The sequence below is a fragment of the Paenibacillus sp. B1-35 genome (genome assembly GCF_050474385.1).
In the GTDB taxonomy this organism is placed as follows: domain Bacteria; phylum Bacillota; class Bacilli; order Paenibacillales; family Paenibacillaceae; genus Paenibacillus_B; species Paenibacillus_B alvei.
Window position 1 is genome coordinate 461370 of the sequence record NZ_JBCHVJ010000004.1, and the last position, 57671, is coordinate 519040.

At 44.1% G+C, this 57671-nt stretch carries 46 protein-coding genes, 1 other RNA gene, 3 pseudogenes and 1 riboswitch (2 of these 51 cut by a window edge); of the genes and pseudogenes, 19 read left to right on the forward strand and 31 right to left on the reverse strand.

Annotation, left to right across the window (positions count from 1 at the left end; genetic code table 11):
• Nucleotides 1-196 carry the 3' portion of a class D sortase gene (locus tag ACQ5BJ_RS16295; RefSeq protein WP_268599373.1) on the forward strand. The gene continues 458 nt to the left of window position 1, outside the view, so the window shows 196 of its 654 coding nt (coding positions 459-654); the start codon falls outside the window, past its left edge; its stop codon occupies nt 194-196.
• Between the two features lie 68 nt (nt 197-264).
• Here ACQ5BJ_RS16295 and ACQ5BJ_RS16300 read toward each other — a convergent pair whose 3' ends face one another.
• Entirely contained in the window at nt 265-1326 is a 1062-nt protein-coding gene (locus ACQ5BJ_RS16300) for a CAP domain-containing protein (RefSeq protein WP_005543700.1), read from the reverse strand.
• Nucleotides 1327-1452: 126 nt separating this feature from the next.
• Nucleotides 1453-1543, reverse strand: a riboswitch (cyclic di-GMP riboswitch).
• 326 nt (nt 1544-1869) lie between these two features.
• On the opposite strand from ACQ5BJ_RS16300, the gene ACQ5BJ_RS16305 reads away from it, so the two are divergent.
• On the forward strand, nt 1870-2076 hold the full coding sequence (locus ACQ5BJ_RS16305) for a hypothetical protein (protein ID WP_430111528.1): 207 nt from the start codon (nt 1870-1872) through the stop codon (nt 2074-2076).
• Between the two features lie 209 nt (nt 2077-2285).
• Here ACQ5BJ_RS16305 and ACQ5BJ_RS16310 read toward each other — a convergent pair whose 3' ends face one another.
• The gene (locus ACQ5BJ_RS16310) at nt 2286-3563 is read right to left on the reverse strand and encodes a stalk domain-containing protein (protein WP_163980001.1); all 1278 of its coding nucleotides are present in this window, start codon (nt 3561-3563) and stop codon (nt 2286-2288) included.
• Nucleotides 3564-3773: 210 nt separating this feature from the next.
• Between ACQ5BJ_RS16310 and ACQ5BJ_RS16315 the strand changes: the two genes are divergently transcribed.
• The 7 genes from ACQ5BJ_RS16315 to ACQ5BJ_RS16345 all read left to right on the forward strand — a co-directional run bounded on the left by ACQ5BJ_RS16315 (nt 3774) and on the right by ACQ5BJ_RS16345 (nt 14369).
• The gene (locus ACQ5BJ_RS16315; protein WP_372515316.1) at nt 3774-5306 is read left to right on the forward strand and encodes an aldehyde dehydrogenase family protein; all 1533 of its coding nucleotides are present in this window, start codon (nt 3774-3776) and stop codon (nt 5304-5306) included.
• 233 nt (nt 5307-5539) lie between these two features.
• Nucleotides 5540-5836, forward strand: coding sequence for a hypothetical protein (locus ACQ5BJ_RS16320; RefSeq protein ID WP_005543703.1), 297 nt, complete (start codon nt 5540-5542; stop codon nt 5834-5836).
• Between the two features lie 108 nt (nt 5837-5944).
• Nucleotides 5945-7117 (forward strand): response regulator, encoded by a 1173-nt coding sequence (locus ACQ5BJ_RS16325; protein ID WP_430111601.1) that lies wholly within the window; start codon nt 5945-5947, stop codon nt 7115-7117.
• A gap of 304 nt (nt 7118-7421) precedes the next feature.
• On the forward strand, nt 7422-12227 hold the full coding sequence (locus tag ACQ5BJ_RS16330; RefSeq protein ID WP_430111530.1) for a SpaA isopeptide-forming pilin-related protein: 4806 nt from the start codon (nt 7422-7424) through the stop codon (nt 12225-12227).
• A gap of 261 nt (nt 12228-12488) precedes the next feature.
• A complete protein-coding gene (locus ACQ5BJ_RS16335) occupies nt 12489-12872 on the forward strand; it encodes a GntR family transcriptional regulator (RefSeq protein ID WP_005543707.1) in 384 nt (127 codons plus the stop codon).
• Nucleotides 12869-13732 carry an ABC transporter ATP-binding protein gene (locus tag ACQ5BJ_RS16340; RefSeq protein WP_430111532.1) on the forward strand — a complete coding sequence of 288 codons (864 nt, stop codon included), beginning with the start codon at nt 12869-12871 and terminating at the stop codon, nt 13730-13732. Before ACQ5BJ_RS16335 ends, ACQ5BJ_RS16340 begins: the two co-directional genes overlap by 4 nt.
• The gene (locus ACQ5BJ_RS16345) at nt 13722-14369 is read left to right on the forward strand and encodes an ABC-2 transporter permease (protein ID WP_005543711.1); all 648 of its coding nucleotides are present in this window, start codon (nt 13722-13724) and stop codon (nt 14367-14369) included. Before ACQ5BJ_RS16340 ends, ACQ5BJ_RS16345 begins: the two co-directional genes overlap by 11 nt.
• Before the next feature lie 115 nt (nt 14370-14484).
• Here ACQ5BJ_RS16345 and ACQ5BJ_RS16350 read toward each other — a convergent pair whose 3' ends face one another.
• The 3 genes from ACQ5BJ_RS16350 to ACQ5BJ_RS16360 all read right to left on the reverse strand — a co-directional run bounded on the left by ACQ5BJ_RS16350 (nt 14485) and on the right by ACQ5BJ_RS16360 (nt 19056).
• Nucleotides 14485-17604: an ATP-binding protein gene (locus ACQ5BJ_RS16350; RefSeq protein WP_430111534.1), complete on the reverse strand. Its 3120-nt coding sequence runs from the start codon at nt 17602-17604 to the stop codon at nt 14485-14487.
• A gap of 464 nt (nt 17605-18068) precedes the next feature.
• Nucleotides 18069-18908, reverse strand: coding sequence for a protein-glutamine gamma-glutamyltransferase (locus ACQ5BJ_RS16355; RefSeq protein WP_289356856.1), 840 nt, complete (start codon nt 18906-18908; stop codon nt 18069-18071).
• Between the two features lie 25 nt (nt 18909-18933).
• Nucleotides 18934-19056 carry a BBE domain-containing protein gene (locus tag ACQ5BJ_RS16360; protein ID WP_081505666.1) on the reverse strand — a complete coding sequence of 41 codons (123 nt, stop codon included), beginning with the start codon at nt 19054-19056 and terminating at the stop codon, nt 18934-18936.
• A gap of 604 nt (nt 19057-19660) precedes the next feature.
• Between ACQ5BJ_RS16360 and ACQ5BJ_RS16365 the strand changes: the two genes are divergently transcribed.
• On the forward strand, nt 19661-20710 hold the full coding sequence (locus ACQ5BJ_RS16365) for a hypothetical protein (protein ID WP_430111537.1): 1050 nt from the start codon (nt 19661-19663) through the stop codon (nt 20708-20710).
• Between the two features lie 172 nt (nt 20711-20882).
• Here ACQ5BJ_RS16365 and ACQ5BJ_RS16370 read toward each other — a convergent pair whose 3' ends face one another.
• Nucleotides 20883-21602, reverse strand: coding sequence for a YebC/PmpR family DNA-binding transcriptional regulator (locus tag ACQ5BJ_RS16370; RefSeq protein WP_005543718.1), 720 nt, complete (start codon nt 21600-21602; stop codon nt 20883-20885).
• A gap of 265 nt (nt 21603-21867) precedes the next feature.
• Here ACQ5BJ_RS16370 and udk point away from each other — a divergent pair, with 265 nt between their 5' ends.
• Nucleotides 21868-22494: a uridine kinase gene (udk, locus tag ACQ5BJ_RS16375; RefSeq protein ID WP_005543720.1), complete on the forward strand. Its 627-nt coding sequence runs from the start codon at nt 21868-21870 to the stop codon at nt 22492-22494.
• 60 nt (nt 22495-22554) lie between these two features.
• Here the strand turns inward: udk and ACQ5BJ_RS16380 are convergent, their stop codons facing one another.
• From ACQ5BJ_RS16380 to ACQ5BJ_RS16415, 8 genes and pseudogenes are all read right to left on the reverse strand, one after another.
• Nucleotides 22555-25230, reverse strand: coding sequence for a DUF4855 domain-containing protein (locus ACQ5BJ_RS16380; RefSeq protein WP_430113409.1), 2676 nt, complete (start codon nt 25228-25230; stop codon nt 22555-22557).
• Nucleotides 25231-25526: 296 nt separating this feature from the next.
• Nucleotides 25527-25748, reverse strand: a pseudogene (locus tag ACQ5BJ_RS16385) (GNAT family N-acetyltransferase); the annotation flags it as partial.
• Nucleotides 25749-26278: 530 nt separating this feature from the next.
• Nucleotides 26279-27037, reverse strand: a complete 759-nt coding sequence (locus tag ACQ5BJ_RS16390) for a class I SAM-dependent methyltransferase (RefSeq protein WP_005543725.1) — start codon at nt 27035-27037, stop codon at nt 26279-26281.
• 29 nt (nt 27038-27066) lie between these two features.
• The gene (locus ACQ5BJ_RS16395; protein ID WP_268599383.1) at nt 27067-27906 is read right to left on the reverse strand and encodes a LicD family protein; all 840 of its coding nucleotides are present in this window, start codon (nt 27904-27906) and stop codon (nt 27067-27069) included.
• Nucleotides 27903-28637 carry a phosphocholine cytidylyltransferase family protein gene (locus ACQ5BJ_RS16400; RefSeq protein ID WP_262866402.1) on the reverse strand — a complete coding sequence of 245 codons (735 nt, stop codon included), beginning with the start codon at nt 28635-28637 and terminating at the stop codon, nt 27903-27905. The genes ACQ5BJ_RS16395 and ACQ5BJ_RS16400 overlap by 4 nt, the downstream gene beginning before the upstream one ends.
• Before the next feature lie 15 nt (nt 28638-28652).
• On the reverse strand, nt 28653-29708 hold the full coding sequence (locus ACQ5BJ_RS16405; RefSeq protein ID WP_262866403.1) for a pyridoxal phosphate-dependent aminotransferase: 1056 nt from the start codon (nt 29706-29708) through the stop codon (nt 28653-28655).
• Nucleotides 29709-29727: 19 nt separating this feature from the next.
• Nucleotides 29728-31191, reverse strand: a complete 1464-nt coding sequence (locus ACQ5BJ_RS16410; RefSeq protein ID WP_430111543.1) for a CDP-glycerol glycerophosphotransferase family protein — start codon at nt 31189-31191, stop codon at nt 29728-29730.
• 370 nt (nt 31192-31561) lie between these two features.
• Nucleotides 31562-32209 carry a 2OG-Fe(II) oxygenase gene (locus ACQ5BJ_RS16415; protein WP_005543741.1) on the reverse strand — a complete coding sequence of 216 codons (648 nt, stop codon included), beginning with the start codon at nt 32207-32209 and terminating at the stop codon, nt 31562-31564.
• A 306-nt stretch (nt 32210-32515) separates the two neighbouring features.
• Between ACQ5BJ_RS16415 and ACQ5BJ_RS16420 the strand changes: the two genes are divergently transcribed.
• The 4 genes and pseudogenes from ACQ5BJ_RS16420 to ACQ5BJ_RS16435 all read left to right on the forward strand — a co-directional run.
• The gene (locus ACQ5BJ_RS16420) at nt 32516-32734 is read left to right on the forward strand and encodes a hypothetical protein (protein WP_005543743.1); all 219 of its coding nucleotides are present in this window, start codon (nt 32516-32518) and stop codon (nt 32732-32734) included.
• A 121-nt stretch (nt 32735-32855) separates the two neighbouring features.
• Nucleotides 32856-32999 (forward strand): annotated as a pseudogene (locus ACQ5BJ_RS16425) (GNAT family N-acetyltransferase); the annotation flags it as partial.
• 170 nt (nt 33000-33169) lie between these two features.
• Nucleotides 33170-33475, forward strand: coding sequence for a hypothetical protein (locus tag ACQ5BJ_RS16430; protein WP_005543745.1), 306 nt, complete (start codon nt 33170-33172; stop codon nt 33473-33475).
• A 383-nt stretch (nt 33476-33858) separates the two neighbouring features.
• Nucleotides 33859-34000 (forward strand): annotated as a pseudogene (locus ACQ5BJ_RS16435) (IS30 family transposase); the annotation flags it as partial.
• Nucleotides 34001-34185: 185 nt separating this feature from the next.
• Here the strand turns inward: ACQ5BJ_RS16435 and ribD are convergent.
• From ribD to ACQ5BJ_RS16455, 4 genes are read right to left on the reverse strand one after another with little or no spacing between them, the layout of a single operon-like run.
• Nucleotides 34186-35283, reverse strand: coding sequence for a bifunctional diaminohydroxyphosphoribosylaminopyrimidine deaminase/5-amino-6-(5-phosphoribosylamino)uracil reductase RibD (gene ribD / locus ACQ5BJ_RS16440; protein ID WP_430111603.1), 1098 nt, complete (start codon nt 35281-35283; stop codon nt 34186-34188).
• Complete coding sequence (locus ACQ5BJ_RS16445; protein ID WP_289356847.1) at nt 35276-36040, reverse strand: GTP cyclohydrolase II; 765 nt, start codon at nt 36038-36040, stop codon at nt 35276-35278. Before ACQ5BJ_RS16445 ends, ribD begins: the two co-directional genes overlap by 8 nt.
• A 56-nt stretch (nt 36041-36096) precedes the next feature.
• The gene (locus ACQ5BJ_RS16450) at nt 36097-36756 is read right to left on the reverse strand and encodes an alpha/beta hydrolase (RefSeq protein ID WP_430111546.1); all 660 of its coding nucleotides are present in this window, start codon (nt 36754-36756) and stop codon (nt 36097-36099) included.
• Nucleotides 36753-37175, reverse strand: a complete 423-nt coding sequence (locus ACQ5BJ_RS16455) for a DoxX family protein (RefSeq protein ID WP_268620521.1) — start codon at nt 37173-37175, stop codon at nt 36753-36755. The genes ACQ5BJ_RS16450 and ACQ5BJ_RS16455 overlap by 4 nt, the downstream gene beginning before the upstream one ends.
• Nucleotides 37176-37318: 143 nt before the next feature.
• Between ACQ5BJ_RS16455 and ACQ5BJ_RS16460 the strand changes: the two genes are divergently transcribed.
• Nucleotides 37319-37870, forward strand: coding sequence for a helix-turn-helix domain-containing protein (locus ACQ5BJ_RS16460; protein ID WP_289356844.1), 552 nt, complete (start codon nt 37319-37321; stop codon nt 37868-37870).
• A 164-nt stretch (nt 37871-38034) separates the two neighbouring features.
• On the opposite strand, the gene ACQ5BJ_RS16465 is transcribed toward ACQ5BJ_RS16460, so the two are convergent.
• Nucleotides 38035-39804 carry an oleate hydratase gene (locus ACQ5BJ_RS16465; protein ID WP_430111549.1) on the reverse strand — a complete coding sequence of 590 codons (1770 nt, stop codon included), beginning with the start codon at nt 39802-39804 and terminating at the stop codon, nt 38035-38037.
• 221 nt (nt 39805-40025) lie between these two features.
• On the opposite strand from ACQ5BJ_RS16465, the gene ACQ5BJ_RS16470 reads away from it, so the two are divergent.
• A complete protein-coding gene (locus tag ACQ5BJ_RS16470; protein WP_206703589.1) occupies nt 40026-40535 on the forward strand; it encodes a TetR/AcrR family transcriptional regulator in 510 nt (169 codons plus the stop codon).
• Nucleotides 40536-40652: 117 nt separating this feature from the next.
• Here ACQ5BJ_RS16470 and ACQ5BJ_RS16475 read toward each other — a convergent pair whose 3' ends face one another.
• A complete protein-coding gene (locus tag ACQ5BJ_RS16475; RefSeq protein ID WP_430111552.1) occupies nt 40653-42008 on the reverse strand; it encodes a PTS transporter subunit EIIC in 1356 nt (451 codons plus the stop codon).
• Between the two features lie 461 nt (nt 42009-42469).
• Between ACQ5BJ_RS16475 and ACQ5BJ_RS16480 the strand changes: the two genes are divergently transcribed.
• Together ACQ5BJ_RS16480 and ACQ5BJ_RS16485 are read left to right on the forward strand one after the other, a co-directional pair.
• Nucleotides 42470-43267 carry a MurR/RpiR family transcriptional regulator gene (locus ACQ5BJ_RS16480; RefSeq protein ID WP_163979809.1) on the forward strand — a complete coding sequence of 266 codons (798 nt, stop codon included), beginning with the start codon at nt 42470-42472 and terminating at the stop codon, nt 43265-43267.
• A 140-nt stretch (nt 43268-43407) separates the two neighbouring features.
• Nucleotides 43408-44844 (forward strand): glycoside hydrolase family 1 protein, encoded by a 1437-nt coding sequence (locus ACQ5BJ_RS16485; RefSeq protein WP_171417831.1) that lies wholly within the window; start codon nt 43408-43410, stop codon nt 44842-44844.
• A 488-nt stretch (nt 44845-45332) separates the two neighbouring features.
• On the opposite strand, the gene ssrA is transcribed toward ACQ5BJ_RS16485, so the two are convergent.
• The 11 genes from ssrA to gpmI all read right to left on the reverse strand — a co-directional run.
• Nucleotides 45333-45696: a transfer-messenger RNA gene (gene ssrA / locus ACQ5BJ_RS16490) on the reverse strand.
• 410 nt (nt 45697-46106) lie between these two features.
• Nucleotides 46107-46580: an SsrA-binding protein SmpB gene (gene smpB, locus ACQ5BJ_RS16495; RefSeq protein ID WP_005545824.1), complete on the reverse strand. Its 474-nt coding sequence runs from the start codon at nt 46578-46580 to the stop codon at nt 46107-46109.
• 263 nt (nt 46581-46843) lie between these two features.
• Complete coding sequence (locus ACQ5BJ_RS16500) at nt 46844-47797, reverse strand: MgtC/SapB family protein (protein ID WP_367667662.1); 954 nt, start codon at nt 47795-47797, stop codon at nt 46844-46846.
• 217 nt (nt 47798-48014) lie between these two features.
• On the reverse strand, nt 48015-51230 hold the full coding sequence (gene rnr / locus ACQ5BJ_RS16505) for a ribonuclease R (protein ID WP_430111555.1): 3216 nt from the start codon (nt 51228-51230) through the stop codon (nt 48015-48017).
• A gap of 204 nt (nt 51231-51434) precedes the next feature.
• Nucleotides 51435-51671 carry a preprotein translocase subunit SecG gene (gene secG / locus ACQ5BJ_RS16510; protein ID WP_005545818.1) on the reverse strand — a complete coding sequence of 79 codons (237 nt, stop codon included), beginning with the start codon at nt 51669-51671 and terminating at the stop codon, nt 51435-51437.
• Between the two features lie 179 nt (nt 51672-51850).
• Nucleotides 51851-52672, reverse strand: coding sequence for a pyridoxine/pyridoxal/pyridoxamine kinase (gene pdxK, locus ACQ5BJ_RS16515; protein WP_005545816.1), 822 nt, complete (start codon nt 52670-52672; stop codon nt 51851-51853).
• Between the two features lie 91 nt (nt 52673-52763).
• Nucleotides 52764-53630 carry a DUF4097 family beta strand repeat-containing protein gene (locus ACQ5BJ_RS16520; RefSeq protein WP_163979430.1) on the reverse strand — a complete coding sequence of 289 codons (867 nt, stop codon included), beginning with the start codon at nt 53628-53630 and terminating at the stop codon, nt 52764-52766.
• Nucleotides 53627-54355: a DUF1700 domain-containing protein gene (locus tag ACQ5BJ_RS16525; RefSeq protein ID WP_005545809.1), complete on the reverse strand. Its 729-nt coding sequence runs from the start codon at nt 54353-54355 to the stop codon at nt 53627-53629. Before ACQ5BJ_RS16525 ends, ACQ5BJ_RS16520 begins: the two co-directional genes overlap by 4 nt.
• 34 nt (nt 54356-54389) lie before the next feature.
• Entirely contained in the window at nt 54390-54710 is a 321-nt protein-coding gene (locus ACQ5BJ_RS16530; RefSeq protein WP_163979429.1) for a PadR family transcriptional regulator, read from the reverse strand.
• Between the two features lie 340 nt (nt 54711-55050).
• Entirely contained in the window at nt 55051-56337 is a 1287-nt protein-coding gene (gene eno, locus ACQ5BJ_RS16535) for a phosphopyruvate hydratase (protein ID WP_430111558.1), read from the reverse strand.
• 66 nt (nt 56338-56403) lie between these two features.
• A protein-coding gene (gene gpmI, locus ACQ5BJ_RS16540; protein WP_005545803.1) for a 2,3-bisphosphoglycerate-independent phosphoglycerate mutase crosses the window boundary here: on the reverse strand, nt 56404-57671 show its 3' portion. Its footprint extends 271 nt past the window's final position; only the last 1268 of its 1539 coding nucleotides appear in the window; its start codon lies off the right edge, out of view; the stop codon is at nt 56404-56406.

Consider the following 57671-nt stretch of genomic DNA (forward strand, 5'->3'; position numbering starts at 1 on the left):
TAAGATTCAGCTGGAAACAGCCGAACAAACGTATACCTACACCGTACAGTCGAAATCCGTCGTCGTACCGGAGGATCTGTCCGTTCTGGATCAGAATCCGGATGCACGGGAATTGACATTGATTACTTGCGAACCGATCGATACGGCTACCCATCGACTGATCGTCAAGGCTGTTATGGACAACACGCTGCAATAAGTTTGCAGAAAAAAGCGCCGCCTTCAGTATATGAATGCGGCGCTTTTCATGATTCATGATTCTATTAACTAGCTTTGCGGCGTAAAGAAGTTCTGCGTATAGTAAACTTTCGATGGGCCTCCGAAATATACCCCCACACCAATGCTAGAGAAGCCTCCCAAAATATTGGCGCGATGGCCCTTTGAATTCATCCAGTTCTCATGGACAAAAATCGCGCTAGTCTGCCCGGCTGCTATATTCTCTCCTGCTGACTTATACACGATTCCGTCTGCCTTTATCCGATCGAATGGAGACTTGCCATCTGGATTGTTATGATCGAAAAAGTTTCTCCGTCCCATGTCTCCACTATGCTTGCGCGCTGTTCCGGCAATTTTATCATTCCACTGCAGCGGCTTCTCACCATTGCGGACGCGAACCGCATTTGCAAGATCGAAAACCTGCTGTTCGAAGCTTGTCCGCAATTGCTCGCTAGGCGTACCAAAATAGCCTTTGAATGACAGCTCCACCTCTTCAGAGATAAATTGGACAGCCGTTACTGTACCGCGCTGATTCAAATCATAGAACACGGTTGCATACGCATTGCCAACCTTGTGCAGGCTGTATTTCCCACCGTTGTCCCTGTAATGATAGATCGTATTTCCTTTTTTAATACTGCTAAGCGACGTCCCAAAGGCTGCTGCAACTTCCTGCTTCGTCGCACCGAATCCAATGCCGCCATAGCTTCCCTTTGCATTTGTGTATAGGGCCACAACCTCATGATTGCGTACACCTACCTGTACATACTGCTTATAATCCTGATTGTAAATATACCACTGAAAGCCATATTCACTAAGGTCTTTGCGAGCAGGTTGGCCCAATCGCTCAATGAGTTGCTTCTCGCTCATGCCCATCGAAACGCCTTGGACATTGATTGCTGCTGTCTGAGGCGCATTCACTTTTTCCAAGGAAGGGGTCCCGCTTCCGCTCAGCTTATCTGCTGCATAGAGGGCAGGCTGAGAAATGAACATCCCGAACAGCATTGATGCGCTAACCAGCATCGTTATTCGGCGCTTTCCGCAAGCTAGCCATGGTTTATTTTGTTGTTGAATCGTTGCGTTGTTGTCTTTTGTTGCTGTACAACGTGTCCGCATCCTTACCATCTCCCATTCTTTGACGTTGTCCGCTCGAATGAGATGAACACCAGGGGCGCTTCTTCATACGTACAAAAAAGCGCCACCCTAATGGCGGCGCACTTAAATAGACGCTCATATTGCAATTAGGGCAACCCGGCTGTCATCGCATTGTGTAAATGCATTAGACCCGTGGCTTTGCGTCCCCTGCTTTCGCTAGGGTTTGCCATTATCCAAATGTAACAGTTATATGTCTATGGTAACATGCAACTAAATGGCTTGTACACATCTGATTCATAAAGATCCCTTGATTCGTCAAAAAAGTGACATTAGCCGTCTTTGTTCTAGATTCTGAACAAATATTGAAATTGCTGAAACACAGACTTTTAAACGAATCTTACACCAACTGCCGGCTTCTTTTTAATCTTCATTACTTAGGCTGAACTTTGTCATTCGTCAGTTTGACAGCTTGAATGCCGGTCATATTTCAAGCCCGCTAACAGGAACTATCGACATGGACAAGACTGTCATGGGACATTCCTTCGGGGCGCAACTGCCTTCAACGTGCTGAACATAAATGGTCGCGTAAGCGCAGCTGTTAATATGGATGGCTCCCTCTATGAGCTGGACATGAATCCACTTAGCAGCAAGCCCGCCATGTTCCTGAAGGCCGATAAACTCGCTGAAATGAAGGAACAGCAGCGTAAAGGAATCGGGGGACACCTTCTAAAGGGTGCCAACAATGAGTTCCCCGAAGTAACGTGTCATTAATCGTACGAAAGCAAACCGGGAGGGCAACTTTGCTTCCCGGTTTCGTGATGATACAGATGACACGGCTTTTATTTGCACCTGTATTGCTAACGTTGCCAACGCAAATAACCGGCCATAAGGCCGGCTATTTTGAATAAATCAGCTATCTTCAAGTAAATACATTTATATCATAAGCATAAATAATGGCTGTTTTTTCTCGTAACTAGAATTTAGGATTTTAACGGAATCACATTTTTGTCAATCTGCGCCTTGGATGCTTCCCCAATGAGCCCTAATCTCCACAATGCCGTTCCCTTCAACTGATAGCGTTTAGCTAGTCCAATCACGCTGCTAATCGTCTTCTCATTCTCACTCCAAGTGGAAATGCCTAATATCAGCTTCTCCTTCGGCACTTCCTTCAGAGCAAGCTTAATTGCCTCATTCACCTTGTCCAACGGCTCCGGAACTTTCCCTCTCGTATATTCATACGCCATAATAATGAGATCATCCGCCGCTGTCGAAAGTGTCTTGTAGTCGTATCCTTTATAAGCTCCATTCAACGGATGAAGCGCCAGAGACAGCTTGATGTTCGCTGCTTTGGCCTGTTTGGACAAGCCGATAACGAACTCATTATAGTCCCGCTTCGCTTTTTCGATATCGCCAGACAGACCCAAACCTTCGAAGTCGAGCACAATACCGGAAAATCCCTTGTCTGCGACAAGCTTCATAATGTCTTCAATCGCCTTGTCTCGCAGCGCCGCATCTTCAAGCATTTTCGTCAGCTCATTTTTCCTGTCAGTCGAAAATACCATCAAATACGGACTCGTTCCATCCTGCTTGGCCTTATCCAATATACTCTCAGGAGTGATATCCCCTGCAGCTTGAGGCCAGTTGTACTCGGAACCGCTTGTTGTAATCGTCCCATCGTCCTGAAGCCGTGCCCAGCCAAATGCAACCGAGTCAAATTGAGGAATGTACTGACGCTCGCCGAAGGATTTCAGCGCATAGAAAGCCAAGCTGTACATCTTCTTCGGCGGGGATTGAAGTGCAACAACCCGACTCTTCTGATCCCAAGATACTTGTGCACCGAACTGCTTGCTAAAGAAGCTAAGGGGAATATACGTGGTGCCTGCTCGTGAAAATGGCGCCGCTGCCAATTCTACCTCTTTTCCGCTGACCTTAGCTTTCTTCTGATTTAATTGAAGAACTACTACCTTTTTCCCCTCAGCAGTCGCTTGATTCGCTGTTACTGTCTTACTCTTGGCATTCCACAATACCTCAATATTAAGCGCCTCAGCAATGCCACGGAACGGAACCATCGTGCTTCCCTGTACAATGACGGGTTCAGCAGCAAACTCAAGCGGATAACCATCCAGCATAATTTTGGTTTTCGTCGAAGCCTGGCTATTTCCTGCCGCCGCTGCTGCAACCTCTGACTGCTGCGGGAACAGCAGTGTAGAAGCTACCAGCATAGACATCAACGAACTGATAAGTAATTTCTTTTTCATGAAGCTCCCTCTTTCCCTGCAAAATGACAAGATGGTGATCGAAAATGATTATCTCTATCACTCTCTCATCTCCCTTAATAATAACTCATTTTTTCATAGAAAGCCTGTTTTTCCTATATTTATGTACACGCCACAATCAGGTAAAATCTACCTCCTTGACGTACATACCAGCAATGGGCATGATTCGCACAGCACTAGAATACATATGTAATGTACAAGTTATTAACCAATGTACCAATTCCAAGTAGAAGGAGTGATTGCGTCTTGTCACAGATTCAGATCAGTCCTAAGGTAGAAGCATTCTTGCAAGGCACGAAAAAGCTGTTCATCAACGGGGAATGGGTGGAAGCCGCACAAAATAACGTATTCTCCTCTCTTAATCCTGCAACGGGAGAAGTTCTTGCTGTCGTGGCTGAAGCGCGGGAAGAGGATGTCGATAGAGCCGTTCGAGCGGCCCGCGACGCCTTCGATCATGGACAATGGTCGCGTCTAAGCGGAGCAGATCGCAGCCGCCTCATTTACAAGCTGGCAGACTTAATTGAAGCGAACAAGCAAGAACTCGCGCAGCTAGAAACGCTGGACAACGGCAAGCCGCTGCGTGAAACACTTGCTGCCGATCTCCCGCTTACGATTGAGCATTTCCGTTACTACGCGGGATGGGCGACTAAAATCGTTGGACAAACGATTCCAACCGCAGGCAACTTCCTCACCTATACAAGACATGAGCCTGTCGGCGTCGTCGGCCAAATCATCCCGTGGAATTTCCCGCTGCTGATGGCTGCTTGGAAGCTGGGCGCTGCTCTGGCTACCGGCTGCACCGTCGTTCTAAAGCCTGCTGAGCAAACGCCGCTGTCTGCTCTATACCTCGCGCAGCTGATTCAAGAAGCTGGATTCCCGCCAGGCGTCGTGAACGTCATTCCAGGCTTTGGGGAAACCGCCGGCGCACCGCTTGTCCAGCATAACCTCGTCGATAAGATCGCCTTCACAGGCTCAACCGTTGTAGGAAAATCCATAATGCGCGAATCTGCCAACACCTTAAAAAAGGTGACACTTGAGCTTGGAGGAAAATCGCCGAATATTATTTTGCCTGACGCTGATTTGTCGCGCGCCGTGCCGGGAGCACTTCGCGGCATTACCTTCAACCAGGGACAAGTATGCTCTGCCGGCTCGCGCCTCTTCGTGCAGAAAAAGCTCTATGACAACGTCGTTGCCGATCTCGCTTCCGAAGCGAAACGAATTCGTGTAGGTGCCGGCTTGGATCTCGAGACGGAAATGGGGCCGCTCGTATCCTCTGAGCAGCATGAGGTTGTCCGGCGCTATATCGAAGCAGGCAGGGCAGCCGGCGCCGAATTAGTGACGGGCGGATCAGTCCCTTACAATCAAGGTTACTTCGTCGAGCCTACCGTCTTTGCACAGGTCGATCCGAAAATGACGATTGCCCGCGAAGAAATTTTCGGTCCAGTTGTGGCCGCACTGCCTTATGATACACTGGATGACTTGATTGAACAGGCCAATCAATCAGACTATGGGCTGGCAGCCGGCGTATGGACACAGGATTTGAAGAGTGCCCATTACATCGCAAGCAAGCTCAGAGCAGGCACGGTATGGGTGAACTGTTACAACGTATTCGATGCAGCCGCTCCGTTCGGCGGCTACAAGCAGTCCGGCATCGGACGCGAAATGGGTTCCTACGCCCTAGACAATTACACCGAAGTAAAGACTGTATGGGTTAATCTCGACTAATTCGCCACTGCAAACATCGCCGGATATAACCCATATTCCATTTTCCAGCAGCATATCAAGAGATAGAGCCGGTTCTTGGGGAGCCGGCTCTTTTGTATCTTCGTTGATCAAGCAAGTTAGCCATCGTCTCGCTATTTCTTGATATCTCGATCCTTCGAATTCAGATTTTGTTCAGCCTCATATGTTCTAATAGAAGTATCGAGTAAGACTATGATTGCTGGAGGAATACGAACATGCTATTATCCATCATTCAACAAGAAGCACTTGAGCAAGCACGTAAGCATGGCGGACGGCTCATTCGCTGGAGTGGAGGATGTTGGACATTTCAAGGTGCCGCTATAATCGAAGGGGCTTCTGGCAGTAAAGCAATCCCCGAATGGCATTGTACCACTAATACGATCTTTGCATTAGTGCGGCGCGGATACATACTGATGGAAGATTGGAAAAGCTGCACACTTGTCGAATCTCTTCCCAGCTTGAAGTCTATTAATATGCGGGATATGCTGGAACATAAGCACCTGAACTTTTAAACCGCCGTTTTTTATTTGCGAAGTCTTCTTCATATTCTTACGTAGATATTCCGAGTATTCTTCCTTCTGCATGTTCAGTATAGAAATAGAATGGGGGCTATCTTGACAATGGGACTGCATGCCATAATTGTTGATGATGAGCGACTCGCTCTAAAGAAAATGGAAAAGCTGCTTACCGAACAAATCGGACGAAATAAAATCGAGCGAATCATCACCTGCTCCAACCCCTGTGATGCAATCGATATCGCTCAGCATGAGTCGCTTCACGTCGCATTCTTAGATATAGAAATGCCTGAGATTAATGGATTCGAACTAGCAGAACGTCTGCTGCAAATCCATCCCCAGCTTCATATTATATTTGTTACTGCCTATCAAGAGTATGCGGTCAAAGCATTTGAGCTCAATGCACTTGATTACTTATTAAAGCCCGTGCATCACAATCGGCTTGCCTTAACATTGCAGCGGCTCACGCTGTCCAATCCCCCTGCTGGGGAACGTACTGCTGCCAATGTGAATACTCCCAAACCAACACTATGCTGCCTGCAAAGCCTCCACTATGTGAATGCAGCAGGAACCGCACAGCGCTTCCCATGGAAAACACTGAAGGCTCAAGAACTGTTCGCATACCTGCTCTATTACCGAGAGAAGACCGTGAATAAGCAAATACTAATGGATTTGCTCTGGCCGAAGTATGATACGGAACGCGCCACGACGCAGCTGCATACCGCTATTTATCAGATCCGGAAAATGATCAAGTCCGCAGAGCTTGATTTAGAAGTGAAGTATAAGGACGATGGATATCGTCTGGCTTGGGGTGCGCTAAAGCTTGATGTAGAAGAATGGGAATGCTCTGTACGTGAGGCACCTCCCTTGGATGCGGATAACTTGCCCCGGCATCTTTGCATTATGAATGCATACGCTGGTGATTATTTAGAAGAGCACCGCTATGCATGGGCTGAGTATGAATGGGAACGTATCCGTACCATTTGGCTGAATCATACGGAAGCAATCGCTCAATATTACGTATCTCAAGGTCAGCACTCAGAGGCCATACTGATCTATCGCCAAATAATAGACAAATTCCCTCACATGGAGCATGGCTACTTCGCACTGATGAACATTTATGCGTCATTGCATCATGCGTCTGAAGTACGCAAGCAGTTCAATCTCCTGACTTGCAAGCTGGAAGAAGAGTATGATGCAGCTCCCAGCAAGGAAATTGTAGATTGGTATAAGCATTGGCTAAGGGGAGCGTTTACGTCTAACGAATCCGCCATCTAGCAAGCTTGATCGAGTATTTGATAGATTTCTTTATCGTCCCGATGATTTATCGGGACTTTTTATGTTTCTCCAGCTTATGCAATTAGGATTCATTTCCTTATCGATGCATAAACACCCACTTTTCCTCCTTTTTTGCTTTTCTCCATAAAAAAGTGAAATTAAATCTGTTTAACATCCCATTTTGCTGGGTAATTTCACATGTCAGAAAACACTTTCTGAAAGTTTCATGAAGTTTGACAAAACTGAATCATTTAGTAGAAAATAATTCAGTTGCTAAAAATTTAAAAAATAGGAGATTCTAAGCATGAACTACCTTAGAAAGACATTATACGGTCTTTTCATAGTCGCTATTATGTTGAATCTTGTTCTGCCTCCCACGCTTGTTCAAGCGTATGATGGGTTGCCGAATACATTCTTCAATACCGGAGATCGTAATGTCGCAAGCGTAACCGACCTCACCTATGGCAAGGATCCTAACAGTGGAAAAGATCCTAGCAGCGTGACGAAGGTCACCTACGGGGCAATTACGGACAATATCCTTGCTTCTGTATCCATAACAGATGCGAAGGGGAATAATATTTCGTCTATTCGTCCAAATCTAAATGAATACGTGAAGATAGACTATACTTGGAAGCTTCCAGCCGGTCACCATTACGGCGCTGGCTCAACCTTCACATTTCAGCTTCCAGACAAGTTCCAGTTGTCCGCTCCGATTACAAATCAACCTTTGAATAAAGGCGGAATCGAATACGGTACCTTTGATATTACACCGAATGGACAAGTAACGTTTACATTCAATGATGAAATTGAGGATGGCCAGGAGCTAGTCGGCGATTTCTTTGTATGGAGATATTTTGACGAGAAAAAGTTTGAAGGCGGAACCCAGCAAGAAATCATCTTTGATATTCAAGGGGACTCCAGCTTCGAAATCCCTATTCATTTCAACAAAAACCCAAACAGCAAAGAAATCACGAAGCGCGGAACGGCCAATCGCACAATCAATCCTACGGAAATTGAGTGGGTTGTGGACTTCAATACGAGCGAAGGCAATATGAACAACGCTGTCTTTACCGATATGCTGCCAGACGGCTTGGAAATCGATATGAGCTCTATTACGGTACATAAGCTTGACGTTCAATTGAATGGAACCGTTAAGGAAGCCGAGAAAGTTGCTTACCTACCAGTCCGCGAAGCCAATGGCTTCAAAATCGAGCTGGGCAATATACATAATGCCTATCGCGTGAAATACAACACCAAGATTACCAAGACAGAAGATAAGCGCTATACCAATGCTGTTCAGATCACTGGAGACAATCATAAGCCACTAACGATTTCTTCGAATGTGGATGTAAGATTCAGCAAGCCGCTAGAGAAACAATCTACTGGCTATGCGTCATCTACGCAAACGATCAATTGGAAAATTGAATATAATTACAACGAGCGTGAAATCGAACAAGCGAATGCTTGGATTGCCGATGTTTTTGACACGTCCGTTCAAGAATTAAACGAGGATTCATTCGTCGTAAACGAAATGTCTATTGACGATAACGGATACGCAACTGTTGTCAGAAAAGTAGGCAAAGATGAATATACAGTTGTAAAAACAACCGACGGATTTAAGCTTCAATTCAAAGATAAAGTAATGAAAGCTTATTCCATCGAGTATTCGACGAAATCCATTAACCGAGTTTATGAGAATGGAACAATTAAAAACAAAGTCACGATTCACGACAACACCTCCAAGGAGGCGTCAAAGGACATTTACCCTGTCATCTTCTTCAAGGGGCATGAACGTATTGACTATGCCAAGAAAACAATCGATTGGTATCTCAGCTTGAATCAAGACAACAAGGTGATGGAAAATATCACCATTGAAGATACATTCAAGACGAACGGCTTAACTATAAACCAGCAGAGCCTCGAGGATAGCTTAAAGGCTGCTGGATTTACCAAAGATAAAGATTATACGATAAATTATGTAGCAGATCCTACAAATACCCGCTATCATAGCGGATTTACGATTACATTTAAAACGAACATTACTTCGAGTCTAGTCATTCGGTATCAGACTGCATTCGATCCAGTTCTAAATAACGCTAGCTACACAAATGGCGCAAACCTGAATTGGAAAGAAAACAATAAAGATATGAAGCCTATCTATAAAGAAGATACCGTAACTCCGGATGGCTATACGAAGAACAATGGGAATAAAACAGGTAAATATGATGCCCGCTCAAAGGAAATTACGTGGACGATTGATATCAACTACAACCTTCATCACATCGGGCAAGCTGTGCTTCGCGACTTCTATACAGGCGAGCAGACATTTGTTGACGGCTCCTTGACTGTGCGCGAATTGATCTTGTCAGGCGGCGCGAATGGAGTTCAAGAAGGCAGCACCATAAACGATTATACAATCGAAAAGAAAACTGAAAATAATAAATCGGGCTTCGAATTAACGTTCAACAACCCAATCAACAAGGCTTACCGGATTACGTATAAGACAAGCCTTAAAAATCAATCTGTCGTCAAGACCTACAGCAACGGTGCTACGTTGGAGGATAAATCTACTTCCAAAAAAGTGTTCGACGGCAAGGCTTCCGTGACACCGAAATACGGCGATGAATATGTATCCAAAACGGGTGTCCAAGGTAAAGGGGAAAAGTCGGACATCGCGTTCTGGACCGTCAACATTAACCGCAGCCAATCGCATATCAAGGCCGGTTCTGTTCTAACGGATACGCTGTCAAGCAGCCAAAAGCTTGTGCCAGAGTCGATTAAGCTGTACAAAACGACCGTGTCACAGAATGGAACCTTGACTAAGGCTTCCACTCCAATGGATTTGGAACAAATCGCGGAATGGAAGACCGAGGGCAACAAACTTACTCTTACCTTCAAGACAGAGCTAGATAAAGCTTACGTATTAGAGTATCAATCCTTTATCGATGCCGATAATGGCGAGAATGTAAGCAATAAGGTATCCTTTGAAGGCCAATCCTCCGGAACGGTGAACGGCAACGGATCATCAAGCATCAAAGTTGAATTCGCGGGAGCCGGAGGCGGAGCAAGCACCTCCAGCCGCGGTAAGTTGAAAGTCCAAAAAGTCGATACTGCTACAGCAGCGCTGCTGGAAGGCGCGAAATTCGGGCTGTACGATAAATCGGGAACAATCCTGCTGCAAGAGGCTGAGACAGACAAGGACGGAATCGCGACATTTACCGATTTGCGATTTAGACAATACAAAGTTAAAGAGATGGCCCCTCCTCCAGGCTACTTGCTGCCGCAAAAACCGGAGCAGGTCATCACTCTGAGCAAGGATGGTCAGGTCGTCACAATTAAGAACACCAAAATCGTAAGGGATTATGAGCTCACGAAGGTAGATGCTGAAAATAGATCCAAGCTCCTTGAAGGCGCTGTGTTCAAGCTTCAGCGTTTTGATGGGGTCGGATATGCAGATGTTGTTGGATATACGAACCTTCCTACGAAAAAGAACGGTAAGCTAAAGCTTACGGATCTTCCGCCAGGTCAATATAAGCTGGTGGAGGTTCAAGCTCCTGCCGGCTATAAGCAGGAAGATAAGGAAATTCCATTTACAATTGATGAAAATCAAATCGTGCAAAAAACGGGTACCGTGACAAACAACCGAATTAAAGGCTCTGTTGAACTGACAAAGGCTGATGACAACAAACCTGCTTCTCCTCTTGCCGGAGCGGAGTTCGAGCTTCAAGATAGGAAAACGGGTAAAGTCGTACGCAACAAACTGATTACCGGCATAGACGGTAAGGTGAGCGCGGGCAATTTGGATATCGGAAGCTATCAATTTGTGGAGAAGGCAGCACCTAAAGGGTACAAGCTCAATGCGACTCCACTGAAATTTGATATTATAGATTCGACCAAGATCGAACTCACATTCAAAAATGAAAAGTTTCCAGGTTCCTTAAAGCTCTTGAAGATTGAAACCGGTAAGACTGATAAAAGACTTAAAGGGGCTCAATTCCGCCTGCTCGATGAGAACCAACAGCCGCTACTCGATAAGGACGGAAAACCTTTCTCGATTCAGACTACTGATAAGAATGGACTTATTCTCATTCCGAATCTGAAGGCAGGCACTTACTATATCGAAGAGATTAAGGCTCCGACTGGCTATCTCATTGATAAGAAATTGACGATGTTCACCATTACGAGTGAACAAGAAACATTTGTTACTGTCGAAAATTCACGCGAACCCCTTCCAGGTTCCTTGAAGCTCTTGAAGATTGAAACTGGCAAGGCTGATAAAGGACTCGAAGGCGCTCAATTCCGCCTGCTCGATGAGAACCAACAGCTGCTACTCGATAAGGACGGAAAGCCTTTCTCGATTCAGACTACTGATAAGAATGGACTTATTCTCATTCCGAATCTGAAGGCCGGCACTTACTATATCGAAGAGATTAAGGCTCCGGATGGCTATCTTATTGATAAGAAGTTGACGATGTTCACCATTGCGAGTGAACAAGAAGCACTTGTTACTATCGAGAATGCTCTAAAGCCAATCGAGCCGATCGATCAAGAACAACCAATTGATCCAAAGCCTCATGTCGATGAGGAGAAGCCGAAGGAACCGACAAGGAATGAAAATGAGAAACCTATAAAACCTGAGGAACCAAGTAAGCCAGAGAAGCCTGAAGATAACAGTATCCCAGGCCATATCATTGACGGCTCCGATAAAGAACCTGGCCAAGAAACGGGCAAGGAAACAGGCGACAAGCCTAATAAGGAAACGGACACAGGCAATCAACCTGACGATAAACCCGGCAATAATGAGGATTCCGGCAAAAAACCAGGAAACAATTCGGATAACGATTCGGGCAGTACCAAAGGTGATAATCCAAGCAGCAACAACGGCTCAAAAGACAAGTCAAAAGATAAAGAAACATCTGACAAAGTAAAAGATAAGAGCGTCAGCGATCAAATCAACACTCGCGAACCAAACCGGAAACAGGATAAACCCGGCAAGGTTCTCCCGAAAACAGGTGAAGACAGCCCGCTGCCAATGCAGCTTGCTGGTCTGGCGCTTGTGATGCTAGGCTCTGTATTATTCGCCATTCGTAAGAAATGGATGAAATCATAATAGCAAGTAATGAGACAAGAGGCCTGCTGAGTTTATCAGCAGGCCTCTTTATTTCCTCGACTAACATGGCCCTAACACACCTTAACAACCACTTTCTATTATTTCATAACTTCTTAACTGAATACGGCGCGGAGATGAATGATCTCATTCTACACAGAGAGGAGTTGATATTTACTCCATTTTCGAGTAAAGTAATAACTGTGCATACTGTGTATTCAATAAATACACAGTATGCACAGTTTCGAGCAAAGAGGGTATTTCATGAACATTATTATTAAGAACGTATCCGATGTTCCCTTATATCAACAGATCAAGGATCAAATTAAGGATGCGATCCTGCGCGGCGACCTGAAAGAAGGCGAACTGCTTCCCTCCATTCGCTCGCTTGCAAACGACTTGCATGTCAGCGTGTTGACGACAAAACGAGTATACGCCGAATTGGAGGGAGAAGGGTTTATCATGACGAGAGCCGGTAAGGGCTCGTATGTGGCGCCAGAGAGCCAAGAGCTGCTGGCAGAATCCAAACGGCATCTTGTGGAATCAAAGCTGGCTGAAGCATGGGAACTGGCCCGAACACTAGGCATTCCTAAGGAAGAACTAAACGCAATGATGGAACTGCTATTTGTAGAGGAGGAAGAGCAATGAGCCATTTGGAAGTTAAGAATCTAAATGTCCAATTTGAACACTTTCGTCTAAATAATATTAGCTTTGCCCTGCAAGAAGGCTGTATTACCGGCTTCATTGGCACAAATGGTTCTGGCAAAACGACAACCATTAAAGCAATTTTAGGACTCATTCAAAAGGACGGCGGCAACGTATCGTTTTTAGGCAAAGAAATGGACAAGCACGAGTGCGAGCTGAAAAATCGCATCGGCATCGTATTTGATGAAGGCTATTTTTATGATGAAATGACGCTGTCGGAAATGAAGAGCATCCTAGCTCCAGCCTACACCAACTGGGATGAGTCCGTGTTCCAACGTTATATCCAGCGCTTTAACCTGAAGCTTAATCAGAAAATATCTACCTTATCCAAAGGTATGCGCATGAAATACGCCATAGCGCTCGCGATGTCGCATCATGCAGATCTGCTCATTATGGATGAGCCTACAAGCGGCCTCGATCCACTCGTCCGAAGCGAACTGATGGAGCTTCTATTGGAATTCATGAACGAGGAAGGAAAGAGTGTATTTTTTTCCACACATATTACGTCTGACTTGGAGAAAATCGCTGACACACTCCTGATGATTGATCAAGGGGACATCCTATTTCACGCGGGCAAGGATGAGCTCCTGGATTCGCATGCACTTGTGAAGGGAGACAAAAAGCTGCTCAATGAACAGACGGAACCGCTCTTCTTATCCCTGCAAGTAACTGCATATGGATTTGAAGGGATAACCCGCAACATTCAAGAGGTTCGACAGCTCATGGGCAATGTGCATATGGAGAAGCCGTCCATCGAGGCAATTATGCTGGCTTATATAGGAGGACATCGACATGCTCATTAATCTTGTCAAAAAGGATCTCATTCTTGCGAAGAAGTATTTGCTGTTCATGCTGCTGTTCGCCGCTATCGGGCCGCTCTTCCTATCCTATCGGATGCAGCTGCATGACAGTGGAAGCATCAGCTTTTTAGTCACTGTACTCTTTATGGAATTTATCTTATTCAATTCGGTATCAGTTTCAGAGGAGAAATATAAAGGAGCTTCGCTTCTGTGCGCCACTCCTTATACGCGCAACGCTTTAGTGCAAGCAAAGTATCTGCTTATCTGCACCATATTTGTGATTGCTTTCGTTATTTATACGATTGCGTCTCTTGTCGTACCGCAGGTCTTGAGCCGTTTGAGCCTGTCGGGCATAGGAACCGCATTGTTATTCATCAGCTTGTACTTCGGCGTGTTTATTCCGATGCAATATAAGTACGGTTATGAGAGAACGAAGTTCGTGTCCATGATGGTGGTCTTTGTAACGCCATTTATCGTTCCCGTAGTGATGAAATGGTACCAATCCCGACCTGCTTCGCTTTCATTCACACTTCCTTTGCCGCAGGAAATTCAACAATGGATTCCATGCATCCTTGCATTTGTGATCGGTATTGTGTCGATGAAAATATCCATGCGTATTTATGCAGGGAAAAACTTATAAATAGCACCTGTACATTTCATAGAACGTCCAATTAAGAAGGGCTGCCTACAGATCAATGAAGATGACCCTCTGGCAGCCCAGTTATCAACTACTAGTCACTTGTATCTGCAAGAGATTACTTCACAATAACAAAGGATACACTTGTCCCTTCATTCACCTTGCTTCGAATTAGGAGACCTGTACCATACAGCTGCTTCAATCGCCGATCCGTGTTGAGCAGCCCAATCCCCCGCTTCTCAATGCCGTGGAATTCAAGCAGGCTGTCTACCCGCTGAGCATCCATGCCTACACCGTCATCACGTATTTCCACCTGGACACACTGGCCATCCTGTACGATCCGAATCCATACCGTTCCTCCACGAGCTCGGCTGAGCACTCCGTGTCGAATCGCATTCTCGACTAAAGGCTGAATGGTCAGTGGCGGAATCATAGCCTGAATGCTATAATTCAGTTCCCATACGACTTGGATTCTATCTTCGAAACGAGCGTGCTCAATGAATAAGTAGGAACGAACGAGATCAAGCTCATGTTCGATTGGGACAAGCTTGGACGAGTTTAAAAAATCAAAGCTGATTCGCAAATAAGAGCTGAATGCCTCGATGAGATCATTCATCTTGTTCGTATCAAAATCGCTGAGCGCCGTAATCGTGTTCAATGTATTGAACAGGAAGTGCGGTTGAATCTGTGCCTGCAAGTAAGCCGCCTCCATACGAAGGCGTTCATTTACCGCCCGCTTCAGTTCTGTCAGCGCGTGCACACGCGATCGTAATTCCATCGCATCAACCGGCTTCGTCACATAGTCATTCGCACCGGCCATAAATCCCGAGTGTATGTCCTCAGCATTGCTTCTAGCCGTTAAAATCAAAATTGGTAGCTCCAAAATGGAGAATCGCTCGCGAATAAGCCGCGTCAGCTCATACCCTGACATATGCGGCATCATGACGTCGGAGATGATCAAATCCCACTGGGCTGTATCCAACTTGCTTAAGGCCTCCTTGCCGCTCGCCGCCCTCACAACCTCATATTGATCGGCGGACAAGATGTCCCCGAGTATTTTTAAATTCACGCGATCATCATCGACAATCAATATCATTGGTTTATACAGAGTGGAGGCCGTCTGCTGTTGCACCACATGAAGCTCGTCAGAGATCATGTTCATATCTCTTACAGCCTGAGTAGACACAATAGCCTCGACCGGGTTCTCCTCCTGCACAAGCGGAATTGTGCCCGGTTCGGCCAATTGCAGGGTGAAGGAAAATACGGATCCCTTCCCAAGTTCCGATTCCACCTCCAATACTCCGCCATGCAGATGCACCATTTGCTCACAAATGCGAAGTCCAAGTCCGATTCCCCCGGCACTTGCAGTTGTATCTGCAGTTCCTTGTTCATAAGCATGGAATGCCCGCTCCTGCAATTCCTTAGTCATGCCAATGCCTGTGTCAGCAACAGAGATATAGGCCAGTCTCTCCCGAACCTCTGCGGAAATCGTTATTGAACCTTCATCCGTGAACTTGATTGCATTATGCACAAGATTGGACAACACTTGAACTAATCGCTTCTCGTCCGCTATAACAGGCGGAAATGTCTCTGGTATCGCCATAACCAGTTGGATCGGCTTGCCCTCCATCATGAAGCGGAGCATGTCCAGCACGCCAGACACCGCCGATTGCACACGAAGCGGAGCACACTGCAAAATGACTTTGCCTTCCCGCAGCTGCGCCAAGTCAAGTAAATCATTGATTGTATGCGACATGCGTCGGCTGATCGTAATAAGCAGCTCCATATCTTCCCTGCTCTTCTCATCCATCCTCTGCTTTTCGCGTGCGACGACGGACTGCGCAATGTTAATGACGCCGTGCAGCGGCGTACGCAATTCATGCGACGTGTTTGCCAAAAATAGATCCTTCTTCTCATCAGCCTCCCTCAGTTGCTCGTATAATCTTGCATTCTCTTCAGCATTGCGAAAATATCTTTTGAACCAATACGCCGAAAATCCAACGATCGATGCGATGATGTTGATCGGATAGTAAATCATATTTTTCGTTCCATTATAAATAAAAATGCTCCAGGTAATCCCTGACATGACACTGACAGCCGCAAGCAGTAAAATATAGGCTTCCCTACGATTTTGATAGACCATCTGCACAATCAGGGATGATAACCAAATAATTGGGAAGAGATAAAGCACGCTGAAAATCTTATAGGCCGTCGTGAAGAAAATATACGGTGCAGGGGCAACAAGCACAAAAATTGTAAACAAGACTAAGAAGCCCATATATCCGTAGAACAGCTTTCCGCGCCGTGTAAATTCGGAAAAGTTCCTTCCCATAATCATCATAAAGCAGGCATGCCACAAATAAGCAAGAATCTTGATTCGAAGCGCCCAGGTATAATTGATTGGAAGCCATAGCAGCAGGATAGAGTCATTGTCAGCTATGACCAATATGCCTGTCATTGTCATTAATAACCCGAATATAATAAACGTCTTCTCTCTCGGATTAAAGCAAAACAAAATGACGGCATATAGGCCGTGCAGCATCAAAATAATAAAGGTAACTAATTGAAACCCGATGGAATACCAGCGTTGAAATTCAACCGCCGCCTGCGTTCCGAATCGTATAGAACGGGCGATGCCCCCTTTAAAGGGATTATCAAAGTTGGATACCTGAAGAAGAACCTCGATAGCGCCTTGTCCCTCTGCCTTAATCTCGTGGGAAACGGTAAAGGATGCCCGCTCGGGTCGATACAACTCTTTATTGGTGGATACTACCCCCAATTCCGCTTCGATCTGCCCATTGGTCAGAAAGACGGTGGCGGCTTGAATTTCTCTGATCCAAAAAGTGTAGGGCTGATTTACCGGCTGATCGACCAATACGCGAAGCCGGTACGTCCCATAACCATATGAATTGCTTTTATGCTGCCGCCAACCCTCTCTCCAATCCCCTGGAACCTGCACATAGCTGGATTGGCCTTGGAATTGACGAATCTCATCTTCATTAGATATCAATGCATCCGGATAGAACTCCCACTGCCCATCCAAATATACGGTATGCTTGTTGTCCAGCTTCATCCCGCGCAAATCAGCTACCCCTTTAGTTACCCTGACATGCTGTGATGATTCCAAGGTTATAAGCCACGTTACGTGGATACCGGCAAGCAGAAGCACGAACAATAACGTACTCACGATAATTCGTTTTTTGTTCATCATAATATGGGGTGTCGACAGCAAGCGCATCTTCCCTGCCCCCTTCAATCGTTATCTTTCGCCAATCTCTGCAATGATAAAGGCGAAGGACATTACCCTTGCTTTATCTACCGTACCTGCTAATCTTCATTTGATATTCGATTACGATCGCACGTATACATCTCAAAAACTTCCTTGTTGTCGATATACACCTTGAAGGTGGCGGCTGTCTCCTATTGTGCTGCCAGCTTACTTGTAGCAGATGAATGACTAGAAGTCTTAGCTCCCTCCGATTGGAATATAGGCTTGTCCTATTTACACACGAATTCTATGTCCACTCTATTGGATCATGATTGCTTGACATTCTCGCACTACATGGGTATTCATCCATATTTGTCCATAATCTCTACCATTCTATAGCAACAGTCAGAATTGCACAACGGACATAATGGCGAACGACGGCAGTAGAGCTTCCCAATCCAGCTTGACTTTTTGCCGCCGCCTGCCTTCAGAAACTATGCCCCTCTGCCCGGGTAAATGTATGTCTTTGTACCGATTTTCGCAGAGATACTCCATCCATCATGATCTGTAACAGCAGCTGTGATTGAATTGCTTCTGCCATACTGCAATTGCCGCAGAGCATCAAAATCCGGATTTACAACCTCATTGGAGAGATAGGCGGAAATCTTGCTGCCCGGCTTCCGCGCTTTATTTAACGCGGTAATCATGCCCTGCGATGAGGTGATGCCGATGCCATGCCCGTAATAGAGATCATTGCCTAGCTTCACTACATTTTCCCCTTGCCATTCCGGCGTACGCGGATTATAATCGGGATTCTTAAAATAGAGAATATCCCCTACATAGGCCTCTGCGAGATTGGGATTTGAAACGAGGCGCAGGTTGCGGTCGTAATTCCAATCCCACAGCAATAAATCTTGAAAGTAACGATTAAACACTGCCTCTCCAAGCGTGTCAATTACCGCCTTATAGAGCACAATGACAATCGCGGTCGCACATTCGAAAGCATACTGATCTCCATTATGAAAAATATCGTTGATTGCAGTCGATGGCATGACACCGCTTCGTAATTGAAAGCCTCCCCTGTCCGTACGTATCCAGTACCTTTTATTGCATCTGGAATCATCAAATCCAGCAAAGTCAGCCCCACTGTTATGCAGCGCCTTCGCTGCTTTGACAATATTGGAGCGCATCTTCAACTCAAATTTCAAGTCGTCCAGAGAATTGTAGGAGTACACGACAGGGCTCTTCTGCTTCGCTGCAAGCACACTTCTCTCCAGCTCCGTTAATCCCAATGCAGCAAGTTGCCCCGAATTAACACCTGCAATCTCGATCATCTTATCTCCCCCTACGACCTACTGATTATCGAACGCTTTGCGGGAATGGGAACCCATGAAGCGGATCATACTTCTGACTAATTGCTTGTAAGCATGCAGCGTTGCGTCCAAGGTAAGCTTTTTCGTAGTTTCTTAATTTACTTTTCATGTGGGTCCCTTTTAACAACAGGTAACATGATCCCTGTTACCTCTTCTGAATGGTGATTACATTTTACGGTGCGCCCGCTCAATACTAACTTTGGATGCCCCTACAGTTAACCCTCCAGCCTCCGATTGTCATCGTATCTGTGACTCCCTGATTGCAAAAAAAGACATTCACCTACTGTACTCTATGCATACTCTTCCGCACACGTTCATGCAGAAATGAGAGTCGAATGGAGACAGCACATAAATCATTTTCACAAAATTATAGAAGGCGAGACATCTTCTACAATGTGGAAATTAAAGCGTTTATCGGCTACAATAGTGGTTAATATCTTGGCCAGTGTTCACCCCTATTTCTGTTCTTCTACTTTCCTAGATCACTCCAACCACACGACATCCGAATCCCTTATAGTGAAAAAGCTCTATTCAATTATCCCGACGGATCTTCTCGACTGTCTTATTCCGGTATAAGAGCGTGTAAGATACCGCCGTTTAGCATACACCACACCGTTACCCACTTCATATGAAAGGAGGGGTCGCTGCTTTCTGCATATACAGAATGTGTGATTACGAAACGAATATGTACCATCATTGGAGGAGGAATATTGATGAATTTTGGAATACAGTATGGAAGTAGATTCTATTTGCATGTCAAATGGTTCGCAGGCGATCTTGAGTGGACTCCGCAACCAATAGGCAAGGTAATTACCCCCGCCTTCTTATTCTGGTTCAGCTTCACGCTTGTCGTATTGTTGCTTGTTTCCCGGTATAACGCAGCCTTGGATCATATTTCGGCGGTTCGGAAGGTACATTCTTTTCTCAATAAGTTAAAACGTTTTCATCTTTCGATCATGCGTGTCGGTCTCGTAATTGCACTGCTGCTTCAACTTATTACCGGGGCTTATTTGGCTCCTACCTTTCAAATTGAGACATGGTGGGTCTATGCGCTGCTTATTATCGCGATACTTGGCCTGCTTCATCGCGCAACCCTCGCAGTAAGCGGCCTAGCGATTGGTATCCTATATGTGATAGCACTGACGGATTACGGAATGTTCCATGTGCTAGACTACATGTTCTATCTCGGCGTCATCTATTATTTGCTTGTGGCGAACACGAGATGGAAGCGTACTGGTATACCCATTCTCTATGTATGGACCGGATTATCCCTTGCTTGGCTCGCAATGGAGAAGCTAACACTTGCGAAGCTGGCCTGCTCGCTCATGCATGAGTACGGCATTCCGTCACTGGGCTTTACTGTGGAGGATTTCGTACTCATTAGTGCCTTTATCGAGCTTGGATTAGCCTGGGCCTTCATTGTCGGCATTATGAATCGCTTTACGGCGCTGCTGCTGACTGGATTATTTCTGCTTACTACAACGGTGTTCGGCTTCACTGAAATCGTCGGCCATATGGTCATGCATACGATTCTGCTAATCTTCCTCATCGTCGGACGAAACGACATATTTTCTATCCTGCATACTCGACGTCCTCCCAAGCTGCGCAGCTTCTTTGTGGTACTTCATTTCTCCATTATGATATTCAGCATGATGACCTTATACATATGGATGGGTCAGCCTCGCAGCGGTTTTTCCGTTCCTCTCCCAATGCCACAAGCAGTGCAAGCGAGTAAAATACCGGCATTCTGCCCAATCAAATGACATAGCAAAGAGCATTCCATAAACCTCGTATATAATGTCGACCTAAAGTAAAAGCGTTATAACTTATTGACCGCTGGTGCCTACACGTTAATAAATGTATTCTTGCTAAAGAAATAAAAAAGACACCATTCAGGTGTCTTTTTTCATGATGCTGCATCGTATTGTGTCTTGATTATCCTTCCAAATCCACGTTATGGTACACTTGCTGAACATCATCAAGGTCTTCAAGCGCGTCAATCAGTTTCTCGAATTGTACCTTTTGATCCTCTTCCAGCGTGACTTCAGTCTGAGGCAGCATTGTAATTTCAGCTACACTGAATTCGCTGATGCCTTCATTCTTCAGCGCCTGCTGTACAACATGGAATTGATCAGGCTCAGCATAGATAATTACGGCTTCGTCCTCTTCCAAAATATCGCGCGCATCCACATCTGCGTTCATCAGGATCTCCAGTACATCGTCCGCGCTCTTGCCTTCCAGACCGATTACGGCTGTAGGACTGAACATGTATGTTACGGAGCCGCTTACTCCAAGGCTGCCGCCATTTTTGTTAAATGCAGCACGAACCTCGGAAGCGGTACGATTCACGTTATTTGTCAATGCATCCACGATGATCATGGAGCCGCTTGGACCAAAGCCCTCATAGCGAAGCTCGTCATAGTTCTCATCGGAGCCGCCTTTTGCTTTCTCAATTGCGCGATCAATGATCGCCTTTGGTACATTGTATGTTTTGGCACGTTCCACAACAAATCGTAATGTTTGGTTCAGCTCAGGATCAGGCTCGCCTGACTTCGCTGCAACGTAGATCTCTCTGCCGAAACGCGCATATATACGACTCGTATTCGTGTCCTTAGATGCTTTTTTCTCCTTAATATTGTTCCATTTACGCCCCATACTGTATCTCGCTCTCTTTCCGCATAAAGTATGCATACTCCTAATAATTATATCTTTTCAGGGGAACTTGGGCAAATATGAAAACTTTTGATTTTCAATTCTTAGCTAGTTATACGGGCTTATTTTACGTCAAAATTCGAACATTTCGAGGACCTAGAGGCCCCTTTCACTATGCCCAATCGTACAAAGGTGTAAAAAACAGAAAGCTGTGATAAAATACTGTAATTGCACCCGCTATTTTGTTAGGGAGGTTTAGTGAATCACCATGCTCATTATCGGTATCACCGGAGGCACCGGATCCGGCAAAACAACGGTTGCCAAGTCCGTCATTGACCGTCTTGGTTCAGAAAAGGTTACATTCATTTCCCAAGACAACTACTACAAAGATCATTCTCACCTCAGCATGGCTGAACGCGAAGTGATCAACTTCGACCACCCCCTCGTGTTCGACAACGAGTTGCTGATTGAGCATGTAAATTTGCTCAAGGAAGGCAAGACTGCATATGCACCGGTATACGACTTTACGATTCATGCCCGTTCCAAGGATGAAACGGTAGAGCTGAAGCCGAACAATATCATCATCATCGAAGGGCTCCATGTGCTGTTCGATGAAAATTTGCGTCATTTGCTCGATATTAAGGTATTCGTAGATACTGATCCTGACGTGCGTATCCTGCGCCGTGTACTTCGCGATATTGAAGAGCGCGGTCGGACGATTCATTCGGTATACAATCAATATTTGACCTCGGTCAAGCCTATGCACGAAGCATTTATCGAACCTTCTAAAAAGTACGCTGACTTGATTATCCCTGAAGGCGGCCAGAACGAAGTAGGTATTCACATGCTGTCTGTGCTGACAGAAAAGTATTTGACGAGCGAGTGGAATTCATGAGAAAAAGCCGATCAAGTGACAGACCTGTGTCTGCCATTCGATCGGCTTATTTTCTGCGCTCTACTTCGTAGATTCAACATTTTCAAGCGTCTTCATGCCATCGGCTCCAAAAATGTTGTATATACCGAATTCATAGAAAGAATAGCCATAATCCGTATTTCTTTGGATGCCTTCAAATTTCACATATCTTGCTTCTGTTGGCGTGAAATGAATCGTATCTCTTCCATCCAGTGCCGTAATGACGCCGTCATTCTTCGACGTTACATTTACCCACTCTTTCTTATCTTGAGAGACAAGAATTTTATACGTTTTGGCACGAGCATACTCCCAATCGATGCGGATCGTATCGAATTCTTTTACATCGCCAAGATCAACCATGAACCAAGAAAGATCTACATAGTTGCTTGCCCATCTCGTCGCAGGGAGGCCATCTACTGCTTTTTGCGGCATGTAATTTGGATTATTTCCTTCTACGGAAGATGCCTCTACTGTTTTATTTTCCGCCATATTGCCAAGAAGGTAGTAGGCATGATCCTTCAGCGTGTTATAGGCGCCATCTGCAATTTGACCTTTGATCTTCTGGAACTCCAGCATCGCATTGAAGATCTTAATGTGCTTTTTGAACTCTTCTGCACTACCTTCCGCTTGTTTTGCATTGTCCAAATGTGTCTGCAAAGCTCCAGCCGCCGCATCATTATTGAACTGATTCTCTTTCTCGAATTGGTCTACAAACGTTTTGATCAGATCCACATTTGTGCCAGCCTCTATCACATAAGTTGTCTTTTTCGACTTGCCCGAGGTCACCGTAACAGTCAGCTCATGCTTGCCAAGCTTGCCTGCCAGGTTAATCGGTGTACCCGATGTGTAGGGCTTGCCATCAAACGTAGCTGTAACCTTTGCAGCCCCGCTTCCATCGTCATCCTTCAACTTCCATGTAAATTGAACCGTTTCCGTTGCTGATACCGTTGTATGGCTTTCAATCGGCTGCCCGTTCATTTGTACTTCAGCATCAGAAGGAATACCGCTATTCACGCTATATGTGCCCTTTACGAATTGGTACAGCCAATCATACAGAATTCGGTTGGATGGATCCTTGCTTACTGCTGAATGATATACAGCGTCATTGCCTTGATAGTAGGCATTGTAGCCATTTTGCATAAACCCATTCTCTGCGCCATTATTCAAGTACTCGATATACTTTTCACGGAAATGATTGTCTGTCAGCATCCGATCATCGAACTCCAGCTCATTGCCCATGCCGTGCTGCTTCGATAAATACGCTGCATCCTGCAAGCGCTCAGGGTCGATATCTTCCTCGAAGAAGTAGTTCGGCTGGTAAGCTACGTTGTCGATGCCAACATCCTTCCACATGAATGTCTTGTATCCTGAGAAGAACGGAATCCAGAACAACTTCATGCCCATGTCATGCACTTTCGCGCTTGTCTCACGAAGCATGTCTGGCCCTTTACGATGCGTGCTGATCTGCTCATCCAGCCAGTACATGCCGACAAGCTCCAAATTAGAGTAGTTGGCAGCGTCCCACATCTGCTTCACTTGATCCAGCCACCAGTGAACGGCTTTCACTCGGTTAGCGAAAGCTTGTTCCACGCCAATCGAGTCGCTGAAGCTTAAGTTGCCGTCGCCAATATCGCCGAAGTCTGTCGTACCTTCAACTGGAAACGGGATCATATACACAACTTTCGTTTTGTGGTTAGGATCATTCAGCTTCGCCCCAACTTCTTTGGTCGCTTCATTTAATTGATACATATCGCCTTGCGCTGCAAATGTCTTTTCCAAGTACCATTTCCAGTCATCCAGCTTACCATTCAGCCCCAAATTGCGACCTGATGGCGTATCCAGACCGAGATAAAGAATTCCATCGAACAACCAATCCTTCGGATTGCCCGTCTCATCTACATAACTAATATTCGGGATAATGCGTTCCTTCGTCCAATCTCCCTTGTTATTCGCATAATGTCCATTGTACAGCAGCCCAAGGTCGCTAATTCCGGCTGTTGCCTCTCCCGGAGTTTGGTAAGCTGGGGTCTGCGTAGGAACGGTGTCTGCTCCTTGCACCTTCCCGTCTTCGCCCATAATTTCGATTTCATCGACTAACGTCATGGCCCTAGGATGCACCATGAAGCTAACCTTCACATACCGTGCATAAGCGATGCCTCCGTAAGCCAATCCTTCTTTGTTCGGATCTTTGATTCCATCTTTGTTGCCCTTCCATTCGAACGTCTCTTCATGCTGTCCGTCTATCCATAACGTTTGGAGCGCATTATGGGATAATAGGCCCCAATTATCCTTGTCGTCGGATACGTAAATGGATACTGTCAACGGCAGAAGGACATTATTGTTCGGCCAATCCTGCATGAAATGAGCCTTAACGGATGAGATTGATTTATTCTCACCGAGATCAAATACCACTTCACGCGTTCTTTTCTTCAAATGACCGACCCAAGCTGGATCGGATTTGTCCATTTTTCCATACTTGCCATCTGTCAGCTTATAGCCGTCGTCAGCATAACCTGCCTCTGGTGCTTGTGACCATTCATAAGGAAGACCCAGTGCTAGATTGCGTACCCCTTGCTGAGGTTCAGCTGCCTGCTGGGGTGAGTTCTGCTCTCCCGCCTGCAACAATGACTTCGCCTCCTCCGCCTGTACAATTGGAACCATTATCGATAGAGCTAGTACTGTAGACATTACGATAGATAGCCACTTCTTCTTCATCATCCTAACTCCCTTTCTATCTATAAGAATATAATGATCATCAAATACCAACGAATCTGTGATTTGATTGAAGTTATTCCGTTGTCATTTCGCCCTCCTCTCTTTTCCCATGAACCTTAGAATTAATTGTTGATAACGCTTACTTCTAACCTTAAGAGACATACCGCTAGAATCAAATAGATTAATCATTACTTTTGTATACTTTTGTTTACGTGTTCGTCAGAGCGAATGAAGTTTCCCTTAAAAGGGGCTTCCTCCGTAAGGAGCAGCCCCTAATAACAATCTTACTCAATTTTTTATTACATATATTGAGATGAGCTAGTTGCATACAGCTTTACTTCCTCGTTGCCACCAGGAAGCTGGACTACTCCTTCTAGCTTCATTCCGATTTTCTTAAGCAGATGGCCGGATTGTTCGTTATCTAACGAGGTAATTGCTACAATACGTTCTAAACCGAGCTTTGTCAGGCCATATTCCAACGTGGCGGCAGCCGCTTCATAGGCGTACCCTTGACCGCGGAACTCAGGGAGAAAGGGAAACCAATGTCTACATCCTGCAAGGAATCCCTCTTAATTAGGCCGCAAATGCCGATGGGAACCTTTTCTTCCTTTCAATACCGTCAAAAACAAGCCAAAACCACGCCGCTGATAACTTTCCATTGGACCATTCACAATATAATCACGCGCACCCTCAACAGTTCATATTCCTCTATCGCCGATATACCGGTGCCAAGCTTCATCATTCAAACCTTTAACATATTAGTAAAAATAGAGGATTCAGTCACTGATGAAACAAAAAGGTTGAGTTTAGGAGGTAATGTAATCCCTAGCTCAACCTTTATAAAGTAAAAACCATCCCATTTATGATAAAAAATGACATCATCACCAATTTGCCCAAGTTCCAAATAACATGGATTGTCCAATCCTTCGTTGATATTTGTTCTTTTTAATCTGAACGCATGGAACTCCCCAGTCCCGTAAATAATTAAAAAACTGCTTAAAAGGGCACACAGGATAAGGTACTGTGTTTCATAGATGAAATTAATAATCAACTACTTATTCCTATGTAAAATAAACATCCATTGTTTCGTTTCTTTCTGGGCTTTAATGTCATCGTAAAAAAACTCTTCACTAACTTTTGATGAAAAGCCTGCTCTATAGAATATATCAAAAATTTCCTGGTACTCTTCTTCGGTTCTATAGATTGCACTATATTCATTTGCTAAATCTTCAGAATAATAATTGTTTAATGTCAATCTTTCTTCCAATGCAATCGGCTCAGATATATAGATAATACATTCTTCATCGAATCTTTCGATAAGTTCGCCAAGAACCTCTTTTACTTCATCATCATTAATGTACATGAATACTCCGCCCGATATAATAAAACGGTTAAATTTCTTTTTAACCGGAAACTGGACAGTACCATTCGTTAACTCTTGAATCGACGAATGAATAAAATAGGTAGATTCCTTTTTCTTAATATCTTCACGTAGCTGTATAATATCGATAAATTCCTTTACATAGTCTACACCGACATAAGTATTGACCACAGAAGTAATGTATTTGGATATACGACCTGTGCCGCATCCAACTTCAAGCACAACACTATCGCTATCTATATTCAAAAGTGGAAATCTGTGCTCCAGTTCAAAGGCAGTCCAAGCCCCAATCTTGCTTTTGTCCCTGTCTCCACATAGGACTACTGGTGCATCTATATCAATGGATATTTTCTCTCTTGCTCTTTTCTGGTAAAAGTCTTTTAAACTTTCAGGATCAATATGAACTTGTTCATTGTATACTCTGCTCAATTAGTTTTCTCCTCCAGAGGACGAATTATTTACAATTTTAATTCTGATCCATCCAAAAATTTAATATATGAGGCATATATATGCCCTTTTTGCTTTTCTTTTGGTGGCAACTCCATATATTCCCCATACATGGAGGATAATATATCATCATAACCCTTAGGTATTTGAAATAAACGGCCTTCAAACTCAGCCATTATCGCCTCGTCATACCATTCGCGTTTAAAAACATGGCCTGCCACATTATTACACACTAAAAATGGGGTATCTTTTTTGTTGTCTATTCCAGAAAAATAATTAAAAACAGAGATGGTTAGTGCACGAGGGATCCATGATAATACTTTAAATAATAACCTACTGTAAGCATTCCCTGCACATTTTTTCCCTACCTGCGCCCATAATATTTTTCTACACATCTTACATATGGAAACAGAAATCTTTTGCTTATACTGTCTGGACGACAAATTATCAATTGGACAGATATCAATAAATATACCATCCTTTTGTTTAATGTGTTCTTGCCCTGCACGGACAAATGATGTGTTTTTCAATCTCAACTTCCCATAAACCCAATTATAGTGTTTGTCTGAGCGCTGATTTTGTAAAAAGAATTTCTCACCATCTAATTCTTTTTTGCATACTTCGCAAAATCGTTCGTAGTCTTTTCTAAACATATGGATATCTATGTCGTCATCCCATGGAATAAATCCTTTATGTCTAATTGCTCCTAGTAACGTTCCTCCTGCGAGAAAATACGGTATGTTATTTTTTTGGCATATCTTATCCAATTCTATAAGGAGTTGCAACATCTCCTCATGTAACTTTTTCAAATCCTCATCATCTAGTTTTATATAATCTATTCCCTCTATCATTTTATATCACCGCTTAGTACGTTTTCTCTCTCATTGTCCTTACACGTATAAGCCAAAATTCTTTGATAATCATCAAAATAATCTATTTCAGACCAAAACATTCCTTTTATATCAATCGTATCAATGTTCTTTTCTTCTACTAACGAATACAAAATATTTTCCCACCACAATTGGTGCTGCTGATTCCCTATCAAATGATCAAGCTTTTCTAGAAACTCAGACAAGAACTTATCCTTTATTTTGCCAATGCCTACATATTCGCAAGTCCGATCAATTAAAGGCAAATCTTTCCCGTACTTTCTTATAAAGCCGTTCTCTAGCTTCAAAAAATAATCTCCCTCAGCCGTTCTTCCGGTATCAACCATTAAAGCACAGTCTTTCTTCGTTTCTATTATGAGATTCAAAATTCCATCATCAATATAAACGTCGCCATTCATAATAATAGAATCTTCGGTTAATTCCCCTCGAGCAAACCATAATGACGCAATACTATTTGTTACATTATAGAAAGGGTTATAGTAATAGGTGACATTCAGCCCGTCTAATGCTTCATAAATTTTTTCTTTACAGTAACCCACGCATACAATTGGCTGAATATTTTTTTCTAATAGCATCATGACGCTTCTTCTGATTAATGGTACTCCATCAACCGGCAGCACGCATTTTGGGATTTCTTTTATCATTCTTGATATTCTAGTTCCTCTACCTGCTGCCAATAATATAGCTTTCATATTTCACCTCTCCCCTCAACATTCATCGATTTTTTCAAAATGCTCCCAAAATAAACGCATTACTTGAATACTTCCCGTCGTTACTCGAATCCAGTTGGACAAGATAGGGGCAGAGTATGTTTTAATTAGTATATTTTTTTCTTTTAGCGCTGAAAATACTAGCTGAGGCTTCTTGTTGCTTTTAATCAGCACATAATTGCCATGATTAAAATGATATTCATAATTGTGTTTTTTGAGCTGATCCAATAGGTACTCTCTACCCAGCCGTTCTCTCTCTGTTAAATCATCTATGATTTGAGGGTTATCTAGTATCTTTTCAGCAAATTGAAGTGCAAAACAATTGATAGGATACGTCGAGCAAGCCTTTTTGATTTCCGTAATTATTTCATGATTCGCGATAATATAACCTATCCGGCATCCGGCAATAGAAAGCATTTTTGAAAAGGTCCGAAATATCATGACATTATCGTATTCGTTTATGAAATGCATGAATGTGGTAGGCGAAAAATAATAGTAGGCCTCATCGATAACGACCAGCGCATTATTTTCTCTCGCTTTTTCAATGATTGCTCTTACTTCATGTTCTAGCCAGGATGTACCGATAGGGCTATTCGGATTCAACAAGACTACAATTCCTGTATCGCTGTCAATTTGATTTAACGTATTTTCCACGCTTACGTTGAAATTTTCATCATAGGTTACCGGCGAATGGATCATCCCGTACATATTCATGTACACCGCGTACATTTCAAAGCTGGGACTTACCGAGACTACTTTCTTGCCTGGCTCCCCGAATACTTCAAACAATAATCGGATAGCGTCATCAGAACCGTTGGTCAAAGAAATGTTCTCCGGTTGACAATGCAGGTATTCCGCCAATTTTCCAACGACTGTGGTCATTTCCGGATACATTGCTACATAATCCGGCGTTATGCTTTTCATTACTTGTTCAAAAAAAGAGGCAGGCAACCCCTCCGGATTTTCATTCATATCTAAACGAACGTAATTTTTTCTGCTTTCGCTATATGACGTTCTATATAAATTCTTTATGTTAGGATTTACGTAATACATGTATTATCACCTTTCTGCATCAAATATTCAGGACTTGCTGCATAAGTTCGTTTTTGATGCTCTGATGAATCTTTTGCCCGCACGTGCCGTCCGCATTACTTACGCTCTTTTTAAATCTAGAAACGCGTTCCTCTCTCTTGTAATCTTCCCCGCGTTCTACCATTTCAACAAACTGAGGCACAGTAACATCTTGATTTGCAAAATAACATCCTGAATAGTCCGCATGATAATACCGATCCGTTGCTATCATTTCACTGTTCAATAACCCCAAAATAGGTTTTTCAGTTACAATGCATTGCAGCATAACGGAACTATAATCACTAATGATACCGTCAGAAGCAGCCACAGCCGGATAAATATCGCTGCTGTTATCAACAATAACGTTAGCAGCTTGTTTCAGCTTGTTTTCCAGTATTTCAAAAGATTCTAATAGCTGCGGGCGCATTGTTTTAATTGTAATCTCTGTAAGTGGATGCGGGCGCCAAATAACGGCAAACTGCTCATGATCCATAAAATAATTTAGAACTTGCTCAACTTGCTCAAACCAAGAATCAATGGATAACAGATCGGCTATTCCCGTGTTTAACAAAAAGGCCTTTTTATCGCCAATTATTTTTTTCCAATAAAACGGTATTTCTTTAGGTTCCTTTATCGCCTCAAACATGGCATCGAGTTTTGGGGATCCTAAATCTAATAACTTGTGAGCATCAATTCCATTAGCTATAAAAGAATGAAGTGAGTTTTTAGATTGAACAATAATTTTTGCTGCATTCATATAAGATGGGAATACGCTAATTTCAGGAGTAGCCGTACTTCCGGCCAGGTAATAAGGGACATATACTAGCATCTCCGTATATTGCGCAAGATTACCAGAAAAGAATCGACTGTTGACCATTGTAAGTATATTATAGTTATCGAAAGGGTTATGAATGTAAATAATATCCGGTCTTCTATTCTCAAAATCATACAGTTCGAACGGTATGGTAGTTACATCTTTCGGGAAGTCATTTCCCTCATAACAAAACTTTATGATTTCTCCCTGTGCATTTTTTTCATAATACGGAATTGGAACGACGTAACATGTGCAGTTCGGATCTTGATTGGCCTCTCTATATATACTTTCTAGTGCATCCCACATCGAAGCTTTGTACGGCATGAACGCGATTTCTATGTCTGTCTTTACGTTATTTATAATTAAGGTTTTCACATCAACCATTAAGTGCTTCAATTTATTAATATGTAACGAATATTTGTGTTCTTCTTTCATTCCTGCCATTAAGGATTGGACTGCTTGAATAGCTTGATGAAGAAGCCCGATAACTTCTTCCTCCCCATTCATTAACTTTAGCAAAAATTGTAATCCATCGTTGCTATCTTGCAATATAACGCTCGTTCTATCGTCATTAGTATGACTTGCGTAATCAATGCCTTCTTCGATCGCAGCAATAAAATCCATAATCTGGCGCTTTTGATTTAATCTCATGACTTCTCTCCAATGCTCAGTGCAGTTTGTATTTCGATTCCGTTCAAGTTTTTTTGTCTCAAAACCTTTTGGACACGATAGCCATTTCTCCATTGTAATTAATTAGTATATTTGTGAATTGGGATCACAATAAGATCAATGATTTTCAAGGATATCGACATTTTTGGACAATATATTCTGTATATATTCTATCGTCATAATAAAAGAAAAGATTAATAGTTAAAACACTTGAGCCGCTTACAGGAATCACCTTTAATTTCCACTTTCGCAAAAGCAAAAAACCGACCTCATGCGGTCGGTTTTTCATGCGTTTTTCTGAACTTGTGTTGGTATAAAAAAGCTCTGACTTCGTTACGTAAACAGTCAACAACTATGAGACGCGAAAGGTTTGTCTTCTCATCCACATCGTTGCAACCCACTTTTCTCCTTTTCTCACCGGTGCGCCTGCATGCAGGGTTCGTTCGTTTAATTCATGATTACTGTAAAAATATTCGAAGTAGACGGCCATGCCCTTGCTAGGGAACACGGATAAATTAAGCATGGGGAATGTCGTTTCTCCGCCTTCCTCCACATCATTCAAATACATAACGAGCGTACTAATTCGATTGTTCGCACTTGCTCGACTCGTGTCAGCGAAGAAATCAAAATGAGGCTTATACTCCTGGCCAGGGGCATACAACAGCACCTGCAAGCCATCACCGTGCTCGATCGGAATATTCATGATTTGAGAGATCCGTTTCTCGATCTTTGCAACCGTCTCATTTTCCTCACAGAATACCCCACTGCTCGTTCTAATTTGATTGACTGAACGCTCTTCTCCAATTTTAGAACGCTGCAATCGCTCCTTAGAGTGCTCAATCAGTTCGTCGCATTCCTCATTACTGAGGACATTTCCTAATATGACAATCAAAGGCTCCTCATACTTGGCAAGGATACGAATTTCTCGATCTTCTGTCTTAATCGTGCTTCCGACATGATCAAAAATGGTACGTTCTTTCTCCGTCGCGTTCCCAATCATCCTTATGTATCCTCCATAAAATGACATCCACCACAAAATAAGATACCATAAAATGGTCATTTTCCTCTACTGATTTTTAGGCAGTATGTGAAGGAAAGGCACGAGCATTCAGTCAAACGTTATCATTGTTATTGTTTCTTCTGGTGGTTTACGTTGTCTTTATGATAAAGAGTGGAACGGGTCATATCATTATGATCTATCAGCTCTTGGGGATTCCATTTCAATCCCCCGTTTTTTACTTAAAGAATAAGTTTTAGTATAATAGCGAAGAATGTAATTAGTACAACTCCTAAGGAGGGATTGCACATGGATATCAAAGCAAAAATTGAAGAAGTCGTTGCTAAAGTCAAGAACGATCCAGACTTCTCATCTAAATTTATGAGTGATCCTGTTTCGGCAATTGAATCTGTTATTGGAATTGACCTCCCGAATGATCAGATCAATGCATTAATCGAGGGTGTAAAAGCGAAATTGACCGTAGATAAAGCCAGCGGCATTTTTGATTCGATCAAGAAGCTGTTCTAATTTGATACATAACAAGTTGAGCGGTTCTTCGTGCAAAGGGGATATACATGATTAGAAATGACATGTATATCCCCTTTTGGCATTCAAAAACGTTTTACAGCGATTTAGATTTAAAAAAGACAGAAGGAAGGGCTTAGCAGCAACTGTTGCCCCTACACTGATTTTAGATTGCCTGGATAGAGGAAAATACCCGGGTTGGGATGCGGCTAATGCTGAATCCGTCGAACTAGCTAAAAAGCTGGGATACACGTTCAAGGAATCTTATCCCCCTCCCTATAATCAAGCCTCTCACTTGCGCCTGCTATTTCTCTATGTTCATTTCATCATTTTTATACAATCTTCTTATGCTGGTGTAGTCATAGTTAAATGTCACTCCTATATAGGCTTCTGCATACGATGGAGAAAATGATTGAATCTAAAATGGAGGCCACGACCATGAGCTTGCAGCAACAGGGGCAACAAGAACAAACACTGTATCGAATGGATCCAACTACTATGCATAACTTAAGATCCATTCAAGATCACATAGGGAATATATGTAACAACCATATGAACAAACTTGTTCTAGTGGAGACAGTGGATGGCGATGTTTTTGAAGGGTTACTTATCCACTGTGAAAGGGGAATTTTATACTTAAGACTTCTAAACCATGGAACTAATCGCGGCTTTGTTCCTGGTTTCCACAATGATTTCGTTTTACCCCTAGTACTGTTCAATTTACTCGCCATTTCATTATTATAGGCCTGATCAAGCCTAATCCTCTAATTAAGGAGTGAAATCTTATGGCATTTACACCGCCTCAAGGGCCACAAGGAACACAACAGGCACCCTCCTCCCCTCCTCCACAATTCACACCACCGCAACCCGCTGCTACAGCGTTTGCCATCGACCCTGGAGCTATTTCCGGTTGTTTATTCCGCAACACATTTGTGTGGCTAAGAAATGGGAACTCATTCTGGTTCTTCCCAACCTTTGTAGGACGCACATCCGTTGCAGGTTTTAGATGGACCGGTCGAAGATGGGTGTATACTGGAGTCGATCTAAGAAGCATTGTATCATTTACATGTTTTTAGAGGGGAAAATAACGGCCCAGTACCAGTACCTTATCGGTGCTGGTTTTTGCTGCCTGTGTAGCCACTTATATTGAGCGTAAACCACGGCACTACTTAGCTTTGAAAATGCCCGTCGTTGATTGCCTTTGGTATAATTGCAAACCAGTATCCTCAAGCCGCCTCTCGAACCGCTATCGTAGATCGCGGGAAGGAGTTGCTTGTTATACAACCTTCTGGACAGTATCGGGCCAGCTACGTCCAACAGTACTTTGATATCATGAAGCCAAATGGCCGTATCATGAAGTTTGGAGCTTACCCAGAATATCCCTCAACTTATGCCATGATATAATCCAGAAAATGTGAAGCAGGTGTCATCAATATCGAAAACCAAACTTCATATTATTCCCCCCTGTATACCGGGTAACCTACAAATTTAAAATCTTTGCCTAATGGCTGCACACTGACATTGTGAAGCTCTACAGCGCCACTCATCTTTTCGACCCCTGCCCCACCGAGAAAGGACGATGCATTCCGACCACCTATCAGCTTCGGAGCCATGTAAACAATGAATTTGTCGATGAGTTTATTCTCAAAAAAGGCTGCATTGATTTCACCCCCGCCTTCTATCAAAACGGAAGAAATCATCTCCCTACCCAAAAGCTGAATAACTTCGATTGGATTGACCCTGCCCGTCTGTTCCGTAACAAAAACTTTAACGCCTGCCTTTTCTAAGGCCGCCCTCTTCTCGATATCGTGAGAAGTTGTTGTGAACACCCAAGTGGGAGCTTCTCCATCTATAACCACCTTAGCATTCAAAGGTAACCGTAAAGAGGAATCCAAAACCACGCGTATCGGATTCCTACCGTTAGGCAACCTTGTTGTAAGCTCGGGGTCATCTGTAAGCACCGTATTAACACCAACTAGGATCGCGGCATTCTGATTGCGAAGAACGTGGACATCTCCCCGAGCCGCTTCTGAAGTAATCCATTTGCTATCGGAAGAGTAGCTATTGATTTTCCCATCCATCGTGATAGCTGTTTTTAAAGTTACAAACGGAATATGCTGGACAATGAATTTATTGAAAACCTCATTTATTTGGAAAGATTCTTCTTCACATACTCCCGTGATGACTTCGATTCCTGCTTCCCGGAGTATATCTACCCCTCTGCCCGAAACGAGCGGGTTAGGGTCAAGTGCTGCGATCACCACTTTTTTAATGCCTGCTTCAACAATGGCAACTGCGCATGGCCCTGTTCTGCCATAATGGGAACAAGGCTCAAGCGTCACATAGATGGTCGCTCCCCGCGTAAGCTCTCCAGCCATGCGGATCGCATGGATTTCAGCATGGGGTTCGCCTGCCTTCATATGAACCCCGATGCCCACGATGCGGTTTTCGTTGACAATCACAGACCCTACAAGCGGGTTTGGATCAGTCTGCCCCTTCATGGCCTTTGCATTCTGTATGGCCAGCCGCATATAGAATTCATGGTTATTCATCATTGTTGCAGGAGCCATTCCCTTCGTTTATATGTCCCGACCGCTCGATTTTGGTTTTTAAATATTTTTCATTATATTCCGATATATCTCCCCAAAGCTGTACGCGATCTTCTACTGCCATGCCTGCGTTTCGAAGCGCATCAATCTTTTTAGGGTTATTGGTTATCAGTGTAACCGGTTTGGTCCGAAGGACATTTAATACTTGTATCGCATCACTATAGTCACGGGCATCGTCAACAAATCCAAGTTTAAGATTGGCATCTACGGTATCGTAACCATTTTGCTGAAGGATATAAGCCAGCGCTTTACTGAAAAGCCCAATCCCTCTGCCTTCGTGGTTGGCAAGGTAAAACAGCGCGCCAGTTCCATGCTCGGCAATATGCACCAATGACTGTTCAAGCTGATATCCGCAATCACAGCGTTTGCTGCCGAAAATATCCCCGGTGTGGCAAATAGAATGGAACCGGATTAAGGCATGTTCTGCATTCTCGAAGTCTCCGTGCACCAGCACGCTCGATTGTTGAAATTCAGCTAAATTCACATTCGATAATTTGGCAATAATACGCTCAAAATCTTCTGTTACCTCGCCGCAATTCAACCAGCAATACCATTTAAACTGAACGGTCTTCCCCCGCAAATTAATCGGAAGATTTATTGGTCCGACAAGATAAATGGCGCCTTTTTCCGTGTTGATCATTTTAATTTTCTCTTGCAGAAGAGAAATGACTTTGGGATCAAACTCCTTAACAGGAGGCATTACAACAACTCCTCTTTTAACCAATGTTTATGTCTTATTGTGAACGAAACAACTTTTCATTCCCTGTTAATGGTTAAACCAGCATCCTGCCTAAGCCAATCCAGAACATCACATTGATTTTCTTCCGAAACGCCATGGTCTGTCGGGTATATCTTTAATGTGACTCTTTGCGTGTGTTCCTTTAAATATGTCGCCGTTTCATGCACGATCCTGACCGGGAATACGGAATCATACTCACCGTGGGAGACAAATACCGATACATTATTCAGACTTCGGAGCGAATATTCCGTCTTTACAAAGTCAGGAATGTATCCATTCAACGCAACGATTCCCCTTAGCTGATCGCCCATTGTGAGTGCAAGCGTCATGGATAAAATGGCGCCTTGACTGAAGCCGAGCAAGTAACATTTGCTCGGATCGATCGGATACTTTTCCATCGCATATTGAATGAAAGCTTCGAGCTGTTTTACCGCCTCATCAAACATCTCTCGAATGGGATTACCCAGATTTTTCAGTTCGTAATACTGATATCCTGTACCAAGCGGTAGATTACCGCGAATCCCAATGACAATGAAATTATCACTTATAGGTGCAACCAAGCCAAACATATTTCTTTCATTAGAACCTTTACCGTGCAGCGTAAAAATAACCGGGTATTTCTTATTCGGTACTACATTGGCAGGCAGGTGAACGTCATATTGGTAAAACGGAGTCATTTGAACCACCCTTTTTGAGACGCTTTTCCTGCCATAATCATGCGGTCAAGCGAGAATGGCGACCGGTCGGCCACTGCAAGGTACAAAGAAATCATCATAAATCCAAGATCCAACTCATAGCCAGCCATTTGAGCATTGCCAAGAAGTCCGGCGGAGAGTTTTGCAGTCAGTATTGCACCCATAAGCATTACTACGAACAACGCCGATACATAACGGGTAAACAATCCCGCTATCAGCATAATACCGCCCACAAGCTCAAGCAGCGCCACGATATAAGCCGCAAATCCAGGAATACCAATGGAACTGAACCACGCCTCAACATTAGTCATGCCCATTTGGAATTTCGCGATACCATGGAACATAAATATGATTCCCATCACTACACGCATAATAATTGTTACTGAAGCTGTCTTCGTCACACTAATCACCCTCAAATAATATTAGTTATAAAAAAATAAAATTCATATTTGTAATACTAGTCAAAAGCAAGTAGCGTGTCAACAAAAAAATTGCTAATATATAATTATATTTGTTATCACTAATATTAATGAGGTGCAGTCCTATGGATATTGGCTCCACAATACGTGCTATCCGAAAACGAAAAAATATAACTATTGCCCAAATCTGCGAAGAAACCGGTCTGTCTCAAGGATTCTTGAGTCAAGTGGAAACAAATAAAACTTCTCCTTCCATATCAACTCTAGAAAACATCGCAATAGCACTAAAAGTACCTTTAGCTTACTTGCTATTAAAGAAAGAAGATCGGATGAATATTGTTCGTAAAGATGAGCGAAGCATTACGACAAGCGGTTCTGATAAGTTAACAGTGCAGCATTTAAGCTCTACGAAGAACGTAAGGATGATGGTCGTAGAGTTCCCTCCAGGGGCTTCGACGGGAACTGCTCCACATGCGCATGAAGGTGAGGAGGTTCATGTTGTCATTGAGGGAAGAATCTACGCGGAGCAGGGAGAAGACGCGGCCGAATTTGAAAAAGGCGATTCCTTCAGTTGGAACGCATGTACACCCCATTTGGTGAGAAACATCGGTGATGACACTGCCATCGTTCTAATATCCATCTATACGGAGAACGACAATAATCGGGAGCTCATCTAACTATAAGCGATGTTCGTAGGACATAAAAAAACGAGGAGTTTTGCCAGTGGCAGAACTCCTCTTCAAAGCCTTCTTATTCTCTAAAAAATGAGGCTGAAGCACGGCGATTTGATTCTCTCACCATTGTGCAACAACCTCATAGCTATACATCTAATCGTTTTCGTTTAGATCAACTTATACTCTTTAAGCAGTTGCATGATTCTGGTGTGAGAAACTTTTTGCACACCCGTCACTGCTGCTAATTGGATTGCTGGAGGCAGCTCCATATCGGTTAGTTTCTTGCCGTCCATCATTTTCGCTGTGGAATCCAACAACACACGGACATCATAAGCGGATCCAAATACTTCTGGCACGCCGCGGTCAATGTCAAGAAGCGTGTACACAGCTTCCATGGCGGTACGCACCGAATACTCTGTGGTGAATACCGTGTCTCGCGGTGTTTCGGCGAAGTTACCGATAAAGGCAGCGTTGACACAATCATCAGGAACAACATTCGGGCGATCTCCCGCAGCTCTTGGCATGAAGTAAGATGTAACATAAGGCATCATGCAAGGGACACAGTTTGCGGAGTTTACGGCAAGATCATGAATCTCTGCTTCTGGTACGCCCATGTGGTAGAGCCATTCTTCCGTGATCTCGATACCCGTGCAGTCCTTCATCGGTTTCTTGATGTAGTCACCTGGCACGTCGCAATACAAGCTGTATACCCATACGACGAGCTGATCTTTTGGCTGCGATTTGAAGTGAGGCTGCCGGTTCAAGGTAAAGCTCATCAGCCATTTTGAATCTTTTACCGTCACGATACCGCCGGTAACGACCCTTCCGCTGAATGGATCGCGCTTGCAGATTTTTTCGATATAAGGCGGAATCCGGTCATCTAACGTTGTAATGGTGGCAGACTCCCAGTTGCTTTCCGCAATATTGCCACAGAATTTGTCTGGACGGCCAAAGGCAGGATCTTGTTCCGCGATCTTCTTCCAAAGCTCCCAGCTTCCTCCGAGGGAGGTGTTCATGATGGCAGGAGTGTTGTTGTCGCCTAAAGTGGAGCTTTCGGTATTGCTGCCATTGGTGATGAACACCAGATCATTTTCAGTCAGGTCAATGTGTTTTTCTTGTCCGTTTTGAACATAGACCAGCTTGTTAGCAACTTTCTTGTTCTCCGTAATATCAAATTCTACATTCGTCACGGTCGTTGCATATTGGAAGGTAACTCCATGGCCTTTCAAATACTTCATAAGCGGCAGTGCAAGAGACTCGTATTGATTGTATTTTGTAAATTTCAACGCTGAGAAATCTGGCAATCCCCCGATATGATGAATGAATCTAGCGATATATCTGCGCATTTCCATGGCGCTGTGCCAAGGCTCAAACGCAAACATCGTCTGCCAGTAAAGCCAGAAATTCGAGTTGAAGAAATCTTCCGAGAAGACATCTGTAATTTTCATATCTTCAAGCGCTTCTTCTGGAGTAAAGAACAACTTGATAATTTCCATCGAAGCGGTTTGAGTAAGTGTGAATTTGCCATCGGTATGTGCATCCTCACCACGATTGAGGATAGCACGCTGCAAGGAGAAGTTTGGATCCTCCTTGTTGAGCCAGTAAAATTCATCTAATACCGATGCACCCTCCGTTTCAAGTGAAGGAATAGAGCGGAATAGATCCCAGAGGCATTCGAAGTGGTTCTCCATTTCCCGGCCACCGCGGATAATGAACCCCCGACCATCATCATAGATGCCGTCTAATCCACCTCCGGCAATATCGAGTTCTTCAAGAATATGAATGTTTTCCCCCTTCATCTGACCATCCCGTATGAGAAATGCGGCTGCGGACAGTGATGCAAGACCAGAGCCGATCAGATAGGCGGATTTTTGATCAACACCGAGTGGTTTCTTTGGACGGGCAAAAGCTTCATAGTTACCATTGCTATAATACATCCTTACAACCTCCTTTAGTGGTCCTGACACCTCCACTTTATAGGAGTATGAATGGAATAAAAATAGACAGGTAAAGCCCTGTGTCTAAAATTTAAACTTCAAGTGCTATATGTCTAAAAAATCTATAGATTATGGTAAAATAGTAAGAAACATTGCACCCTAAGGAGAGGTTTCCTATACATCCATACACCAAGCATGCATTGGCTGATGCATTGAAGGATATGTTGGGCACCAAGACTTTAGATAAAATAACGGTTAAAGACTTAGTGGAAGCCTGCAAGTTGAATCGCCAAACCTTTTACTATCATTTTCAGGATATTTACGACCTGCTGGGATGGATATATATAACGGAGGCACTTGGCGCTATTCAGAATAACAAATCCTATGCGACTTGGCAGCAGGGGCTATTAATCATTTTAGAATATGTGGAAAGCAACAAGGCGCTTTGTATGAACACATGTCGTTCTCTTGGAAAAGAGCATTTGGAGATGTTTTTAAATCAGGTTTTATTTGAACTTCTAAGCAATGTCATCAATGAAGTTTCGGATTCCCGTGCGATTTCGGAAAAGGACAAGACGTTCATCGTTCAATTTTACAGTCATGCCTTTGCAGGAACGCTTCTGGATTGGATTGAGGATGGGATGAAAACACCTTGTGAGGCGATCGTAAACCACATCATTCGATTGATGGATGGGCGTTTTATGGATGCAGTGGAGCGTTTTAAAAATTAGCACACCTATTTATCATGGAATGTCAGGTGTTTCGCTTGTTGTTCCCTTTAAACCGACGATAAAAAAACAAACCCCGACTTTCATGTCGGGGTTGTGGCTGAAATACCTTGATTGTGTTTATGAAGTCTTTACTTTCTTTCCTTCATATCCAAATACGATTATGAAAAAGGCTGCAGTCACTAGTGTAATAATTGCAGAAACCAAGTACACTAACATTGGACTATATGCCGGGATTCCTAAGAAACTTGCAAATGCATAAGATACCATTTTGACTTGGAAAAACCCATTAATTCCACCACCTATTGCTCCTGCAATCATAATGTAAATGAAAGTTTTGCGATATGGAACAATTAAACCATAGATAATGGGTTCTGTTACACCGCTTAGTACGGCTGGTATCAAAGAAGAACCTGCTAGAGTTTGCAGCTTTTTATTTTTTGAACGTAGCAAGAAACCTAACGCAATTCCCATTTGGGCAAATGCACACATTCCTCCCATTGCATATAATGGATCACCGCCAGCGCCTAAGTTAGCTAATACAATCGGTACGAGTCCCCAGTGAAGCCCCATAACAATTAAGAAGGTATAAAAACCACCTAGGATAGCACCCGTCAACATTCCACTGACACCACTCAACATTACAACAAAATTAGCAATGGCTTCACCAACCAAAGTGCCAAAAGGACCGAAAATCAGCATAGTTAACGGTACAATGACAACAAGAGATATCATTGGAACCATGAACATCTGTAACATTTTTGGTATAAATTTGATTAATAATTTCTCGAATTTTGCATAAAAAGCAATGGCTATGAAAACTGGAAATACACTAGAAGCGTAATCAATCGCTATTAATTTAATTCCTAAGAAGTCTACATTTCCATTTCCAATTAACCCCATAAATCCTGGCTCTAACAAAGATGCTCCAATTACTGCACCAATGTATACGTTTACACCTAAGCGTTTAGATAATGAGAAACCTAGTAGAATCGGTAAGAAGTAGAAAACAGCATTCGAAATGGAAGATAATACTATATACGTACTATTATTTGTGTTGATCAGATTGAATTCTAGTAATAAATTCAAAATGGCCTTTAGCATTCCAGAACCAGCTAATACTCCCAATAAGGGCAAAAAACTTCCTGAAATAATGTCAAATATCCCTTGAACACCTTTTTTAGTTCCCGTCTCATTTTGTACATTGTTCGCTATTTCTTCCGAGGTGTTTTTATCTTTTAGTTTCATAATTTCTTTGTATACATCAGCTACTTTACTGCCGATTATTACTTGATATTGCCCTCCTGCAACAACCGTTCCTAGAACTAAGTCAGTTCCTTTTATTTTCTCATCATTTACTTTATTTTGATCTACTAATTGAAACCGTAATCTAGTTGCACATTGGGATAAATTGCTAATATTCTCCATTCCTCCAACTTGATCAATCAAGTTTTTAGCAATTTTCTCGTAACTCATTTCTATATCAACTCCTTCTACTGCTTTGATAATTTGAGTCTAGCAGCAAATTAAACGCTATACAATTTGATTCATTTTCTAAAATCGGAAAATAGAATCCGCGTAACATCGCGTTTTTTCGCATTTAGGTCTTGCACGTTTCCTATTCCACATTATAATTATCCCCAATCCACATCATAATTATAACTTGGATTGGGATGCTGCTTATATATTAGAAATACAAACAAAATGCCACTATATATGGGTTCCATTCGTTAAAAAGCCCAAGAATAGTATGGTATGTTTATGGTGTTTCCTGTTTATAATAAAATCAAAAGATTTTCACTTTTTTCGTTTGATCCGTTTCCATAAATGGAATTCTGGTGCTTCTATTCGGTGAGCAGTCGAACTTGCCTTTTACTATCATAAGCTACCGGATTCTGTACTTTTGAAATTCATTTTTTATAAAGGAGTTCATTCAATTGCAAGATCACTCAATTCCTTCTAGTCCAGTGTATATAAGATTAACTGAGTTCTTTTTTAAGTGCACTAAACCCAGTGTGTATTATACAATTGTTAAAGTATTAATTAAAAAAATTCATGAATTTCCAGATATTTATATTGAAGAAATTGCCTATGTAGCAAATACAACACCTGCAAGCGTAACTAAATTTTGCAAAAAAATAGGTTATTCTTCTTTTAAGGAAATGAGGACTGATTTAGCTCCCTACTCTTACAAAAATCCGTTTAGTACGATCGATTGGAGTAACTCCCCACAAAATATGATAGAAGCGATGAAAATAGAAGAACAAAATCTAAACGAGAAAATTTATGAATTAATAGACCTAGAACAGTGCAAGAGAATTGCTCAAAAGTTGGCTTCTACAACTGAAATTGCTGTTTTATGTAATACATTTAACTTTGCTTCTGCTAATATTTTACGAGAATTACTTAGTCTTAAGGGTATTACAGTTTTTGAAATTAATCGCAAGGCGGATATTTCTGTTATAAAACAAATGCTGCGCGAAGTAGATCGTTGTTTCATCTTTTCTCTTACCGGTAAATGGTTGACAGAAAATCCCGATGTTCTTATGGAAATACAACAATCCGAAACGCCCACGTTTCTCCTGACATCTCAACCTGAACCATTCCATGCTCACATTTTTGAAGAGATTATTTCTTTGGAAGCATTTAATTTTCTTTTTTATTCTAATTATTACTCCCAAAAAGTTATTCATACTATTTTGAAAGTTATTGCCAATTACCTAACGTTGGTTTAGGTTTTCTATTTTTAGAAAACGATAAAGATAGTCAATCACTTGGTTTCCATTTATGATAAAGCTAAAGCTTAAGCTAAATCATGGTGGTAAAAATTATATTTTGCTACAGATTAATTTATCATTTGAAAGGAAGTAAGCAGATGAAAAAGAATCCAAAGACATTTCCTAAAAATTTCTTTTGGGGAGGAGCTGTAGCAGCTAACCAGTTAGAAGGGGCATATTTAGAAGGTGGAAAGGGACTGAGTGTCGCTGATCTCAATCGTTTTCGTGATGATATTAACATTAAGAAAAAAGGAAATAAAGAAGTAAGTACAACAGATATTGAAGAAGCACTAAATGATAAAGTCGGTATTTATCCAAAACGAACAGGAATTGATTTTTATCATACTTTTGAACAAGATCTAGCTTTATTAGCTGAAACAGGAATGAACTCTTTCCGAACCTCTATTAGTTGGGCGCGTATTTTCCCTAAAGGGGATGAAATAGAGCCAAATGAGGAAGGATTAGCATTTTATGATCGATTAATCGACACAATTATTAAAAATGGTATGGAACCTCTTATTACTATTTCTCACTATGAAATGCCAATTCATCTAGCAATGGAGTATAATGGTTGGTACAATCGCAAAATGATTGATTTCTTTACTACATTTGCTGAGACATTGTTTAAACGATATCGTAATAAAGTAAAATATTGGATATTAGTTAATCAAATGAATTTGATTACTCATGAGTCTTTTAATCACTTAGGTATTCCTTCAGATCGAGTAGATAATCTTACGGAGGCGAAGTATCAAGGGGTACACAATGAATTAGTGGCATGTGCAAGGGCGATTAAAATCGCAAAGGAAATTAATCCAGAATTTCAGCTTGGTATGATGTCTTATTATGGAAATGTCTATCCTGCAACATGTGATCCAAAAGATGTCTTAGCCAGTTTAAAATATAACCAAATGGAGTTTTTCTATTCAGATATTTTGGTTCGTGGCAAGTATCCAAATTACGCTTACCGCTTTTTTGAAGAGAAAGGTCTTCATATTGAGTTTGGTGAACAAGATGAAGAAGATTTCAAAAATACAGTTGATTTTGTTTCTTTTTCTTATTACTACACTCAAATTACAGATTCTCAACGTATTCATACGGACAGCCCAACAGCACTGAATCCTTATTTGAAACAAAATGATTGGGGCTGGTCAATTGATCCTATAGGGTTACGTACTGCATTAAACGAATGGTATGACCGCTATCAATTACCAATTATGATTACAGAAAACGGTATGGGCTTTTATGAAGAATTGAATGAAGAAGGAACAATTTACGATGACTATCGAATAAATTTCTTCAAAGAACACATCACACAGGTAAAAGAAGCAATCAGAGATGGAGTTGAAGTGATAGGCTTCTACCCTTGGGGACCCATTGATTTAGTAAGTTGCTCTTCTTCTGAAATGAGTAAACGTTATGGTTTTATTTACGTGGATTTGGATGATTATGGAAGAGGTAGCGGTAAGCGATATAAAAAATCTAGTTTTGATTGGTATAAAAAAGTAATTGAATCAAACGGTGAAAATTTATAATGTTGTAGTTAATCTAACCCGAATAAGATTTGTGTAATAGTACATTGCACAAATCTTATTCTTTTTTAATGGTCGGGGGAGCCTTTCCTTCGAAGCCATTCCTTCGATGACTACCTTAATGGTTGAAATCGATGCCGTGCTCGTTCGCTGTTGTCTTTCTTCGAAGCTGCTTCTTCGCTTCCTGTGCGCGGAGCGAACCCCAGGGGTTCTCATCCCGAAACTTTGCCTCCAATGCAAAAAGCCGACCTCACGCGGTCGGCTTAATGATGGTGGAGGCGAGGGGATAATCAATTTCTTTATTGAACTTGCTTCGATGCTTATCCTTCGATGACTACCTTAATGGTTGAAATCGATGCCGTGCTCGTTCGCTGTTGTCTTTCTTCGAAGCTGCTTCTTCGCTTCCTGTGCGCGGAGCGAACCCCAGGGGTTCTCATCCCGAAACTTTGCCTCCAATGCAAAAAGCCGACCTCACGCGGTCGGCTTAATGATGGTGGAGGCGAGGGGATTCGAACCCCTGTCCGAAGATAACGCAACACAGGTTTCTACGGGTGTAGTCACAGTTTTGATGTCACCCGAGCATCGCCCCGTAACCGGCTATGCTTTGGGTCAGCCTGATTGTCTTCTTCAGCACACCTCAGGCGGAGATGTGACAGCGTATCCCACTAAAGTTGAGCCCCTATCCCGGCACATGGGCGATGCAGAGTAGGAGCACGCTCACAGGTTATTAAGCTGCGAAAGCGTAGTTTGTTTGTTGTTTGCCGTTTAATTGGCTTTAGCGTTGATAAAGCGGACGCGTCCCCACTACCCGCTACCCGAGCCCGAACTATCCCCGTCGAATCCAAGAACGCCCCCATGAATGATAAGCAACATCTTGCCCATCAGGGGAATAGAGTCTTGAATTAAATGAGAATCTAGTTAAGACACAGATAGTGTATCCTTCCACACTATTCAGTTGTCAATGAGTTGATTATTCAGTCAGCGGCTATATTGTGCTGTGAAGCACTGTTCGTTACTGACATGTTTATTATAACACACCTAAGCGAAAGTTGTTAGTCAACTTGTTGCCAGCGCTTCATGCCATTTCCTTGGTACAAACGATCCAACGATGAACTAGCCATAACTAGGATCACAGGATATGCAGTTGCAGCAATTACGGATTATCCCAGTCAAAGCGTTGACTACCGCGTTGACTAATTTAACTACATCCTACAACCAAACCTTCGCCAAAAGAAGCATCGCTTTATTTCTAAGACGATCTAACCTCAATATTTCTGCTTCTCACGCAGAGCGCGTTGAATTTGACGATCCGCATCCCTTTTGGCAGCTGTTTCACGCTTATCATAGTTCTTTTTGCCTCGACCCAGCCCAATAAGAAGCTTCGCATAACCATTGCGCACATACACCTTCAGCGGAACAAGTGTATACCCTTCCTGCTTCGTATGCCCGATTAGCTTGTTAATCTGCTCCTTATGCAGCAGCAGCTTGCGCGCACGTGTCGGATCGGAAGGATTGTGACGGTTGCCCTGCTCAAACGGACTGATATGCATATTGTGAATGAACGCCTCGCCGCCGCGAATCGTTGCAAATGAATCGCTAATGTTCGCCTTGCCCAAACGGAGCGATTTAATTTCCGTCCCTGTGAGAACCATGCCCGCTTCATAAGTGTCCTCGATAAAATAATCATGGGACGCCTTTTTATTTTGGGCTAAAACTTTATTATCATTCTTTTTACCCATGATTGCCCTCCAACGTTACGACAATGACATTAGCAAGTGAATGGGGTCTTTTGCACGAAACCATTTCACTATAGCTTATTTCTTAGAAGTATATTGTACCAAAAAGAATGCCCCCGACTCAAGCTAGAAACCTGTTCATCCATACCTTCTATTCCACTATTAAATGAAAATTGAATTCTGTAGCTCCATAATAGAATAAATAAACCGTCAATTTTAAATTTGACCTTGATATATACGATACGCAGAATCCTTACCTGCTCAAATTAAGAAATCATATGAACGTCCATAACGCCTTCGAGCCGCAGAAATACTTCACAGCAGTCTGTTACCGATTTGACCTCTTCAGCCAGTACTTTCAGCTCAATGTGCAAGTACCTTGTACTTGTCGAGATCTGTCCATTGTCGTCCATGGTTGTATCAGACTGAACCTCATTCTCCATATGTAAAGACAGCCCTTCCCCAGTTCGATTTACAGCCTTATCAGTCGCCGTACTGTTTGCTGGCGCTTCCTTATGTCCAGTGCCCTCAAGAGATTGCTTCTCAGTGCTGTAAACCTCTATATCTCGCTCAGGTAAATGCTCGCTTCTTTTGTTCTGTTCAAAAACTTGCCCCTGCCCAGCTCCTAGAAATTTCGCCCACGTTTTCCCCGCACGTTCCGGCCGCATACGAATACTTCGAACTGTAAGCCCCTGCTCCTCTGCTACCTTCGTTAGCGCTGTCAGCCATCCTTCACGCTCCTCCACAACGACCTCCAGCTCGTGAATCCGATGAGCGACACGATTTTTAATATCGTACTTATTCAGCACCCACAAGGCAACAAGAGACAGGCCACAGCCGAATAGTGCCGCAGAAATAAAACCCGAGCCACAAGCAAGCCCAATCGCTGCCGACACCCATAAGGAAGCTGCCGTTGTAAGTCCCTTCACACTGGTTCCGTTGCGAATAATGGTTCCAGCTCCTAGGAAGCCAACACCACTGACTACCTGTGCTGCGATACGCGCAACATCAACCGCAGCCTTATTATCCCCACTTAAATCCGGAAAACCATATACGGATATCAACATGACAAGCGCCGATCCGAGACTCACAAGCATATGCGTCCGCAATCCCGCAGCTTGGCTTCGCTTCTCTCGCTCAAGCCCAATACATCCGCCCAGCACTAACGCAAGCACCATACGCAACATGACATGATACATCGATATATCTGAAGGACTCATCTGACTCACCTCCCTACCAAAGTAAAAAGCAGCATCTCCTAAAATATGTACATTATATCATATGTATTCCGGTAGATGATCAGCTTCCCCAGCTTGACCTAAAAATACAAACTTCATTTCCCAAGCGTGTCATTTCTTTTTTAAGAAAATAAAAAACGGCTCCAGCTCCGCCTAGGCGGAACTAAAAGCCGTTATACCCTTATACATACCATGCTGTTTAACGCTTTTTACGAACAAATTTCGCAGTCTTGTTGTTCGTTTTTCCCTTTTTCTTCGCCGCTCTTTGAGCGGATTCTCCTTGACTCCGGGCATTGGCTGCCTCTTCGCCGATGAAAATGCCGCTCTCAGAAGTCGAACGACGACCCTTCTTCCCTCCACCGGTTGAGCTATGGTTTCTACGGAAGCCTCCGTCACGTCCTTGCTTGCTGCCGCCTTGGTCGCTTCCATTTGCACGTCCATAGCCTCCACGGCCAGAGCCAAAATCGAAGAACCTCGGACGATCGACTTCTTCTTCCGCATCCGCGATCAGTCGATCTACCCAGTTGGAATCATCATACTCCTTCTTCGCTGGAGTTGAACGCTCCGCGTTTCCTGGGCCCGCTCCAAAGTTAATGCCGCCCTTGCCTCGCGGCTGAGAAGAACCGGATGACTTGTCGTATGGGTTATTCCCACGTCCCTGCCCTTCGCGGCGTCCTTTGCGTCCACGACGGCCTCTCTGCTGCTCACGGAACTCGCCTTGGTTATACCAATCGCCAGCGAATGCATCGGCCTCTTGCTCCACAGCATCATTATTGTTATGACGCTCATAACGAGCATCCCGCTCCAATCGCTCTTCTTGCTCATGCTGGTGCTGATTTCGACCATATCCACCTCGCACATACTGACCGGAGGAAGCACCATACTGTTCATAAGCTTGCTGTTCCGCAGGATCAACGCCAGTGACGTTGCGTCTATCAGCACGACTATCTCCATGCACAACTTGACCAGCGTGCCGATCTACACGACCGTCTGCACGTGCACCTTGACCGGCATGCCGATCAGCACGATGTCCACGATCTGCCGGTCGATTCTCTCTACCGCCGAATCGATCCGAACGACCGCCCCTTGCTCCTCTATCCGCGCCGCGGACATTTTGCGATTGACCGCCACGATCACGTTCTCCTGGTCGGCCGCCTTTCCCATCCTTACGACCCTTCCAGTCACCACGTCCTGCTCCACCGCGTCCTTCAGCACTATATCCGCCGCGACCACGTTTCTTCCGAATTTCGAAGCCGAAGTCACGACCATTGTGACGCGATTTGCTCTCAATCAACTCAAAATCGATCGTATGCTCATCCATATTGACACGAGCTACTCGAATGCGCACCTCATCGCCAATGCGGAATACATTTGCCGTCCGCTCCCCGATCAGCACCATATGCTGCTCATGGAAGTGGTAATAATCATCATTCAATTCACTTAGTCGAATAAGCCCTTCAACCGTATTATCCAGTTCAACAAACATGCCGAAGCTTGTCACACTGCTAATAATGCCGTCAAATTCCTCGCCGACCTTATCGAGCATGAATTCGGCCTTCTTCAGCGCTGTTGTGTCCCGCTCTGCATCAACGGCTACCCGCTCACGCTCTGATGATTGCTGGGCAATGTCCGGCATGCGGGCATGGAGCTGCTCTAAGCGCTTCTCAGGCAGGGATCCTCCATTATCCATCACTTCACGCATGACTCGGTGAATGACCAAATCCGGATAACGGCGGATAGGCGATGTAAAGTGCGAATAGAATTCAGCAGCTAGACCGAAGTGGCCGGTCATCTCCGCATCATACTTCGCCTGCTTCATCGAGCGAAGCATCATCGTGCTGATCACAGTCTGCTCACGCGTTCCCTCAATTTCCTCAAGAAGCATTTGCAAAGAACGAGGATGTACCGAGTTGCCCTTGCCTCGAACAACATATCCAAAGTTCGCCGCGAAGGACATGAAGTTGAATAACTTCTCACTATCCGGCTCCTCATGAATCCGGTATAGGAACGGAACTCGGAGCCAATGGAAATGCTCCGCAACCGTCTCGTTAGCTGCCAGCATGAACTCTTCAATAATCTGCTCTGCAATCGTACGTTCCCGCTTGATGATATCAGTCGGTACGCCCTTCTCATCCACCAACACTTTCGATTCCACAAAATCAAAATCGATTGCTCCCCGGTTCATCCGCTTCCGGCGAAGCTTCAGCGCCAATTCCTTCATCAGCTTGAAGCTGTCAACCAAGTAAGCATAGCGTGCCGATACTTCCGGATCCTCGTCTTCAACAATTTTCCGTACGTTCGTGTACGTCATACGCTCAACAGTACGAATGACACTCGGGAATACATCATGCTTCACTAGCTTAGCCTTCTCGTCGAACTCCATTTCACAGGACAGCGTCAAACGATCCACACGCGGATGGAGGGAGCATATCCCGTTAGACAACCGATGCGGCAGCATCGGGATGACTCGATCGACTAAATACACACTGCAGCCGCGAGCGTAGGCTTCACGATCGAGCGCAGAACCTTCCTTCACATAATAACCAACGTCCGCTATATGAACGCCAAGCTTGTAGTGACCATTCGGAAGCTGCTCCACGTATACCGCATCATCCAAGTCCTTCGCATCTTCTCCGTCGATTGTGACGATATTCATGCCGCGTAAATCGCGGCGGCGTTGGCTAATGATTTCTTCCTCCGTAATGGAATCCGGCACAGCTTCTGCTTCTGCCATGACTTCATCCGGGAACGCTTCTGGGAGCTGATGCTTACGGATGACGGACAAAATATCAACACCCGGATCATCCTTATGACCAAGGATTTCGGCCACCATGCCTTGTGCAGCTGCCCTTCCTTCCGGATAGCTCACAATATGGACAACGACCTTCTGTCCGGTAACCGCGCCATGCATATCTTCCTTCGGAATGAAGATATCACGGTTGATCCGTTTATCATCCGGAATGACAAACCCATATGATTCGTAATTTTGAAAAAGACCGACGACGCGCTCCACTGCACGCTTCACTATGCGCACAACTTCGCCTTCCATTCGCGCACCATCAAAGCCTTTATTCGTCACGCGTACAAGCACGGTATCTCCATGCATCGCTGTTTTTAAATCATTCGCGTGAATGTATACATCGGGATGACCCGTTTCTTCTGGAATCAAGAACGCAAAGCCCTTGGCATGAGCCTGCAGACGCCCACGCAGCAAGTTCATACGCTCCGGCACGCCGTAGCGGTCGGTACGAGTGCGCAGTATCTTTCCCTCTTCTTCCATTTGATTCAGCATTTTCAGAAATGCTTTGAATTCTGAAGCGCCTTCAATATCGAAATGCTGCTCCAGCTCTTGATAGGTCATCGGCTTATAAGCGGTTTCACGCATAAAGTCCAACAACTGTTGTTCCGTTACCATTCCTTCACCTCACCTTGCCATGACCTGCATGATACAGTATACCAATATATAACCTAGTATACACGAAATAAAATCGTTACATCCCGGCGCTTTCCCTACATTTTTGCCGTTCGATCCACATCATAACAAGTTTTTTGTTTTTTCCGGAAAAAAGGGTACAAAAAAAGCGAGGAGCATGTCCTCGCTTTGCTTTACAAATGGAAATTAACTTTTAAGGAAATAAGCTACGATGAGTGACAAGATGAAGAATCCTCCTGCCAATACAACCGTTGCACGTTGCAGGAACAAGTCCAGACCGCGTGCCTTCTGCTTTCCGAATAGATGTTCCGCACCGCCGGAGATGGCACCTGACAAGCCGGCACTTTTCCCTTTCTGCAGAAGCACAATGCTAATCAAACCGATAGAAAAAATGACAAGCAAAATTTTCAAGAAAATTTCCACAGTTACACCTCCTAATGCGTGATACACGTTCGAAAAGCTAAAAACAGTACTTTCATTGTATCACACGTAACGGCAGTAGGCAAGGCCTATCCCTCTTCTTTCCTTTTCCACTTCAAGGATTTCCTATAGGTTCTGAAAAGCTGCACAATCATCGTATAACGTTTCGAAGCCCTTAAGGCTTATTCTTCTCCATGCTGCAGCAAACGCAGCGCATTGTGACGCACTGGGCCCACATACTGATTCAGTGGGAAAGAATGGCGGATCGCCTCCGTAATGAAGCTCTTTGCCCTATGAACGCTCTCCCTGACATCATTCCCCTTCGCCAGTTCTGCAGCAACTGCCGCGGAGTATGTGCAGCCAGCGCCATGTGTATATGTTGTATCGATGAGATCTGCCTCCAACATTTCGAAGGATTTGCCGTCGTACAATACATCGACGGAAGTAGGCAACCCAATCTTGGAACCGCCCTTTACCAATACATACTTAGCACCCTGCTCTTGAATGCGGGCTGCTGCTTCCTTCATATCTTCGAGGGTACGAATTGGTGCTGTCCCCGCCAATTGAGAAGCCTCGAACAAGTTCGGTGTTACCACGACAGCCTTCGGCACGAGAATATCGCGCAGGGCTTCGTTTGTCTCAGGATGCAGGGCTTCGTCAGCACCCTTGCATACCATCACTGGGTCAACGACAACATTCGGAATATTATGCTTCTCTATCGTACGAGCAGCAAGCTCAATAATATCAATGGAGCCAAGCATACCCGTCTTCATACCTGAAATGCCAACACTCATGATCGTCTTTAATTGTTCTTCTATTGTAGAAAGCGCGATTGGGAACACACGATGCGCCCATCCTTCTTCAGGATCCATGGTCACGATCGTTGTTAATGCGGTCATTCCATAAACACCGCGCTCTTGAAATGTTTTCAAGTCAGCTTGAATACCAGCTCCGCCGCTCGTATCCGAGCCAGCCAATGTCAGCACTTTATGAATCGATTTCATGTATCCTTACCCCTTTACTGTATCATGTACCTTTAATTTTAGATAAGTACATTATAACCGATTCGGGGAATACTTCCGATAATGACCCGTATTATTTTTCGACAATCTTTATGCCGCCTGCTTCTGTTCGTGCCTTAATGAGCATATCGCTTCGATTTTTCGACTCTGGCGCCTCTGTGCTTCCAAACTCCGTACGCAAATCATAACGACCATCAAACTCAGGAGAAACTCTAACATCAATACTGCCGAATTCGCTTTTCGCATCAATGGCGTGAGGCTCCAGTTGGTCAATTTCGATGCTGCCCGATTCTGCATGGACTTGAAGCGGCTTCCTTGTGTTCAGCAGCTCGATCGATCCGAACGAAGAGTGTGCCTGGATTTCCGCATCCACGCTGTTTGCTTTCACTTCACCTGCGTCCGAAGTCAATTTTGCAAATTCGCCCTTCAGTTTGCTCACGCTTACGCCTCCGAAGCTACTTGCTGCTTCTAATCGTTTTACTTGTCCGCCAGACATGTGGAATGCTCCCGCGGACTGCTTCGATGCAAGTCGATCTAGAACCATGTCCTCTGTCGCATGTATGATAACTTCGTGATTGCGGCTTTGGGATTGAAATCCGAAATTGATTTGAAACCAACCTTTATCTTGCGGGTTCACATAATTTAAGACAAGCTTTCCGTTTCTAACCTCGAATTCGCCGATTTTTTTTATGACTTCGTCCGGCGCACGGCCCTTTAATTCAATCATTTGCTTATTATCGACTACCCAGTTGATTTCGACGTCCCCGAAATCTTCCTTGATCTCCAGTTCTCTCAGATCTTTTCCCATATCGATACGATATTCATATTTAGACAACTCAGAGCCTAAAATCTGATTGGATCCAAATAAAATCAGTCCTACGATACCTGCTGCTATACAAGCGATCGCAACAAAATTAATCGCCACCCGCTTTACGTTCATCTCATTCCCCCCTTTCCTTCATATACGGTCCAACGAAAATAGCTTGCATTCCATTTTGTATATTTACCACCCAAAAAGAGAACGGCTTGTATCAATAGAATGCCGAGACCAAAGGCAATCGCCAAGACTGACAATTCCGATCCATAAATGGGCGATCCAAGCACTAGCTTTACGACATATAGAATAGGAGACAGGAGAAGGGCAACAGCCGCTGCTCCAAGCCCAATGCAGACTCCCCACCCGCCAATTAAGAGTGGTACTATGAATAAGCTGATAAATAAAGTTCCTATGAGACCTGGAAAAGAACGTGAACGCCTTTCCTCATATGGCGCAATCGGAGGATACACATTCCTATTCATCATATCCCGCAAATGCGCATCATGTTGTTCATAGTGATGAAAGTGTAATGGCTGCTCTTGTTGATGCAGATACGTAGGATCCTCCCAGATCGGCGGCACCTGTTGTCCTTGGTTTGGGGGTTTATCGAACAGGTCTCCCGTCTCTCCTTCAATACTTTGAGCCTTGTCTCCGCGCCCGCCTAACAGCAGCTCCGCTGCCAGCTCTTCCGGATCGCCCAGCTCTCTTGCAATTTCCTCTTCTGTTCGCCCCTGCTGCTTGCTGAATTCGAAGTGCGCATCGTACTCAGCTAATATTTCATTACGCTCCGCCTCTGGAAGCGACAACAGCCCCATTTTCAATTGCAGCATAAATAACTGCTTATGCACGCTGATTCACCTCTCACATCTCCTTGGTTTCTTCTTATTCCGCTTCGGTGAGCAAATTTGCTACCCCCGACACGAATTTATCCCACTCGGTCACGAGCTCATTCATATATGCCTTGCCGACTGGGGTAAGCTTGTAATACTTCCGTGGCGGACCCTCAGTGGATTCCTGCAAATATGTAGTGCAGTGGCCGTCAGCGACCATTCGCCGCAGAACCGGATACAAGGCACCTTCGGCTACCTCCACATGCTTGGATATTTGCTGTGCCAACTCGAAGCCGTAGCGATCCCGCTGATTAATAAGAACCATGACACACAGACCGAGCACACCTTTTTTAAATTGAACGATTTCCTTCAACCCGGTCACCTCCTACCTCATGCGTGAATGATTTATTGTTTATGGTTCAGTATTGTATATTAATTAGTAGTACACGATGATTATATCTTCTGGAATAGTGTTCCACAATAGGCTTTTTCCAAAACTAGCCTCTGGTCTAGGTTAAACCCATCTATGGTCTGAATGAACCGACGGAGCATCATTTCACCAAGAAGAACAAGGTAAACAGGGGGTGACAAGAAAGAACAAAAGGAGAGCGCAGTATGCCTACTTTACATATGGAATCATAAAAAAGAAGCCAGACCCCTTCAAGGGAGTCTGGCTTCTATCGAATCAGCGAGCCGCTTGTGCGGCAAGCCAATTATTTATTCAAGTTGTAGAAGGATTTCAAGCCATCGTAACGAGCTGTGCTTCCCAAGTTGTCTTCGATGCGAAGCAATTGGTTGTACTTCGCAACGCGGTCCGTACGGGAAGGAGCACCTGTCTTGATTTGGCCAGCGTTTGTTGCAACCGCGATGTCAGCGATTGTGCTGTCTTCGGACTCACCGGAACGGTGGGAGATAACAGCTGTGTAGCCAGCGCGTTTTGCCATTTCGATCGCTTCGAAAGTTTCTGTAAGCGTACCGATTTGGTTAACTTTAACCAAGATGGAGTTACCGATTCCTTTTTCGATACCTTGAGCAAGACGCTCAGTGTTTGTAACGAACAAGTCGTCACCAACGAGTTGAACTTTGCCGCCCAATTTTTCAGTGAGCAACTTCCAGCCATCCCAGTCGTCTTCGGACATACCGTCTTCGATTGTGATGATTGGGTACTTTTCGACCCAAGAAGCAAGAAGGTCGACATACTCAGCAGATGTGTAGGACTTGCCTTCGCCTGCCAATGTGTATTTACCGTCTTTGTAGAACTCAGTGGACGCAACGTCCATACCCAAGAATACTTCTTCGCCTGGCTTGTAGCCAGCTTTTTCGATTGCTTCAATAATCACTTGAAGCGCTTCTTCGTTGGAACCAAGGTTAGGAGCGAATCCGCCTTCGTCACCTACAGCTGTATTCAAGCCTTTGCTCTTCAATACGGACTTCAGGTTGTGGAAGATTTCAGCACCCATACGAAGTGCTTCTTTGAAGCTTGGTGCGCCAACTGGCAATACCATGAACTCTTGAACGTCGATGTTGTTGTCAGCATGCTCACCACCGTTGATGATGTTCATCATTGGTACTGGCAATTGCTTCGCGTTGAATCCGCCAAGGTACGTGTACAAAGGCATATCCAATGCATGTGCAGCAGCGCGAGCTACAGCCATGGATACAGCCAAGATTGCGTTCGCACCCAATTTGCCTTTGTTAGGCGTGCCATCAAGCTCGATCATCGCTTTGTCGATTGCAACTTGATCAAGTGCGTCGTAGCCGATGATTTCTGGAGCGATAATTTCGTTTACGTTTTTAACAGCGTTCTCTACGCCTTTACCAACGTAACGGCCTTTGTCGCCATCGCGAAGCTCAACTGCTTCGTGAGCACCAGTGGATGCACCGGAAGGTACGATTGCACGGCCGAAGCCGCCAGATTCCAATTTAACTTCTACTTCTACCGTAGGGTTACCACGGGAGTCAAGCACTTCGCGTGCGTATACGTCCATAATCATTGTCATGGTGTGTACAACTCCTTTTTGATTGTTTATAAATAAATTACTATATATCCAGGTAAGTTGTAAAACTTACTTCTTAATCATGCTTTGTCCCGTCATCTCGGCTGGCTGAGGCACGTTCATCAAGTCCAGAATCGTTGGAGCGATGTCTGCCAAGATGCCGCCTTCGCGCAACTCCACATCGTTCGAAGTGACGATGAATGGAACCGGGTTCGTCGTATGTGCTGTGAATGGACGGCCTGCTTCGTCGAATACCATATCCGCGTTGCCGTGATCCGCCGTAATAAGGCAGACGCCGCCTTTCGCCAATACCGCTTCAACGACCTTGCCCATGCACTCATCCGTAGCTTCTACAGCCTTGATCGTTGGCTCCAGCATACCGGAGTGGCCAACCATATCAGGGTTCGCGAAGTTCAGGATAATCGTATCGAACTGGTCAGAGTTGATTTCGTTCACGGCTGCTTCTGCAACTTCATATGCGCTCATTTCAGGCTGAAGGTCGTAAGTTGCTACCTTAGGCGAGTTGATAAGCACACGCTTCTCACCAGGAAGCTCAACGTCACGGCCGCCGCTGAAGAAGAACGTTACATGCGGATACTTTTCTGTTTCCGCAATGCGAAGCTGCTTCTTGCCATGCTGCACGAGCACTTCACCAAGTGTGTTGTCCAACTCTTTTGGAGAGTAAGCAACGTATCCGCCAACTGTCTCTGCGAACAACGTGAGCGCGACGAAGTGCAAGTTCTTAGGGAACTTGTCGCCACGATCGAAGCCGCGGAAGTCATCGTTGGTGAACACTTGGCCAAGCTGGATCGCACGGTCTGGGCGGAAGTTCATAAATACGACAGAGTCGCCATCTTGAACCAAGCCGACCGGCTGATCGTTCTCATCCACAATGACCGTTGGCATAACGAATTCGTCATACACGGATTGTGCATAAGATTCTTCAACTGCCGCAAGCGGATCGCGGTATTTCGGGCCTTCGCCGTATACCATAGCGCGGTACGATTTCTCAACGCGTTCCCAACGCTTATCGCGGTCCATCGCATAGTAGCGGCCTTGAACCGTAGCGATACGGCCAATTCCAACTTCAGCGATTTTGGCTTGCAGCTTTTCAATATATCCACGGGAGCTGTCAGGCGCAACGTCACGGCCATCCAAGAATGCGTGAACGTAAACATCCTTCAAGCCTTCGCGTGCACAGAGATCGAGCATCGCAAGGGCGTGGTCGATATGGCTGTGTACACCGCCATCGGACAACAATCCGTAAATATGAAGCGCCTTGTTGTTCTCCTTCGCACTCTTCACTGCTGCAAGCAATGTTTCGTTCGAGAAGAAGT

Excerpts from the sequence above, each read along its gene's own strand:
- ACQ5BJ_RS16300 (WP_005543700.1), bottom strand. The coding sequence starts at position 1,326 with ATGCGGACACGTTGTACAGCAACAAAAGACAACAACGCAACGATTCAA.
- ACQ5BJ_RS16310 (WP_163980001.1), bottom strand. The coding sequence starts at position 3,563 with ATGAAAAAGAAATTACTTATCAGTTCGTTGATGTCTATGCTGGTAGCT.
- ACQ5BJ_RS16315 (WP_372515316.1), top strand. The coding sequence starts at position 3,774 with ATGTACAAGTTATTAACCAATGTACCAATTCCAAGTAGAAGGAGTGAT.
- ACQ5BJ_RS16320 (WP_005543703.1), top strand. The coding sequence starts at position 5,540 with ATGCTATTATCCATCATTCAACAAGAAGCACTTGAGCAAGCACGTAAG.
- ACQ5BJ_RS16325 (WP_430111601.1), top strand. The coding sequence starts at position 5,945 with ATGGGACTGCATGCCATAATTGTTGATGATGAGCGACTCGCTCTAAAG.
- ACQ5BJ_RS16330 (WP_430111530.1), top strand. The coding sequence starts at position 7,422 with ATGAACTACCTTAGAAAGACATTATACGGTCTTTTCATAGTCGCTATT.
- ACQ5BJ_RS16335 (WP_005543707.1), top strand. The coding sequence starts at position 12,489 with ATGAACATTATTATTAAGAACGTATCCGATGTTCCCTTATATCAACAG.
- ACQ5BJ_RS16340 (WP_430111532.1), top strand. The coding sequence starts at position 12,869 with ATGAGCCATTTGGAAGTTAAGAATCTAAATGTCCAATTTGAACACTTT.
- ACQ5BJ_RS16345 (WP_005543711.1), top strand. The coding sequence starts at position 13,722 with ATGCTCATTAATCTTGTCAAAAAGGATCTCATTCTTGCGAAGAAGTAT.
- ACQ5BJ_RS16350 (WP_430111534.1), bottom strand. The coding sequence starts at position 17,604 with ATGCGCTTGCTGTCGACACCCCATATTATGATGAACAAAAAACGAATT.
- ACQ5BJ_RS16355 (WP_289356856.1), bottom strand. The coding sequence starts at position 18,908 with ATGATCGAGATTGCAGGTGTTAATTCGGGGCAACTTGCTGCATTGGGA.
- ACQ5BJ_RS16360 (WP_081505666.1), bottom strand. The coding sequence starts at position 19,056 with ATGAAAAGTAAATTAAGAAACTACGAAAAAGCTTACCTTGGACGCAAC.
- ACQ5BJ_RS16365 (WP_430111537.1), top strand. The coding sequence starts at position 19,661 with ATGAATTTTGGAATACAGTATGGAAGTAGATTCTATTTGCATGTCAAA.
- ACQ5BJ_RS16370 (WP_005543718.1), bottom strand. The coding sequence starts at position 21,602 with ATGGGGCGTAAATGGAACAATATTAAGGAGAAAAAAGCATCTAAGGAC.
- udk (WP_005543720.1), top strand. The coding sequence starts at position 21,868 with ATGCTCATTATCGGTATCACCGGAGGCACCGGATCCGGCAAAACAACG.
- ACQ5BJ_RS16380 (WP_430113409.1), bottom strand. The coding sequence starts at position 25,230 with ATGATGAAGAAGAAGTGGCTATCTATCGTAATGTCTACAGTACTAGCT.
- ACQ5BJ_RS16395 (WP_268599383.1), bottom strand. The coding sequence starts at position 27,906 with ATGATAGAGGGAATAGATTATATAAAACTAGATGATGAGGATTTGAAA.
- ACQ5BJ_RS16400 (WP_262866402.1), bottom strand. The coding sequence starts at position 28,637 with ATGAAAGCTATATTATTGGCAGCAGGTAGAGGAACTAGAATATCAAGA.
- ACQ5BJ_RS16405 (WP_262866403.1), bottom strand. The coding sequence starts at position 29,708 with ATGTATTACGTAAATCCTAACATAAAGAATTTATATAGAACGTCATAT.
- ACQ5BJ_RS16410 (WP_430111543.1), bottom strand. The coding sequence starts at position 31,191 with ATGAGATTAAATCAAAAGCGCCAGATTATGGATTTTATTGCTGCGATC.
- ACQ5BJ_RS16415 (WP_005543741.1), bottom strand. The coding sequence starts at position 32,209 with ATGATTGGGAACGCGACGGAGAAAGAACGTACCATTTTTGATCATGTC.
- ACQ5BJ_RS16420 (WP_005543743.1), top strand. The coding sequence starts at position 32,516 with ATGGATATCAAAGCAAAAATTGAAGAAGTCGTTGCTAAAGTCAAGAAC.
- ACQ5BJ_RS16430 (WP_005543745.1), top strand. The coding sequence starts at position 33,170 with ATGAGCTTGCAGCAACAGGGGCAACAAGAACAAACACTGTATCGAATG.
- ribD (WP_430111603.1), bottom strand. The coding sequence starts at position 35,283 with ATGAATAACCATGAATTCTATATGCGGCTGGCCATACAGAATGCAAAG.
- ACQ5BJ_RS16445 (WP_289356847.1), bottom strand. The coding sequence starts at position 36,040 with ATGCCTCCTGTTAAGGAGTTTGATCCCAAAGTCATTTCTCTTCTGCAA.
- ACQ5BJ_RS16450 (WP_430111546.1), bottom strand. The coding sequence starts at position 36,756 with ATGACTCCGTTTTACCAATATGACGTTCACCTGCCTGCCAATGTAGTA.
- ACQ5BJ_RS16460 (WP_289356844.1), top strand. The coding sequence starts at position 37,319 with ATGGATATTGGCTCCACAATACGTGCTATCCGAAAACGAAAAAATATA.
- ACQ5BJ_RS16465 (WP_430111549.1), bottom strand. The coding sequence starts at position 39,804 with ATGTATTATAGCAATGGTAACTATGAAGCTTTTGCCCGTCCAAAGAAA.
- ACQ5BJ_RS16470 (WP_206703589.1), top strand. The coding sequence starts at position 40,026 with ATGTTGGGCACCAAGACTTTAGATAAAATAACGGTTAAAGACTTAGTG.
- ACQ5BJ_RS16475 (WP_430111552.1), bottom strand. The coding sequence starts at position 42,008 with ATGAGTTACGAGAAAATTGCTAAAAACTTGATTGATCAAGTTGGAGGA.
- ACQ5BJ_RS16485 (WP_171417831.1), top strand. The coding sequence starts at position 43,408 with ATGAAAAAGAATCCAAAGACATTTCCTAAAAATTTCTTTTGGGGAGGA.
- smpB (WP_005545824.1), bottom strand. The coding sequence starts at position 46,580 with ATGGGTAAAAAGAATGATAATAAAGTTTTAGCCCAAAATAAAAAGGCG.
- ACQ5BJ_RS16500 (WP_367667662.1), bottom strand. The coding sequence starts at position 47,797 with ATGAGTCCTTCAGATATATCGATGTATCATGTCATGTTGCGTATGGTG.
- rnr (WP_430111555.1), bottom strand. The coding sequence starts at position 51,230 with ATGGTAACGGAACAACAGTTGTTGGACTTTATGCGTGAAACCGCTTAT.
- pdxK (WP_005545816.1), bottom strand. The coding sequence starts at position 52,672 with ATGAAATCGATTCATAAAGTGCTGACATTGGCTGGCTCGGATACGAGC.
- ACQ5BJ_RS16520 (WP_163979430.1), bottom strand. The coding sequence starts at position 53,630 with ATGAACGTAAAGCGGGTGGCGATTAATTTTGTTGCGATCGCTTGTATA.
- eno (WP_430111558.1), bottom strand. The coding sequence starts at position 56,337 with ATGACAATGATTATGGACGTATACGCACGCGAAGTGCTTGACTCCCGT.